This window comes from Candidatus Eisenbacteria bacterium, assembly GCA_005893275.1.
In the GTDB taxonomy this organism is placed as follows: Bacteria; Eisenbacteria; RBG-16-71-46; order SZUA-252; family SZUA-252; genus WS-7.
In genome coordinates this window covers 1-43,406 of the sequence record VBOW01000036.1, presented here as the reverse complement: position 1 = coordinate 43,406, position 43,406 = coordinate 1, and the positions used below count along the sequence as shown (strand labels likewise).

The window sequence follows — 43,406 nt, the reverse complement described above, 5'->3', positions numbered from 1 at the left end:
GCTCTGGTCGAGCGGCTCGCGCAGGCGCTCTCCCGGTTCGAAGCCGGCGCCGTCACCGTCGCGGGGGGTTGCGCCTGCAACACGCTGCTCCGCCGCGAGACCGCGGGCCTCGCCCATTCCCGGGGGATTCCGGCCCTGTTTCCCTCCCCCAAGCTCTGCCGCGACAACGGGGCGATGATTGCGTACGCCGGCTCCCTGAGGCTCCAGGGCGGCCAAGCGACCCCCTTCACCGCCACCGCCATCGCCAACCTGGACTCGTTTTCGTCGTTGCCGGTCTGAATTGTTGACTGGGGGCGACCCTCGTCCGCAACTCGTCCCGGGACGAGTGGGGCGTCACTCCCCCTCTACCGGCCGGTGGGATACTTGCAACATGCCCCGGGACATGCTCTCCGGACCTGACGACCGAAGCGGCAGCCGGGATGGCGCGTAATTTCGCCGATACCTAGGAGCAGGTAGCCGTGGCCAAGCAGCTCCTCGATTTCGGAACTTGCCCCGGGGCAAGTGGGGCGTCACTGGCCCTTTGCCCCTGGATTGTCACCACCGTGCAATTTGCAACGCCTCAGCCCACCCGGAACGCACCCTAATCCCACACCCCGGCTCAAGATCGCCATCGGGAAAGCCGAACATTTCCAAGAGCGGTACCAAGTTCCGCCCTTTGGCGGTTCGGAAGCCGCACGCGCAAGCCACGGCGCATGAAACGGAATTCGAGGTGTCACGCGTGAGCCAGGACGCATCCACGCCCGAGACCGGGCGAATCCTTGTCATCGAGGACGATCCCAAGCTCCGGTTCATTCTTCAGAAGCAGCTCAGCGACGCCAAGGACGCCCAGTACGAAGTGCGCACGGCGGAGGACGGCGTGCGCGGCCTCGAGGAAGTTCGACGCGATCCTCCCGAGCTGATCCTGCTCGACGTGATGATGCCGGGTCTCGACGGCTACGAGGTGTGCCGGCAGCTCAAGGCCAACCCCCTCACCTCGCGCATCCCGATCATCTTTCTCACCGCGAAGTCGACCTTCGAGGACCGGATCCACGGCCTTGAGCTCTACGCCGACGACTACATCACGAAACCGTGGGCGCAAAACGAGCTTCTCTTCCGCGTCCGGAACCAGCTCAAGACACGGCGCGCCCAGCTCCAATCGAACGCGCTCACCGGTCTTCCGGGGAACGTGCTCATCGAGACCGAGCTCTCGCGGAGGATCGAGCGGGGAGAGAAATTCTCGTTCCTGCACATCGACCTCGATTACTTCAAGGCCTACAACGACTACTACGGGTACGCCCGGGGCGACGCGGTCATCCGCTTCGTCGCGGCGCTGCTCCACGAACAGATCGAGCGGTACGGAATATCGGGGGACTTCGTGGGCCACATCGGCGGAGACGATTTCGTGGTGATCACGATCCCGGAGCGGGCGCGGTCCATCGCGGACGCGATCCAAACGACCTTCGATTCGCGGATCCGGGAGCACTACGACGAGCTGGATCTGAAGCGCGGGCATATCACGGTGCTCTCGAGCCGCCAGGGAGGCGTGAAGAAATTCGCTCTGATGTCGGTCACGGTTCTGATCGTGAGCAACGAGGGCCGCGATATCCAACACAGCGCCCAGGTGAGCGACATCGCGAAGGAGCTCAAGAAGCGCGGTAAGGCGATGCAGGGAAGCGTGGTCATTCCCGACCGGCGGCTGGACGGCTCACCGATCATGCCGGCCGTGGAATCCCCCACGCCCGATCCGCCGGAGCTCTCCGGATGCTGAACCGCCCCGACGACACACCCGACCGCGGCGCCGGGTCGGCCTTTCGCCTCCTCCCGGGGCTCTCCAGCCTCAGCTTTGCCGTCCAGTCCGCGTTCGATGCCCAGGGGCTCGTGGCGGCTGTGGCGCGGCACGTGCTGGAGCTCGCGCGGGCCGATTTCTTCTCGCTTCTTCTGCTCGACTACGAATCCGGCGAGCTGCGCGGGGACCACTTTGGGCGCGGCACCAACGGGCCCGCGGGGACCTGCCGGGTGACACCGCGTCCCGGAGGGTTCCTCGCGCAGGTTCTGCGGCGCGAGACGCTCATCGTCGAAGACGCGCTCCGCATGGAGGCCGCGGATTGGAAGGAGCTTCACTGGAGCGGGCAGGTGCCTCACGCCCTGGTCGGCGTGCCGATCATCGTTGGGACCTCGCTCCTGGGGGTCGCGCTCCTGGGTTTCAGCAGGCCGCTCAAAGCGAGCGCGCGCAGGCGCCGGGCGCTGCTTTTCCTCGCCGACCAGATCGGCCTCGCGGTCGACCGGATCCGCACGCACGCGGAGCTCGAACAGAAGACGATCCGGCTCGACGAAGCCAACGCGTCCTTGCGGCGGCTCGACGAGATGAAATCCGAGCTGATCTCGGTCGTGTCTCACGAGCTTCGGACCCCGCTGACTTCGATCAAGGCGTATACCGAGACCCTGCTCGACAACGTGGGGAATCCCGCGTTCTCGATGCAGGATCGGTTCCTCGGGATCATCAACGAGGAATGCGACCGCCTGACCAGGATCGTGAACGATGTGCTCGACTTGAGCCGGATGGATTCCGGACGACGGAGGCTCCGGTCGGAACCGCTGGAGCTGGGGCGGCTGCTGGACGAGATCCTGCCGACCGTGGGACCGCAGCTTGCGTCCAAGCGTCTCACCGTCGTTCCCGACCTCGCCCCCGAGCTGCCCGCGATCGAGGCGGATCCCGACCTCCTGAAGCAGGTTCTTGTGAACCTCATCGGCAACGCGGCCAAGTTCTCCCGGGAAGGTTCCCCGATCACGATTCACGCGAGGCAGGCCGGCGAGCGGATGCAAGTCATCGTCGAAGACCGCGGGATGGGAATTCCACCCGACAAGCTGGGTCGCGTGTTCGAGCGTTTCTATCGGGTCGAAGAGGGAGGAGCCGAGCGGGTCGGCGGATCGGGGCTCGGCCTCGCGATCGTGAAGAGCGTCGTGGAGCTTCACGGCGGAACGGTCCGAGTCGAGAGCAACCTGGGACAAGGGAGCCGGTTCGTGGTCGAGCTACCCTTGGTCCAGCGCGGATTCCGGAATCTGATGCGCTCGCTCGAGCCGTTCTTCGAGATGCCGGAGCTGCGCACGCTTCTCTCGAGCGCGGTCGAAATGGTGGCCGAGGTGATGGAGGCGCGGAACGTCTCGATCATGTTCTTCAACGAGGACGGAACCGAGCTCCACATTCGCGCGGCCCATGGTCTCGACCCGGACATGGTGGCGAGGGCTCGGGTCAAGACCGGGGCGTCGATCGCGGGATGGGTCGCGCAGACCTCGGAGAACCTCCTCGTCAACGACATCGAAAACGACCGGAGATTCCGAAAGCTGAATCATCCGCAGTACGAGACAAAATCGCTCCTGTGTGTGCCGCTTCGGCTCGCCGGCGAAACGGTCGGGGTCGTGAACGTGAGCAGCAAGACGACCGGGCTTCCCTTCGACGCCGACGATCTGAGTCTCCTGGTCGCGATCTCGAAGCGGGTCGGGACCGCGCTGGAGCGCGTGCGGGCGGCCGGCCCATCGGGAGACGCCTACACGACCCTGAATACCATCCGCACCGTGATCCGCGCCAAACGGAGCTACTCGCTCTGGACCTCGCGCCGCGCGTTCAAGCTCTCGACCGATCTCGGCCGGAAGCTCGGCCTCGGGGAAGACGAGCTCGAGGTGCTCGGGTACGTGGCGCGCGTCCACGACGTGGGCATGCTTGCGGTGGGCGAGGACCTGATCCTGAGCTCACGCCGGTGGACCGAGCAGGAGCGGCGCCGCGTCGAGACGCACCCTCGCGACGGCGTGCGCCTGCTTCAGCCGATCGAATTCGCCGCGCGCGCGAACGAAATCATCCTGAGCCACCACGAGCATTACGACGGCCACGGCTATCCGCGCGGGCTCTCGGGTGAGGAAATCCCGCTCGCCGCCCGCATCCTGGCCGTGGTGGACGCGTTCGAGGCTATGACCCTGGGACGTCCCTACCGCGATTCGATCCCGGAGTCCGAAGCGCTCACCGAAGTGAAGCGGTGCTCCGGGACGCAGTTCGACCCGCGCGTCGTCAAGGAGTTCGAGAGGCTGCTCGCCCGGAAGGGCGGGAGCCATCCCGGCGCTCCCTCGGCGCCCGCCACCGGAAAGTACCAGCGTGATTCCGTCCGTTGAGCTGATCTGGGCCCTCGCGGCCTCCGTGCTCCTCATCGTGGAGCAGCTGCGCCATCGCCGCTCGCTTCGGCACGAGCTCAAATCGCTCCGTTCGTCGTACGACGCCGCGATCCACCGGAACGAGGAGCTGACCCAGGCCAGCGACAAGATGGGCGATCTCTACCGCTACCAGCTCCTCACGAGCCGCAGGCGGGCGGCCCGAATCAAGAAGGTGCTGGAGATTGCGACGAGCATCAATTCGAACCTCTCCCTCGACAAGGTGCTCCACGAGATCGTCCACGCCGTTTCGGAAGCGGCGGGATTCCGGATCGTCCTCCTGCGCGTTCTCAACGATTCGAGCGGAGAGTTCGAGGCCCGCGCGTTCGCCGGGCTGAGCCGCGAAGCGATCCGGAAGCTCGAGCAGCATCCCATCCCGCGCTCCGAATTCGACAGCTGGCTCAAGGAGGAATTCCGGGTCAGCCGCTCCTACTTCATCAGTCACGAGCGGAAGTTCTGGGGAAAGGAGGACGACGAGGGCTACACCCCGGACCTGGGCATTCGGAAGGAAGGGGAGTGGCATCAGGAGGACGTCCTCTTCGTCCCCCTCTACACGAAGGACGGCGCCGCGATCGGATACCTTTCCGTCGACGATCCGGTGGACCGCCGGCTTCCTTCCCGGGAAACCGTGGAAACCCTGGAAATCCTCGCCACCCACGCGGTCGTGGCCATCCAAAACGCGAGTCTCTACGAGCGCTTGAATCAGAGCATGGGCCAGCTCGAGGAAGCGACCGAGCGCGCCGAGGAATTGAACGACCTCAAGTCCTCCTTCGTCTCGACCGTTTCCCACGAGCTGCGTACGCCCCTGACCGCGATCCGCGCGTACGTGGAGGCGCTGCTCGAAAGCGTGGGGTCTCCCAACGTCGAGATGCAGCGCCAGTTCCTGGGCGTGATCGACGACCAGAGCCTGAAGCTCAGGCGCCTCATCGATTCGGTGCTGGAGCTGTCCCAGCTCGAGTCGGGCCGGTTCCGCATGAGCCGCGAGCCGTTCAATCTGATCACGCTGACGGACGAAGTGGTCGAGAATCTGCGCTCGATGGCCGGCCCCAAGAAGATCTCGATCCGCGTCGAGTCGGCGGCGCCGGAGATCGTGGTCGAGGCGGACCGGGCCCTGCTGAAGCGCGTCCTCCACAACCTGGGAAGCAACGCGATCAAGTTCACGCACGAAGGCGGGACGGTGACCTTCCGGACGGCGATGGAAGGGCGCACGGTGCGCGTCCAAATCGAGGACACGGGGATCGGCATTCCGAAAGAGGAAATCGAGAGGATCTTCGACAAGTTCTATCAAATCGACAGTTCCCTCTCCCGCGAGTACCCGGGAGTCGGTTTGGGACTTACCGTTTCGAAGAGCATTGTCGAGTGGCACGGTGGGGAGATCCTGGCCGAAAGCGAGACAGGGGTGGGATCGCGCTTCACCGTGGTCCTGCCGGTCACGGCCGGGGACGCGAACGTGATCACCCACGCCACCTGGACCCCGTCGCGCTCGGTCTCGGACCATTTGACCCGGCTCACGGTGGAGATGATCGCGGAGGTCATGAACGCGCGCACGGCGTCCCTCATGCTCGTGGACGAGGAGAAAGCGGAGCTCTACATTCGCGCCGCGCGCGGCCTGCGCGAGGAGGTGGTCTGCGGCACCCGCGTCAAGATCGGCGACTCGATCGCCGGCTGGGTGGCCAAGCACGGTCAGCCGCTCCTCGTCACCAACATCGAGGAGGATCCGCGATTCGGCAGGCCGAACGGCCATCAATACGAGACCAAATCGCTTCTTTCGGTCCCGGTCAAGATCGACGGACGCGTGATCGGGGTGATCAACATCAACAACAAAGTCTCGTGCACCCCCTTCACGGAGGACGACCGCGCGCTCCTGTCCTCCCTCTCGGACCGGGTCGCGCTGGCCTGGAAGCGCGTTTCCGACCATGAGCGCACTTCGGACCGAACCGAGGAAACCGCGAAGGCCCTGGCTGCGATCATCGAGAACGCGCGCAGGAGCCGGCTCAAGCTGAGCTCGGGAGGGATGGCGGGCCGCGCCGTGGCGCTGGGGCGGAAGCTGGGGCTCAAGGAGGAGGACGTGGAAGCGTTGGCCTACGTTGCGAGCGTCCACGACGTCGGGATGGCACAGATCGACCTTTCCGTCCTGCAAGAACCCGGCAAGTTGGACGACGTGGCCTGGGCGGAGGTGGCGCTCCATCCCCTGCGCTCGGCGGAGATCGTGAAACCGATCGAGTTCCAGGAACAAGTGACCGAAATCATTCTGGCCCATCACGAGCGGATGGATGGGCGCGGGTACCCGCGGGGGCTCAAGGGAGATCAGATTCCGCTCGGAGCCCGGATCATCGCCGTTCTCGACGCCTACGAGTCGATGACGGTGGGGAGGCCCTACCGGCACGCGATGAGCCACGCGGATGCCGTGCGGGAGCTGCGCCAGTGCAAGGGAACCCAATTCGACCCCAGGGTGGTCGAGGCCTTCGCCCAAATGCCTGAATTCCAGGAGAATACGAAGCCAGTTCGGGCTGGAGAAGCGGCCCACGAGGCCGATAAAACCCATGCCTAGCGACAGGAGGAGGTGAGTCGGATGTCCAAAGGGAAAATCCTGGTCGTGGACGATGAGATCTACATCGTGCACATCCTGGACTTCAGTCTCGGGATGGAGGGGTACGAGGTCGTCACCGCGCTCGACGGCGAGCAGGCGCTCGAAAGGGTGAAGAGCGAAAAGCCCGACCTCATCGTGCTCGACATCATGATGCCGAAGCTGGATGGGTACGAGGTCTGCAAGAGCATCAAGTCCAACGCGGCGACCCAGCATATTCCGGTGATCCTCCTTTCGGCCAAGGGCCGAAATGTCGACCAGAAGCTGGGCTTCGATGTCGGCGCGGATGATTACATCACGAAGCCGTTCAGCCCCAGAAAGCTGGTCGAGCGAATCAACCAGCTGCTCGGCCAGACCGTCACCGAGCGACCCACCCCCTCCGCGTAGGCTCCCCTCGGCTCCACAAGCTCGAGCCCGAGGGGACGCCGCGCGCGGACCTATCGGCTTCGATGAGGCGCCTCCCAGGTTTTCCCTCTCCGTGAGTGCTACCATGCGCCATGGCCTTGGTCCGCGTCGCCGTTCCCATCCCCCTTGCCCGAGAAGAGGCGCTCGTCTACGAGATCCCGGAGGAGGAGACCCCGGAGGTAGGGCTCCGCGTCCTCGTGCCGGTCGGGGCGCGCCGGGTCTGGGGAACCGTCCTGGGAGTCGAAGCGACCCCTCCGGAATTCCGGGTGCGCCGGATCTCGGGGATCCCCGAGCCCCGTCTGGTGGTCACCCCCGAGCTTCTCGATCTTTGCCGCTGGGTGGCCGACTACTACGCCGCCAACCTGAGTGATGTGCTCCAGGCGGCCGTCCCCTCCCCGACCGGGCTCACCCGCCGCGCGGCGCGCGGCCCGGCCGAAGAGGCGGCGGCGTGGCTCGCGGTCGCGCCCCCGCGGCGCGAGGAATTGAACGAGGAGCAGCTCGCAGCGCTCGTTGCGCTCGAGGAGGCGCTCCGCACGCGCGAGTTTCGCGCGTTCCTCCTTTTCGGGGTAACCGGAAGCGGCAAGACCGCGGTGTACCTCCACGCGGCGGCCGAGGCGTTGAAGCTCGGTGGTCAGACCCTCATCCTCGTCCCCGAGATTGCCCTCTCGCCCCAGACCCTCGACTCCTTCCGCCGCGCGGGATTCGAGCGGGTGGCGCTCTACCACAGCACGCTCCGTCCCCGGGAGCGCGCGGATGTGTGGCGCGCCGCGGCGGCGGGGGAAATCGACCTCGTCGTCGGCACCCGGTCGGCGGTGTTCCTGCCCTTCCGAAACCTCCGCCTTGCCGTCGTGGACGAGGAGCAGGACGGCGCCTACAAGCAGGACGATGCCCCTCGGTACCACGCAAGGGACGTGGCGCTCGTGCGCGCGCAGCGGTTGGGAGGGACGGTGATCCTCGCCTCGGCGACTCCGAGCTTGGAGAGTTTCGCGCGAGTGAAGCGCGGGCAGTGCGGGCTTCTCCGCCTGACGCGGCGCATCGATGGGAGGCCCCTTCCGACGGTGCGAATCACCGATCTGCGCCATCGCGCGGCCTCCGCGCCGGCCGGCGGGTCGCGTTACCTCACCCCTCCGCTCGTCCTCGCCATGGCGAAAACCCTCGAGCGGCGCGAGCAGGCCATCCTTTTCTTGAACCGCCGCGGGCACTCGACGTATCTGCAGTGCCGAGGGTGCGGCGACGTGGCGCGCTGCGAGCGTTGCGATGTCTCCCTCACGGTGCACCTCGAGGATCAGTCCCTCCGGTGCCACTACTGCGGCGCCGAACGGAAGCTCACACCCGCGTGCGCGGGCTGCGGGGCTTCGAACCTGTGGTTCGGCGGCGTCGGAATCCAGCGCATTGAACGAGAGGTCGCCCGGCTCTTCCCCAAGGCGCGGATCGCGCGGCTCGATTTCGATGCCACGCGGAAGCGCGGCTCGGCGGCGGCGATCCTGAGCGCGTTCCGCGCGGGGGGGACCGATTTCCTCCTCGGCACACAGATGGTCGCGAAGGGATTCGATTTCCCCATGGTCACGCTCGTCGGGATCATCGTGGCGGACCTGCAGCTCTATCTGCCCGATTTCCGCGCCGCGGAGAGGACCTTTCAGCTCCTGACCCAGGTCGCCGGCCGGGCGGGACGGGGGGAGCGCGCCGGAGAGGTAATCCTCCAAACCTACGATCCGGAGCATCCGGCGCTTCGGTGCGCCGCGGCCCAGGACTTCGAGATGTTCTTCGACCAGGAGGCGGCCGAAAGGAGAGAGCTTTGCTATCCACCCTTCGGGCACCTCGTCGAGATCGAGATCCGCGGCGCGAAGAAAGAACGCGTCATCCGGGAGGCGGGCATGATCCGGGACACGCTTGCCGCGCTCGCGCGCGGTGTCGAGGTGGAGCTTCTCGGGCCGGCTCCCAAACCCATCGCGCGAATCCAGGGGGCGGAGCGCTGGCACATTCTGATCCGGAGCGGCTCGCGGAAAACGCTTCAAACGTATCTGAAGGGGGCGGTTCCCGCCCTCCGGGCGAGAGCCCGGACGGGCCTCCGCGTCAGCGTAGACGTCGACCCACGGCACGTGCTGTAAGCCATTACATTTGAGCTTGTTATAGTGTCCGATCTCGTTCGGCCGTTGGGCGAAGCTGCTTGACAGGCCGGGCGACGGACGTTGTAATCGAAGGATCGGGGAACGTCGGCACCCCGCGCGCGGTTTATAGAAAGTGGAAGGAAGGGTCAGACTCGGAGGTCGGATGCCATTCGCAACCGGGAAATGGAAGCCCTATCTGGCTTCGGCGGCAATCGCGTGCCTCGGGGCTTTTTCCGCCCAGCCGGCTTCCGCGAGCGTCTGCTTCACGAGCGGCAAGGTCTATGTTCAGCAGAAGGTCTACGATAAGGCCGCCTATTTTCTCGAGTGCGCGCGGAAAGGGGACCCGGCGAACATCGAGGCGTTGTCGCTACTCGCGTTCGCGCGCGCGCGACAGCGCGAGTTCATTTCCGCGGGCGCCGCGTTCCAGCTGGCGATCGAAACCGCGACCAAGAAAGGTGACAAGAAAAAAGTTGAGGATCTGCAGCGAAACCGCCTGGCCGAGAACGCGCAGCTCTTCAATGCAGGAATCGCGGCCCTGAACCGCGCGGGCAGCGTTAGCTTGGACAATGAGCGCTCCTCGGGCGACGAGGGGTCGCCTCAGGGCAAGATCGAGAAGCAGTACGGCCCGCCGCGCGAATACGCCCGGTTCACCGAAGCGGGGCGCATCCACGAGTTCTGGTGCTACCCCGATTCGGGGGTGACCTTCTATTTCGCCCCCAGCTCCGACGAGGCGACGCGCCTCGAATACAAGCCCTACGAAGGGCTCGGCGACCTGCAGCACGCCGTGACCGACACGACCGTGTTCCCGCTCTATGCGGGCGGCTCGTACGTGGCCGAGGCCGCGTACGACTTCCAGCTGGCGTCGTACGTCGACCCCATGTCGCTCGACACCTACCAGAATCTTGCCTACGTTCTGAGCCTCCTGGGGCGAACCGACGACGCGATACGCGCCGCGCAGCGTGGGCTCACGATCAAACCGGACGATGAGAGGCTGCATCAGAATTTGCGGGCGGCCGCGATGTCCCGCGGGAACCGGCTCTACAACGCGAAGAAGTACCCCGAGGCGATCCAGGCCTACCGGCAGGCGATGCTGTTCGATCCCCAGAGCGCGCCGGGGTACGTTCTCAAGATCGCGGACGCTTGGTACGCCATCGCGGGGTCGCGGGGCAAGGGAACACCGGAGCAGAAGGCGGCCTACGACAGCGCCGCGGTCGGATACGCCGCGGTCGTGGAACAGCCGGCAGCGTCCGATTCGGTCAAGCAAAACGCGCTCTACAACGCGGCCGTGATCTACGCCAATCAGGAGATCTACCCCAAGGCGATCGAGATCCTAGACCGGGCGGGCGGGCTCTACCCTAAGAACAAGGAAATCTGGAGCTTGGCGGGGCAGACCAAGTACCAGGCGAAGGACGCGAAAGGCGCGGAGGCCGCCCTCCGCCACGCGCTCGAGCTGGATCCCCAGGACGCCACCAACCACCAGTTCCTCTTCCTCGCCCTGAACCAGCTGAGCAGGAAGGAGGAATCGGTCGCCGAGTACACCATCTACAAGGCCTTGAGCGAGGGCACGAAAAAGACCGAGGTCAAGGTCTGGGTCGATTCCGCCGATAATCGTTTGGGCGCTTCGAATCAACTCAAGACGGTGGTCAAGACGGAGAGTTACCCGGAAGAGGTGTATACCTACAACGAGGGAGACAAGCGGTTCGAGACCTGGTTCTACTGGTCCAAGGGAAAATCGTTTACGTTCATGGACGGGCAGATCTTCTCGAAGGGCGCGTTCCCTCCCAAGAAATCCAGTTAGCGACCCGCGCCCGGACGCCTTGATTCGCGCGCCGGGACGCTTTTCAGAATAGACCTTGACACCTTTCCGGGGGATCGGTAGTCTAAGGATACGGACCAACCAGGGGGTCCTAGGGCTGGGATGGCGCCGAGCCCTGAGCAAGTTCCCCGATTCGGATCGCCTTGTGCGGTCCCGCGCCAAGCCACACCGGAACCAACCAACAACCCACTGACGTATCAGGATTCCCGGGTTCCCTCTACCTTGAGGACCGCAGTTCGGTTGGCATAATGTCCCGCTCAACAACCCCGACACGGCGACGCGGCGTAGATACGCCGAGCGCCACGACGATCAACACCGAGGAGTCGCAGAACGACATGGAACAGCAAACCCAAACACCGCCCGCAACCCCTGCTCCGAGCAGCGCACCGCCGCCGCCCTCCCAAAAGGGCCTCGACATCATTCAGCTTAAGAGCAAGACCATTGCCGAGCTGATGGAGCTCGCGCACTCGCTGGGCATCCAGGGAACGAGCGGTCTCAGAAAACAGGAGCTGATCTTCAAGATCCTGGAAGGGCAGACCGAGAAAAACGGTCTCATCTTCGCGGAAGGGGTATTGGAGATCCTTTCGGAGGGATACGGTTTCCTCCGCTCCCCCGATTACAATTATTTGCCGGGCCCGGACGACATCTATGTGTCCCCGTCCCAGATCAAACGTTTCGATCTCCGGACAGGAGACACCGTATCGGGCCAGGTCCGCCCGCCGAAGGACGGCGAGCGCTACTTCGCTCTGCTGCGGGTCGAGGCGGTCAACTTCGAGCCGCCGGAGGCGGCGAAGGATAAGATCCTCTTCGACAACCTGACGCCGCTCTATCCGCAAGAGAAGCTGCGTCTGGAATCGCGTGCGGAGGACATGCCGACGCGTATCATGGATCTCCTGACGCCGCTCGGGAAGGGCCAGCGCGGGCTTATCGTGTCGCCCCCGCGTGCGGGGAAGACGGTCCTGCTCCAGAAAATCGCGAACTCGATCACCGACAACCATCCCGAAGTGATGCTCATCGTGCTTCTGATCGACGAGCGTCCCGAGGAAGTCACCGACATGGAGCGCTCGGTCAAGGGAGAGGTCGTCTCCTCGACCTTCGACGAGCCCGCCGAGCGTCACGTCCAGGTCGCGGACATGGTCATCGAAAAGGCGAAGCGGCTCGTGGAGCATAACCGGGACGTGGTGATCCTTCTCGATTCGATCACGCGGCTCGCGCGCGCCCATAACACCGTGGTGCCGCACTCAGGTAAGATCCTCTCCGGCGGCGTGGACGCGAACGCGCTTCAAAAGCCGAAGCGGTTTTTTGGAGCGGCCCGCAATATCGAGAACGGCGGGAGCCTCACGATCGTCGCGACGGCGCTCATCGAGACCGGGAGCCGCATGGACGACGTGATCTTCGAGGAGTTCAAGGGCACCGGCAACATGGAGGTGGTTCTGGATCGCAAGCTCGCCGACAAGCGCATCTTCCCGGCCATCGACATCAACCGCTCGGGCACCCGCAAAGAAGAGCTCTTGATGAGCCAGGAGGAGCTGAACAAGGTCTGGATCCTCCGGAAATTCCTGAACGAACTCAACCCAGTCGAAGCCATGGAATTCTTGATCGGCAAGATGAGTCAGACCAAGACGAACAAGAAGTTCCTGGCGATGATGAACACATAAAGGGAGCGCCGCCATGAAACGAGGAGTCCATCCAGGCTACTACAACACCAAGATCGTGTGCGTCTGCGGCAACGTGATCGAAACGCGCGCCACGGTGAAGGACACGGTGCACGTCGAAATCTGCTCCAACTGCCACCCCTTCTTCACCGGCAAGCAGAAGCTCGTCGATACCGCCGGCCGGATCGAGCGCTTCCGCCGCAAGTACGGGATCAAGGAGAAGGCCGCCGAGTCGACGGCCGGAGCCTAACCCGCCCCGCCCGGTCCCAACCGAGCTCTCCCATGCCCGATTCATACTCGCCCATCGGTGGGCAGGCCGTCATCGAGGGCGTGATGATGCGCTCGCCCAAGATGGTCGCGACCGCCGTGCGTCTGCCCGACGGATCGATCCAGGTCAAGACGCAGGATTTCGTCTCGATCTCGCGCCGTGCCACCTTCTTCGGGCTCCCCATCATCCGCGGCGCGGTGGTGCTCGTGGAATCGCTCCGCATCGGCGTCCAGGCGCTCGCATTCTCGGCCGAGGCCGCGGTGGTCGTAGGAGAGAAGAACCCCAGGGGAGAGGCGCGCTTCGGCACGCTGGGGCTCGGTATGGGCGTTACCGTGGCGATCTCCTTTGTGCTCGGCTTCCTCGTCTTCTTCTACTTGCCTCTCAAGCTCACCGATCTGACCGGCGTCCGACAGGGGCTCACCTTTAACGTGATCGACGGTGCGTTCCGGCTCGCGTTCTTCCTCCTCTACATCGTCGGGGTGGGATTCTGGGGGGAGATGCAGCGCGTCTTCATGTACCACGGTGCCGAGCACAAGACGATCCACAATCTCGAATCGGGCCAGGAGCTCACACCCGAGAATGCGCGAACGTTCAGCCGTTTTCATCCGCGCTGCGGCACGAGCTTCCTCCTCCTCGTCGTCCTCGTGAGCTTCGTCGTGTTCGCGTTCCTGGGGCGCCCCGATACGTGGCAGGCCCGCCTCCTCCGGTTCGCGTTCATCCCGGTGATCGCCGGAATCTCCTTCGAGATCATTCGATTCGCCGGGGCTCATTACGACAAGCCGTGGGTGAGATGGATCAGCGAGCCCGGCCTCAAGCTTCAGCGGCTCACCACCCGCGAGCCCTCGAACGACATGCTCGAGGTCGCGATCGCCGCCCTCCGCGCCGTCCTGTAAGGAGGGAGCCACCATTCGCGAGGCGTTGGAACGGGCGAAAGCCCGATTCGAAGAGCTGACCCAGAAACTCGCCGATCCCGATCTCCATCACAACCCCGCCGAGCTCCGAAGGATCAGCAAGGAGCGGAGCTCTCTCGAGGATCTCGTGAACGCCGCACGGCGATACGACCAGGTGCTCCACCGCGTCGCCGAGGACACGGCTTTGCTCCGCACCGAGAAGGATCCCGAGCTGATCGGGATGGCCAAAGCGGAGCTGGGGGAGCTCGAGGCGGAGCGCGCCAAGCTCGAGGCCGAGCTGCCCAAGCTTCTCCTCCCACCCAACCCGCTCGATCAGAAAAACGTGATCGTGGAGATCCGCGCCGGGACGGGCGGCGACGAGGCGGCGCTCTTCGCGGCCGAGATGCTGCGGATGTACGTCAAGTATGCCGAACGACATGGCTGGCGGGCGGAGATCCTGAGCCTGAGCGGCTCCGGGGGAGGCGGAGGCGCCAAGGAGGCGATCGTCTCGATCGAAGGGGAGGGGGCCTATAGCCGGCTCAAGTACGAGAGCGGCGTCCACCGCGTCCAGCGCGTGCCGGAGACCGAGGCGAGCGGGCGGATCCACACGTCCGCGGTCACGGTGGCGGTGCTTCCGGAGGCCGAGGAGATCGACGTCGAGATCAAACCTTCCGATCTTCAGATCGACGTGTTTCGCTCCTCGGGCCCGGGGGGGCAGAGCGTCAACACCGCCGACTCGGCGGTGCGGATCCGCCACATCCCGACCGGCATCGTGGTGCAGTGCCAGGACGAGCGCTCCCAGCTCAAGAACAAGGCCAAGGCCCTCAAGGTGCTCCGCGCGCGGCTTCTCGACATGGAGCTTCAGGAGCAGGAGCGAAAGCTCGCCCAGACCCGAAAATCGATGGTTTCGAGCGGCGACCGAAGCGCCAAGATCCGGACCTACAATTTCCCCCAGGGCCGCGTGACCGAGCACCGCATCGGCCTGACGCTGTACCGGCTGCCCGACGTGCTCCAGGGAGACCTGGACGAGGTGGTGGACGGGCTCTTCCACGCGGAGCAGGCGGAGCGGCTGGCCGCGTCCGGCGAAGCCGCGCCGAATCGCGCGTGAGCGCGCAAGAGAGCCCCATGCCCGCCGCGGCGCAAGGGGGATGCGCGGAAACGAGCGCGCCGTCCACTCGCAGGAGCGTCCTGGCCCGCGCGAGCGACCTCCTCGAGCGCTCGGGCGTTCCGTCGCCCGCCCATGACGCCGAAGCGCTCCTTCTCCACGCTCTCGCGACGTCCAAGTCCGAGCTTTGGTCGAACCCGAACGTCCCGGTGAGCGAGGAAGGGTCCGCGCGGCTCAGCCGGCTCCTTGAGGCCCGCTCGCGCCGCGTTCCCCTCCAGCACCTCTTGGGGGAGGTTTCGTTCCTGGCGGCCGAGCTCGACGTCGAGCCGGGCGTCTTTGTGCCCCGGCCCGAAACGGAGGGCCTCGTCGCCCTCGTCCTGGAGGAGCTCGGCGCCGAGCTGGGAGAGGCATCGCCGCGGGGAAGAATCCTCGACCTGGGGACCGGCACCGGCGCGATTCCGATCGCGATGCTCCTGGCGCTCCCCCCCGGGTGGACCGCCGTGGCGGTCGATCGCTCCGAAAAGGCGATCGCGCTCGCCGCGCGGAACGCGCGCCGGAACGGGGTGCAAGAACGGCTCCGTCTCGAGCGGGCCGATTTTCGCGATCCACGGCTCCCCCTCGACGTTTCGCCGGCCGACGTCCTCGTCTCGAACCTTCCCTACATCCCGAGCAGCTCGATCCCGAGCTTGATGCCCGAAGTCCGCGACCATGATCCTCTGGAAGCGCTTGACGGCGGGCCCGACGGTCTCGATGCTTTTCGGGCTGCGGCCCTTGGCCTCCCCGCCTGGCTCATGCCGGGCGGATTACTCGCGCTCGAGATCGGTGGGGATCAGGCCGATAGATGCATGGAGCTGTTTGGGCCGCATCTCGCGGGAGCGCGCATCGAAAGCGACCTCGCAGGGATGCCGAGGGTCTTGATCGGAAGGATGCGAGGGACGCGACGATGAGCGTGAAGACGAAGCAAGCGAAGCGGAAAGAGGCACCAAAGCGGGAAGAGGCACCACCCCAGGAAGCGACCGAGGCGATAAGCATGGACGAAGTCTGGATCGAAGGCGGCCGGAAGCTCAAAGGCACGGTCCAAGTGAGCGGCTCCAAGAACGCGACCCTGCCCATTCTGACCGCGACCCTGCTCGCGCCCGGAATCTACCGCTTCACGAACGTCCCGGCTCTCCGCGACGTCTCGACGATGCTGGAGCTGCTTTCGCTGTTCGGAATCAAGAGCCGGCGCGAAGACAGCCGCTCGCTCTTCGTGGATTCCACCGGAGTCCACAACGCCGAGGCGCCCTACGACCTCGTCCGGACGATGCGCGCCTCGATCTATGTACTGGGCCCGCTTCTCGCTCGCTTCGGCGAAGCGCGCGTCTCGCTCCCGGGCGGTTGCGCGTGGGGCCCACGTCCCGTCGATCTCCATATCCGTGGCATGCAGCGACTCGGGGCCGATGTGGAAATCGAGCACGGGTATATCGTCGCCCGCTGTAACCGCCTCCAGGGGAGCGTCATCTCCTTCGAGATCTCGAGCGTGGGAGCGACGGGAAACATCCTCATGGCCGCGGCGACGGCCGAGGGGGAGACGGTGATCGAAAATGCCGCGTGCGAACCCGAGATCGAGGCGTTGGCGCGATTCCTCGCGACCATGGGCGCGCGGATCGAGGGCATGGGCACGTCGAGGCTCGTGATCACCGGCAGGAACGGGCTTTATCCGGCCGACGCGCCGATGATTCCGGACCGTATCGAGGCCGGCACGTTCCTGACCGCCGCCGCGATCACCGGCGGGGAAGTGGAGGCGACGTGCGTCGAACCCCGGCACCTCGATTCCACCATCGCCAAGCTCGAGGAGGCCGGCGCATCGGTTGAGGTCGGTGAGACGAGCGTCCGCGTCAGGGCTCCGGAACGGGTCAGACCGATCACGGTCACCACCGCGCCCTATCCTGGTTTCCCGACCGACATGCAGGCCCAGTTCATGGCGCTCCTCTCCGTCGCGGACGGCACCAGCACGATCGTCGACACGGTCTATCAGGACCGCTTCACCCACGTCGCCGAGCTGCAGCGGCTCGGGGCGGATATCCGCGTCGAGGGGAATACCGCGGTGGTCCACGGGTTGGCTTCGCTGAGCGGCGCTCCCGTCATGGCCACGGACCTCCGCGCCTCCGCCGCGCTCATCCTCGCGGGCCTCGTGGCGAAGGGAGAGACCCGCGTGTCCCGCGTCTATCATCTCGACCGCGGCTACGAGCGGATCGAGGAAAAGCTCCAGGGACTCGGAGCCGCGATCCGCCGCGTCCGAGCCTAGCGCCACCGTCATGCGCCCGGTCGTGGTCGGAACCGCGGGCCACATCGATCACGGCAAGACGGCCCTGGTGCGCCGCCTCACCGGCATCGACACCGACCGTCTCAAGGAAGAAAAGGAACGCGGGATCTCGATCGACCTCGGATTCGCCCACCAGACACTCCCGTCCGGGCGGCGCATCGCGATCGTGGACGTCCCGGGGCACGAGCGGTTCGTCAAGAACATGCTCGCCGGCGCCACCGGCATCGACCTCGTTCTCTTGGTCGTCGCGGCGGACGAAGGGGTCATGCCCCAGACCCGCGAGCACCTCGCCATCGTCAATCTGTTGAACATCGATCGCGGCGTCGTGGCGCTCACCAAGTCCGACCTCGTGGATCCGGGGACGCTCGCGGCCGTTCGATCCGATGTGGAAGAGCTTCTGGGGCCGACCCCGCTCCGCGGGAGCCCCGTCGTTCCCGTCTCGGCGGCAACGGGGGAGGGAATTGACGCTCTCGTCGCTGCGCTGGATCAAGCGGTCGCCGGAGTGCGCGGGCGGGAGGCGGCCGGGCCCGCTCGCCTTCCGATCGATCGGGTGTTCCCGGTCGAGGGGATCGGGACCGTCGTGACCGGGACGCTCTGGAACGGCACCGTCCGCCCCGGGGACTCGCTCGAGCTATTGCCCGCGGCGCTCCCTGTCCGGGTGCGTCAGGCCCAGGTGCACGACCAGACCGTCGGGGAGGCTCAGGCCGGCCAGCGCGTGGCGCTCGCGATCCACGGCATTTCCCGGGACGACGTGCGGCGCGGCGATTGGCTCACGACGCCCGGGCGATACAGGCCCTCGCGCATCCTCGACGTCAGGCTCGGGCTCCTCGTCTCGGCCCCCAAGGCGCTCGGCTCCAGGTCCCGGCTCCGGTGCCACCTCGGCTCGAGCGAGATTCTGGGGCGGGCGGTGCTCCTCGAGCGGGAGACCCTCGCCCCGGGGGAAGAATGCTGGGCGCAGCTTCGCCTCGAGGGGCCCGCCGTGGCCGCGGCGGGGGACCGAATCGTGATCCGCTCCTATTCACCCGCGTCCACGATCGCCGGCGCGACCGTGGTCGATCCCGCTCCCAGCAAGCGCGCGCGGCTCGGATCAAGAGACCGCGCCCGCCTTGAAACCTTGTGGTCCGGGTCCGTGGCGGAAAAGCTGGCGGCGCTTGCGGATGAAGCGGGCCCGGCCGGAATCGCTGGGGAAGGGGCCTCAGTCAGGCTCGGCACGATCGCGGAGTCGATTACCGAAGCCGCCTCCTCCGCCGTCCCAGCGGCCATCTCGGTGGACGCCGGGACGAAGCTCGTGCGTCTGCGAGACGGGCGCCTCCTCACTCCACCCGCGTGGAGCGATTCCCTCGATCGAGTCGTCCGGGCCGTGGCGCGATACGGCGAGGAGAACAGGCTCCGGAACGGCATCCCGAAAGGGGAGCTCAAGAGTCTCCTGGGCCGGGACCTGCCGGCGCCCGTTTTCGATGAGGCGCTCGAGCTTCTGCTCGGCGGCAAGCGCCTTGTCCTGAACGGAGACCGCGTCGCCCTTCCGGATGCGGCGCCGAGATTCACGCCCGAGCAGGAGCGCGCCCTCGCGGACCTCGAGCGGAAGCTCTCGAGCAGGGGATTTCAGGTTCCCGAAGTCTCCGAGCTGGAACGAGATATCCCGGCCGCGGCGCGGCCCGGGGAGCTGATCCGCTACCTGGCGGACAGCGGGCGGGCCGTCAAGATCACGTCGCAGCTCCTCTACCCCAGGGCTCTTTGGGAAGACCTCGAGGGCCGGGTGCGGTCCCATTTCCGAAAGAGCGCGACCCTCACGATGGCCGCCTTCAAGGAAACGATCCAGGTTTCGCGCAAGTACGCGGTTCCCATTCTGGAGCACTTGGATCGGACGGGGCTGACCCGGCGGCGTGGGGATGAACGCGTGCCCGGACCCCGCCTCAGCCCTCCTCAGTCGTAAAGGCGTGCGGCGTGGCCTTTCCGGCGCATCCTCAGATTGCTTTTTGACACCCTCTCTGCTATCCTACGGAGCGTAAGGTGGGGCGGAAACCCCTCCCTCCCTCCACTCTCCACCGCGATTGCCAGGTGGGGGCAAGCCTCCTGGTCTCCATGGGAAGGTGCGGCGATTATGAGCCTCCTCTCCGGTGTCAAGACCGACCAAGCGAAAGTTCTGCTTCCCCTCGCGATCGTGGTGTTCCTGGCTCTTCCGGTAAGTATCACCTTCCAGCCTCACGCCAGCGCGATCGGCCCGACCGTCGTGTGGGCCGGTTCGCCGGACGAAACGCTGAACCCGCCCTCGAATCCGCCTCCGAAGAGATGCGCCTCATTGAAGAGCACTAATGAGAGCACCACTGAGAGCACCACGGGGAGATTCACCCCGACCTCGAAGGTGGGCGCTGCGAGAACCACGGTGTCGAGTCGCACTCTGTTCGGCGTTCTTTGGAGGGTGTACTGGGCGACGGTGAGATTCTGATTGCGGCATCGATTCTAGTCCGGTGAGCTTCGGGAAAAGAGACGTGAACAAGACCACGGCCGACCTGATTCGGGAGCGTGAGACGGCGGTATCGACCGCGCGCCTCACGCAAGATCCCGAGCGACATCTGCAGTCCCTGGAAGATCTCGCCGAGATCTTCCTGCGCGCCGACAGCTACCTTCCGGCCCTTCAGAATCTCAACGAGTGCATCCAGGCGGCCGAGCGCTTGGGGCTCGAAGAGTCGCGCATCACGGCGCTCGAGCTGAAGGCGGCGCAGGCCTTGATCGACAAAGGGGACGCGTCCGAGGCGCTCCGGTATTTGGCCCGCGCGCGCGGGCGCATCGCCGCCGAGCTCCATCCCGAGCTGATCGCGCGTCTGCAGCTTCAGAGCGCGCGAGCCTTGATCGAGCTGAGCCAATACGAGGAGGCGCTCCGCACCTGCGAGCGCGCCCACACCTACTTCCGCGAATCGAGGCTCACCGGGCCGCTCGCCCATGCCTACAACTGTTTCGGCCGGATCTACTTCCGGCTCGGCGACCTGGACAAAGCCAAGGAATTCTACGAAGCCTCGCTCCATCTTTTCCGCTGGGATCTAAACGACGACGACGGCGTCATCCGGACCCACAACAACCTCGGCGTCTTGTACCGCCACCTCTCCGATTGGCGGCAGGCCACGTGGCACATGCTCCGCTCGATGGAAATCGCCACCCGCCTCGGCAACTTCGCCTACATCGCCGTCACCTGCGCCAACCTCGGCATCGTGCATCTGAAAGCCGGATCCTGGGACGAAGCCCGCGAGCACTTCGAGCGCGCGCTCACGAACTACGTGCAGATTGGAAGGGAAGCGGGGATCGCGCGCATGAGGATCGGGCTCGCGACCATCGCCGCGTGCCGGCACGACTTCGCTTCCGCGGAGGCGCACCTGAACGCCGCATGCCAGATCACCGCGCGTCTTGGCATCTCGCGAGAGCAGGTGCTCTGCCTGATGGGCCGCGGCGATCTGCACCACGAAATGGGGCATCCAGACGAGGCGCTGGGCTTCTACGACCAGGCGTTCGAGATGGCCCGCCAGATCGCGCCCGAAGGGGACATGATCCACGAGCTTCAGCGCCGGCGGGCCGAGGTGTTCACCGAGCGCGGAGACGTGGTCCAGGGCATGAAGGCGGCGGAGGACGCGCTCGAGCGCGCCATGCGGCTCAAGGACCAACTCGAGGAAGGAGCGACCCGGCGCGTCCTTGCCGCCATCCACACGCTGGAAGGCCGGCAGGTGGAGGCCCACACGCAAGGGCGGCAGTCGATCCGAGTCCTCGAGTCGATCCACGAGCGGTTCGAGCTCGCGCGGGCCTATCGCGAGCAGGCGCAGAGGGGAAAGGGCGCCTCGGATGCGGAGCGCTCCCGCGAAGCCCAAAATTACGCGTTCAAATCGATGTCGCTTTTTGAGCAGTTGGGGCTCGACGACGCGGTCCGGGAATGTGAAGGGGTCCTGCGCGATCTGAATGCGCCATCCTGGCTCATCGCGCCCCGATCCGAGCGGCCCAACCATCGCACGTCCTCGCAGGCCCAGGACATCGCCCGCGCGCACGGCTTCGTCACGCAGCACGCGCGGGCCCTCGAGGTGGTGCGCAAGGCCTCCGAGCTTCTCTCCACCCCGGCGCGGGTCCTGATCCAAGGCGAGACCGGAGTCGGGAAAAACCTCCTCGCGTATATGTTCCGAACGTTTGAAATCGAGCGGGGCCGGCCGTTTGTCGAGGTGAACTGCACGAGCCTTCCCGGGGATCTCGTCGAGAGCGAGCTCTTCGGCTACGTGCGGGGCGCCTTCACCGGCGCGGCGATCACGAAGCGGGGGATCTTCGAGGACGCGGACGGCGGCACGATCTTCCTGAACGAGATCGGTGAGCTCTCCGAGCGCACGCAGGTGAAGCTCCTGCAAGTTCTCGATGACGGCACCTACCGCCGGTTGGGCGAGGTTCGATCGCGGCAGCTCAATGTGCGGATCATCTCGGCGACGAACAAAGATCTCGATGCCGCGGTGAAAGCAGGCTGGTTCCGCGCGGACCTCTTTTATCGCCTAGGGCAGGTTGTGCTGTCGCTTCCCCCGCTACGCGAGCGCCGCGAGGATATCCCGCTCCTGATCCGGAATTACCTCGACGAGCTTTCGGCCCGTGAGGGGCGCCAGGTTCTCTTCTCGGAAGACGCGATGGACTATCTCGTGTCCCTTCCCTGGCTCGGGAACGTTCGGGAGTTGAAGCACAAGATCGAGTCGATCTACCTCTGCGCGGGCCGCCAGGAGCTCCTCGATCGCGCGGCGCTGATGCCCATTCTCCACCCTGGCTCGGGAGCGGCGCCCGAAGCCTACCCGTCACGCGGATTGCGCGGCAAGGTGGACATGCTCAAGCGCGAGGAAGTGCTGGCGGCGCTCTCGAGAAACGGCGGCAACCGAAGCCGGGCCGCGCTCGAGCTGGGCATCACCCGCCGGCATCTGATCCGGCTCCTCAAGCAGATCTACTAGCCGCTCCTTCCCCCCGCAACCCGTTTAACAGGAGTGACATCCTCGTCGCGGCCAGGGTCGGGGTGTGACATCGGCGAAGCGTGCAGCGGCATAAGTCCTTAGCGTCTCGGGGCGCTGTCGGCATGAGACATTCACGTCCCACATGGCGCGCCGGGCTTCCAAAACCCGCCCAGGGGGTCCGCCCGTCCTGCCCCGCAATGGCCTCTACAGAAATAAGATAGCTCCGCATCGTTTTACCCAAGGCTCTTTCGAGCCACCCGGCACGTGCCATGCTTTTTACGTGGGGCAGCCAGCGCTGATGGATTGGCTTTGAGATGTCTCGCGCGGCAGTGTGGGGCCGCGGACGATGGGGAGCTCTCAGGGGATGCCAAGGCCAGGGCGAACCATCTACTTCAGGTCCCAGTGGACATAAAGGCTCCTAGACTGACTCTCTCTGGGTGCCTCATTCGTCCGCGACCCACCGAAAATACAGGTCTCTAGCTTCAGGGTCCCCCCCGACTCGATCCATCCAGCAACTTAGCCCGACACCTCGCGATCGATTTCCTAGCCTGCCGGCTGCGTCCCGGGTCTTTTGGGCCGCACGAAGATCTCTCGCTCCCGCGTGCAGATGGCTTGCCCCGGCTTCGCGCGCCGAGGCTTGGAAACGAATTTTCGCTCGGTATAGATCACCGGAACCCGCGTCTGCTTTCGCGCCTTGCTGAAGAATGCGGCGGTCTGAGCCGCCTCCACCAGCGTCGTCGGCTTGGGTTTGGAGTTTCGAGTGGGTCGGCGAAGGATCACGTGGGAACCGGGGACTCCCACGACGTGAAACCAGAGATCGTGGGGGTTGGACAATCGATGGGTGATGAGGTCGTTGTCGGCGTTGTTGCGACCGACCCACACCTCCCATCCATCGCTCGTAACGTACGTCCTTGGCCGGAGCGACTTGTGCGCCCCTGGAGCTCCGCGCCCGGGACGTCCCGCACGGGGCGCAGCGACGGCCTGTCGACCCAGATGGGTCTCTCGTACGTCGCCCCGTGCACCCAGATTGATTTTCGCGCCGGCAAGGAAGCCTCGGATTTTCGCGAGGGCCTCTCGAGGCGCGATCTGGAGGGCTTCTCGGCGCAGCTCGTGCAGGTGTGAAAGGCTCTTCCGGGTCTCGGCGAGCCGCTCATCCGCGAGCCGCTCGCCCCGTTCGCCCTTCTTGGCTCTTTGAAAAAGGCGCGCCGCGTTCTCGTCGGGGGAGAGTGAAGGGTCGAGGTCTATTTCGACCCTTGCTCGATGCGAGTCCGCGAATGGATCGGGGAGTCCGACGCGGCTCGCCCCCCTTCGAATCTTCCCGAAGTTTGCGAGGAGTATCTCCGCGCGCCGGCGATCGTCTTGCATCTCCCGCGCCTTCTCCCTGTCGGTTTCCGCCGCCTTGGCGCGGCGCGTGAGCGTCCGCTCGGCCGACCTGAGAATCCGCTCGATCTCGCTTTCGAGCTCCGCGCGAAATGTCCCCGCGATCCTCTCGCGGAGCGCCTCGCGCGCCTCTTCCGACGTGGCGTCGTGGACCGCGGGCGGCCGGTAACCCTGTGGCATCCCGGACGCGGCGGGCTCGTGGGGCCGGGCTGTCGCCCTCCCTCGTTCCTCCCGGTGCAGCGCCCAGAGCACCGGGCCCGCGGGCTCCGTGACCAGGCTCAGGTTCGCGCGCGGCCCCTCCGCGTCGAGGGTGAGCCGAAGGCGGCGCTCCTCGCCGCCCCGCGCGTCGAAGAGGAGTTCCAGGCCGCCGGCGCGCGCCCGTGCCAGGACGACCTGGGCGTCGCGGAGCGGGATCTCGATCGCCTGAAACCGCGACCCGCGCGGATCGGGCTCGATCGGCAGATCGGGCGCGAGCGCGTACCACGCGTCTTTCCGCTCCAGATGGATCCAAAGATGCGCGCGAGGAGCGCCTCCGAAGGAGATCGTGAGCGAGCGGCTCGAGTGCGCGACGACGCCTCGGACCTCCCGGCCGAGGAGGGACGGGATGTCCGCGACCCCGCTCACCGCGGCCTTCCACCGGTCAAGCGGGCGAGATTATTGGCGGCGTCCGCATATCCTGGGAGGATCTCACCCGCGCGCCGGTAATGCGCGATCGCTTCCTCGGTCCGGCCCAGCCGCTCCAGCACGACGCCGAGGTTGTTTTCCGCCTGCGCGAAATCAGGGTTGAGCCGCAGCGATTCCCGATACGCGGACACGGCGGAATCGGGGCGGTCCGCGCGGACATGGAGGTTTCCGAGCGCGTACCACGCGGCCGCGTAGCCGGGCCGGAGGCGCAGGAGCAGGCGCGCATGCGCGAACGCGGAATCGACCTGGCCCGATTCCTCCTCCGCCGCGCTCAGGTTGAGGAGCGACTCGGTGAACTCCGGCTTCAGCTCGAACGCGCGCTTGTGGTGCTCGATCGCGCGCGCGAGATCGCGCTTTTGGTAATAGTAGCCGCCGAGCACGGCGTGAACGTAGGGAGAGTTCGGGGAATCGCGGAGCATGGAGGAATAGAGCGTGGCGTCGTTCTTCCAAATCGCGACCCGCGGGAGAAGGAGCGCCAAGAAAAACGGCGCGGCGATCCCGGCGAGATAGGGGCCGGAAGTTCCCGGGAGCATCGAGATCCCAAGCGCCAACGCGCCGCTCGGAAGGAAGAGAAATCTCTCGGCGAGGAGCGCGCCCGCGATGATCCGGACGTAGCAGAGCGGAACGAGCGTGCTCGCGAACAAGAAGAGAGGAACCGCCCAGCGGGACCGGCGCCTCACCAGAAGAAGGAATCCGACCGCTATCGCGAGCAAGATCAGAAGCCCCGCCGCGAAAACCCAATCGGGGCCCGTCAGCACGGGCACCTCATGGCGCGCCGAAAGGGAGACCGGGAAGAGGAGGAGCGGGAGGTAGCGCGCGACCACCGAGACGCTCGTCAGAAGGGCCGGCCCCGTCCCCTCGACGGGCGAAACGGTTGGCAGCATGTGCGGGCCCAGGACCGCCACCCGGCTGACCCAGGCGACGCCGATCGAAAGCAAGAGCGGAACCGCCGCCCGCGCGAGCCCGCCGGAGCCGATCCTGCGATCGCGTGTCCACAGGGCGAGGAGGGGGAGCGGAGAAGCGAAGAACGCGACCTCCTTGGACCAGAGCGCGGCCAGAAGGAGCAGAGAGGCGGGAAGGAGCTTCCCCAGCTCGTTCCGGATGCGCGGCCCCCAGCGGGCGGCCGCCCACAGCGAGGCGAAGAGAAAGGCGCCGCAAATCACGTCGGTTCGCCCGGCGATGAAGCAGACGCTCTCGGGGTGGGCCGGATGCAGCGCGAAGAGGCACGCGCCCACAGCCGCCGGGATCGGCCTCCCCGACATCTCCCACGCGAAGAGCCAGAGAAAGAGGCACGCGAGCGCGTACCAGATCAAATTCGTGAGATGGAACCCGGCCGGGTTTCCGCCATAGACCGCGCGATCCGCCGCCAAGCTCAGGAGCACGACCGGGCGAAAGTACGTCCGATCCAGCGCCGGGTCCCGGAGGAGGGTATCGAAGGGAGTGCGCCAGAGCCGGCCCAGATCGCCGGGGTGCCGTAGGTCCAGCTGGGGTCCGATCATGACCTTGTCGTCCCAGACGAAGTCGTAGCCGAGCGACCGCCAGTAAGGCAGGAGGGCGGCCAGGAGGACGAGGGCCGCGAGGAGGGGCCAGTACCGGGTACGGACCAAGTCGAAGCCGCGCGCGGCGTGCCCCCCGCGGTTTTCTGGAGCGGCGCGAGGTGCTTGGGGAATTTTGAGTTGCGGGGCTCGGAAGCTGCGCGCCATGGCCGGAGACGTTAGGGATACGGCGTCCGGGCGGTCAATGGGTAACTAGGCGCGCACCTCGGGCCGGGGGAGGGCACCGTGTGGAGCCGGGGATGAGGCGAGCGGTCGAGTTGACTCCCGGGGCCCCGCGCGCTACATTGGGGCTCTACCCCCGAGGAGCGATCCAACCCGACATATGGTAAGGAGCATGACGGGTTACGGTCGGGGCGAGGTTGTGATGAACGGCCTGCGCCTCACGGCCGAGGTCCGATCCGTAAATCACAGATTTTGCGAGCTTTCGGTCCGCTTGCCTCGGACCCTCTCGGCGTTCGAGGCGGAGGCGAGAAAGCTCCTCGTGGAAAGGCTCAGCCGGGGAAAGATTTCGCTCGCCGTGACATGGGGTGGCGAAGGGGAGCGCGAGACCGAGCCTACGGCCACGCTGAAGCTCGACACCGGCACGGCCGACCGGTACATGGAATTGATCGGCGAGCTCAAGTCCAAGTACGGTCTGTCCGGAGACATCGATCTGAAATCCTTCGCGGCGCTCCCGAACATATTTGTCTGGGAAGAGCCTTCGTCGAATGCCGAGTGGTACGTGTCCCTGCTCCGCGAGGTGGTCACGAAGGCGGCGGACGACATCATCCGCATGAAGGAGCTGGAAGGGCAGGCCTTGAGGTCGGATCTCGAGGCCCGCGTGGAGTCGATCCGGAACCGCGTCGCGCAAATCCGGGAGCGCGCCCCCGAGCGGCTGCGCGATGCGCGCACGCGGCTCCGCGAGCGCGTCAACCTCCTGCTGGAAGAGGGGGAGCTGCCCGAGGAGCGAATCGCCCAAGAGGTCGCGATCCTCTCGGACCGCCTCGACTGCACGGAGGAGTGCGTGCGGCTCGAAGCGCATTGCGGCCATTTTCGGAAGCTCTTGGACGAGGAGAGCACGCCGGGGCGAAAGCTCAATTTCCTCCTGCAAGAGATGAATCGTGAGATCAACACGATCGGCTCCAAGTCCTCCGATGTTCCGATCGTGGAACAGGTGGTGGAAGTGAAGGAGGAACTTGAGCGGATCCGGGAGCAGGTCCAAAACATCGAATGACCTGGATGCCTGGCTCGGCGCCGGGTATCGCCCGTTCGTGGTCGTGCTCTCGGGGCCTTCGGGTGTGGGAAAAAGCTCTTTCGTGAAGGAGCTTCTGGGGGCCGGCTTGGAACTGGAATATTCCGTGTCGGCCACCACGCGGGGGCGGCGCCCGCACGAAGTGGACGGGCGGGACTATTTCTTTCTCGACCGCGACGAATTCCTCCGCCGAATCGAAGGCGGCGATTTCGTGGAGTGGGCGGAGGTCCACGGGGAGCTCTACGGAACGCTGCGGGGGGAGACGGAGCGTTGGCTCAAGGCGGGGAAAAACGTTCTCCTGGACATCGACGTCCAGGGAGGGCGCGCGGTCCGGAAGGCGTATCCGGACGGTGTGTTCATCTTTTTGCTGCCTCCCTCCCTGTCGAGCTTGGAGGAGCGGCTTCGGGGGCGCGGAACGGACTCAGACGAAAGGATCCGGCTGCGCCTCGATAACGCGCTCCGGGAGATCAAGCTCGTGAGCGAGTATGGTTATGCGGTCGTGAACGACGATCTCTCGTCGGCGCTCCGCCGGGTCTCGTCGATCATCCGGGCGGAAACATGCCGTGCCTCGCGCCGGCTTCCGATGGAATCAACCTAGCGCGAGATGAGAATCTCGGGGCCTTTGGAGGTGAATGTGCTGGACGAAAAAGGTGTGCTCCGCTCGAGCAATATTCCGAACAAGTACGAGCTGATCATCGTGGCGGCCAAGGAAGCCCGCCGGCTGAACGAGCTGAGCCGCCAAACCGGGCTCAACCTGGGCGGAAAGGTGACCAACGTCGCTCTCGAAGAGGCGCTCAAGGGCAACGTACTCTATCGCTACAGGACGGAAGCCGAGGAGTTGAAGCCGGAGATGCCGGAGAGCGCCGAGGAGTAGCGCTACCGTGGCGGAGACGCGTTCCGGGCTCGACCAAGCGCGGGTCCTTCTCGCCGTGACCGGCGGGATCGCCGCCTACAAGGCCCCGGAGCTTGTTCGGCTCCTGGTCAAGGAGGGGGCCTTGGTTTCCGTCATCCTCACCCGGAACGCGCGTCGCTTCGTCACCCGCGATGCGCTCCGGGCCGTCACGCGCGGCCCGGTTCTCAGCAACCTCTTCGAGGCCCAGGCGCTCGGCGAAGGTCCCTGGTTCCCGGGCTCCGGGCCTTCCTCCCTGGGCATGGCCCATATCGGAATGGCCCGCGAAGCGGACCTCCTCCTCGTTGCTCCCGCCACCGCCAATCTCCTGGCGAAGCTGGCCCACGGCCTGGCCGACGACCTTCTCTCCACGGCGCTGCTCGCGACGCGCTCCCCCGTCCTCGTCGCGCCCGCGATGAACGTCGCGATGTGGGAGCACACGGCGGTGCGCGAAAACGTCCGCCTCTTGCGCGAGCGCGGCGTGGCATTCATAGACCCCGAGGAGGGCGAGCTCGCCGACGGCGAATGGGGAATGGGCCGCATGGCGTCCCTGGAAAGGATCGTCGCTGCCGCACGGGAAGCGCTCGCGACCGGGCGGGACGGGCTCCGGGCGGCGGGCCGCAGGGGGCTTCCACCGCCGGTGCCGCCTCTCCGGGCGGCCGAGGACAAGAGGCCGGAGGCTGCGCCGTTGGGCCCGATGGGCCTCTCGCTCGTCAGCCAGCCGCTCTGGGGTCGCACGGTGGTCGTCACCGCCGGTGGAACCGAAGAGCCCATCGATCCGGTGCGCGTGATCACGAACCGGAGCAGCGGCAAGATGGGTTTCGCGCTGGCCGACGAGGCCCGCCGCATGGGCGCGCAGGTGAAGCTCATCGTCGCGCGGACGAGCGCGCCCCCGCCCGCCGGAATTCCGCGCGTCGAAGCTCTCACGGGTGACGCGATGGCCGTCGCGGTGCGTGAGGCCATGCGCGATGCGGACGCCCTCATCATGGCCGCGGCGGTGAGCGACTTCACCCCGGCGAAGCCCAGCACCTCCAAGCTGAAGCGCCGGGAGAGCGGAATGACTCTCGAGCTTCGCCCCACTCCCGATATTCTGGAATCGATTCGGAAGGAGTTTCCGAAGAAGCAGATCGTCGGTTTCGCGCTCGAGACCGAGGAAGAAGAACAGGGGGGCATGGAGAAGCTCAAGCGAAAGGGGCTCGACCTCATCGCGATCAACAACCCGCTCAAGCCGGGTTCCGCGTTCGGCTCCGATCAGAACGACGTGACCCTCCTCGACCGCTCGGGAGAGACGGAGCGCCTGGGGCTCCGCTCCAAGCTCGACGTGGCGCGCGCGATCTTGCATCGCGTCGCGCGGGCGCTCGAAGCCGAGGTCGTGCGTTGAAGGATCCGCGGGAGGAGCTGGTAGCGCTGGCTCGCGAGGCGCGCGTGCTGCTGGAACGCGAGCGGGCCCGGGGACGCACGCGCATCGCGCTGGCTGCAGACTCCACGGCGTCCCGACGTCCCGCCGCCGCGCAGGCGCGCCGCGCCGCGCCCCCGGCTCCCCTCGCGCTCCCGGGGTTCGAGTCGCTCGTGCCGTCCCCGGCAGGGCTCACGGTGCGGGAAGACCTCCCGGATGATTTGGGCACCCTGGCGCGGCTCGTCGCCGAGTGCCGCAAATGCCGCCTGTGCGAGACCCGCACGAACACGGTCTTCGCCGACGGAAGCGAGAAGGCGAAGCTTCTTTTCGTCGGGGAAGCGCCGGGGCGCGACGAGGACTTGAAGGGCCTTCCCTTTGTGGGACGTGCGGGGCAGCTTCTGGACAAGATGATCGCCGCGATTCAGCTCCGCCGCGACGAGGTTTACATTTGCAACGTGCTCAAGTGCCGGCCTCCCGAGAACCGGACACCCCTGCAGGACGAGGTGGACCAATGCCTGCCGTATCTGGAGCAGCAGCTCGCCCTCGTCCGGCCGGCGCTCCTCTGCGCTCTCGGCCTCTCGGCGGCGCAGGCGCTCTTGAGGACGAAGGCCTCCATGGCCTCCCTCCGGGGACGCACGTTCGAATACAAAGGAATCCCGCTCATCCCGACGTACCATCCCGCCGCGCTCCTTCGAAATCCCGCCTTGAAACGCGAAGCGTGGGAGGATCTGCAGCGTGTGCGCGACACCTTGAAGGCCCGCGCGGCGGGCTGAGGAGCCTGTGATGGAGAGTGCGGCAGGACGGGTCGCGGTCGAGCAGCGCCGGCCTTTCGAAAAAGACGATACGGTGGAGGGAGGACGGGTCCCCCCGCAATCGCTCGACGCGGAGCGCTCCGTGCTGGGAGCGATGCTCCTCTCCCGCGACGCAATCGCCGCTGCGATCCAGCATCTCGACGAGCGGGCCTTCTATCGCGAGACCCATCGCAAGATCTGGCGCTCGATGGTCGTCCTCTTCGATCGAAACGAGGCCGTCGACCTGGTCACGCTGGTCGAGGAGCTCAAGCGCAGGAAAGAGCTGGAGGCCGTCGGCGGCGCGACCTACCTGACGAGCCTGGATCAGTTCGTGGCCACGGCGGCGAACGTCGAGCACTACTGCAAGATCGTGAACGAGAAGGCGACGCTGCGCCGCCTGATCGAAGTCGGCACCGAGATCGTCGGGGAGTGCTACGACCAGAGGAAGGAGCCGGCCGCGCTCCTGGACCGCGCCGAGCAGGCGATCTTCGCGATCTCCGACGACCGCCTCCGCACCGGGTTTCACCCGATGCGCCAGCTCGTGCTGCAGGGCTACTCTGCGATCGAAGAATACCGGCAGCGCAAGGTTCACGTCACGGGCGTGCCCTCCGGCTTCTACGACCTGGACGAGATGACCGCGGGGTTCCAGAAATCGGACTTCATCGTGATCGCCGGCCGCCCCTCCATGGGAAAGACGAGCCTCGCGATGAACATCGCGGAGAACGTCGCGGTGCACCTGAAACCGGCCGAGCGTCAGGCGATCGCGGTCTTCAGCCTCGAGATGTCCAAGGAGTCGCTCGTGCAGCGGCTCATGTGCTCCCTCGCCCGGGTCGACATCCACAAGATCCGGCGCGGCTACGCGAGCAACGACGAATACAAGCGGCTCCAGAACGCGGCCGCGCAGCTTCACGAGGCGCCGATCTACATCGACGACACCGCCGCGATCGGCATCCTCGAGATGAGGGCCAAGTCGAGGCGGCTCGTGTCCGAGGTGCCGCTGGGGCTCATCGTCATCGACTACCTGCAACTGATCCGCGGGCCCGAGTCGTCCGAAAATCGCCAGCAGGAGATCTCCGCCATTTCGCGCTCGTTGAAGGCGCTCGCGAAAGAGCTCCAGGTCCCCGTGGTCGCGCTCTCGCAGCTCTCGCGGGCGGTGGAGACGCGCGGAGGCTCGAAACGCCCGGTGCTCTCCGATCTGCGCGAGTCGGGGGCGATCGAGCAGGACGCGGACGTCGTTCTCTTCGTCTACCGCCCCGAGGTGTACGAGGCGGACCCCGCGAACCGGGACGGGAAAGCGGAGATCATCGTTTCGAAACAGCGCAACGGCCCGACCGGAAGCGTCAATCTCGCGTTCGTGAGCGAGTGCACCCGATTCGAGTCGCTGCGAAGCGTACCGGAGCCGAAGTTCTAGCGCCCGCGTGAACCAGACCGGCGTCGAGCGGCTCGCCGACCGCTATCCGTTCCGCTTCATCCTCAACGGGCTCCGGGACGCGGGCGAGGTTCTCATGCTCCTCGGGGACGTGCTCCGCGAGCTCCCCCGGGGCCTTCGAAAATTCCCCCTCCTGGTGCAACAAATGATGGCGATCGGGATCGGCTCGATGCCGTTGACCCTTATTGTGGCGTTATTTACGGGCGCGGTCGCCGCGGTGCAAGCGAGCTATCAGTTCCGCGACTATGTGCCGATGATTTACCTGGGCACCGTGATCGGGAAGTCGGTGGTGATCGAGCTGGGGCCGGTGCTCACCGCGCTCGTCGTGGGCGGGCGTGTCGGGGCCTCGATCGCGGCCGAGCTGGGCACCATGCGCGTGACCGAGCAGGTGGACGCGATGGAGACCATGGGGATCAGCCCGACCCGGTACCTGGTGGTCCCGCGGGTCGTGGCGGCGACGCTCATGCTTCCCGTGCTCACGATCTTCGCGGACGTGGTCGCGATCTTCGGCGGGTATCTGGTCGCGGTGCTCACGCTCGACGTGAGCGGCCATACGTTCACGAGCGGGCTCCGGCTCTACTTCCATCTGCGGGACGTGTTCTCGGGGCTGATCAAGTCGGTTTTCTTCGGGGCGATCATCTCCACGATGGGGTGTTACTACGGGCTGCGAAGCGAAGGGGGCGCCGAGGGAGTGGGGGTCGCGACCACGAACGCCGTCGTGGCATCGTGCCTCTTGATTCTCATCGTGGACTACCTCCTCGCGTCGTTCCTGTTCCGGGTGATCTTTGCCTGAGCCCTCGATCGAGATCGAGGGAATCTGGAAGCGCCTCGGGACGAAGGATGTGCTCCGCGGCGTGGACCTGGCGGTCGCGCCGGGAGAATCGGTCGTCATCATCGGCCGAAGCGGCACCGGGAAGTCGGTTCTCTTGAAGCACGTCGTCGGGCTGATCGATCCCGACCGCGGGGTGGTGCGTGTGGACGGCAGAGACGTGCCCGCCCTCAGCGTCGCGGAGCTCTTGGACTTGCGAAAGCAGATGGGGATGCTCTTCCAGGGAGGGGCTTTGTTCGATTCGCTCACGGTGGGTGAGAATGTGGGGCTGCCGCTTCGGGAGCACACGGGGATCGCGGGGACGCAGGTCGACCTGGTGGTCCACGAGAAGCTCCATCTGGTGGGCCTCGAGGGCGCGGAGTCCATGCGTCCCTCGAGCCTGAGCGGCGGGATGAAGAAGCGCGCGGCTCTGGCGCGGGCGCTCGCGTTGAATCCGAAGATCATGCTCTACGACGAGCCGACCACGGGGCTGGACCCGATCACCTCCGACCTGATCAATCGGCTGATTCGACGGCTCCAGGAGAGGCTCGGAATCACCTCGATTGCCGTGACGCACGACATGCGCAGCGCCTATCATATCGCCGATCGGATCGCGATGCTCCACGAGGGCCGGATCCATGCGATCGGAACCCCGGCGGAGATCCAGGCGTCATCCGATCCGGCGGTGCGGCAGTTCATCGAGGGGAGCGCCGAAGGGCCTCTCCTCCCCACGTAGAGGGTCAGGGATGAACCATACGTCGCGCCGAGCCGCCATCCAGGTCGGGGTCACGGGCCTTCTCGCGCTCGCGATGCTTCTCGCCGGCATCGCGTGGATCAAGGAGTACCGCCTCGGGCAGAAGAAGCGGGTGCTCGTCGCCCGGTTCGAGGAGGTCGGGAATCTATCCGAGGGGGATCCGGTCTCGGTGCGCGGCGTGAGGAAAGGCATCGTCCGTGAAGTGAGGCTCCTGGATCAGGGCGTGCGCGTGGAGTTCGAGATCGACCGGGGCGTGGCCCTCCATCCCGACGCGAAGATCCGGGTCGCGAACATCGGCTTCATGGGCGAGAAATTCCTGGCCTTGGACCCCGGGTCGGCGCCCGGCCGGTTCGATACGTCGAATCCCATCCCGGGTCTTTTCCAGTCGGGCGTCCCCGAAGTGATCTCGGGCGCCGGGGAGCTCATCACGGAAGCGACGCAGCTCTCCTCGCGGCTCAACGAGTTCCTGGCCGCGGTCGATCCGGCCACGATGGAGCGCGCCTCGAAGAACTTGGAGAAGATGTCCTCGAATCTTTCCACCGCGGTCGAGAGGAATCAGGAGGATCTGAGGCAGGCGATCCTGGATTTCAGGAGCGCGGCGCACCAGATCAAGACGATCGCCTCGACCAATTCCGATCAGGTCAGCACCTCGATCCGCGACTTCGGAACGGCCTCGCAGCGGCTCACCACGCTCTCCGAGCAGCTCAGCGTCACCGCGGGAGCGCTCCACCGCGTGGTCGAGCGGCTGGACAACCAACAGGGGTCGCTGGGGAAGGCGATCGCGGATTCCTCGCTCTACGTCGAGCTCAAGGAGACGCTCCGCAACACCAACGATCTGGTGAAGGACATCAAGAAAAACCCGAAGCGCTATATCAAGATAGGTATCTTCTAGCGTAAGTCGGCCCCGAAGCTCCGCTCGGGAGATCACGCATGGCCAAGAAGGCTGCTTCATCCGCGGCGCTCCGCACGATCTTTCTCTGTTCCGCGTGCGGCAACGAGAGTCCCAAGTGGTTCGGCCGCTGCCCGCATTGCGGCGAGTGGAACACCGCCGTCGAGGAGACGCCCCGGGCCTCGGCGCACCCCTCGAAGCGCGGGTACGGCGCCGGAGCAACCGGAGCCTCGGAGCCCAAACGCCTTGCCGATATCGAGGGACGCGGCGAGGACCGGCGGCGTTCCGGAATCGGCGAGCTGGACCGCGTCCTCGGCGGTGGGCTCGTCCCGGGCTCGCTGGTCCTGATCGGGGGCGACCCGGGAATCGGCAAATCGACGCTCGCCCTCCAGCTGGCGGGCGCCTTGGGAAGCGCGGAACACGGAGTGCTCTACGTCTCGGGGGAGGAATCGCCGCGGCAAGCGAGGATGCGCGCCGAGCGGATCGCGCTCCGCGGGGCGGCGGATCACCTGTGGCTTCATTCCGAGATCGATCTGGACGCGATCACCGACCAAGTCGACCGCCTGAGCCCATCGCTTCTCGTGATCGATTCGATCCAGACGCTTCACCTCCCGTCGCTGAACGCGGCGCCCGGCAGCGTCTCCCAGGTCCGGGAATGCGGGCTCCGGCTCCTTCGCCTCGCCAAGGAGCGCGCGCTGCCGGTCATTCTGATCGGACACGTCACCAAGGACGGCTCCGTGGCCGGGCCGCGGACCCTCGAGCACATGGTCGACGTCGTGCTCTACCTGGAGGGGGACGCCCACCACGAGTACCGGATCCTGAGCGCCGCGAAAAACCGCTTCGGCTCGACGAACGAGATCGGCGTCTTCGAGATGCGCGGCGACGGCCTGTCCGAGGTGGAAAACCCCTCCGAGCGCCTCCTCCGCGACCGGGGCTTGTCGGTCCCGGGCTCGGCGGTCGTCGCGTCGATCGAGGGATCGCGCCCGCTCCTCGTCGAGGTGCAGGCGCTCGTCGCCCCGACCCACTTCGCGAACCCGCAGCGGGTCGCGCAGGGTGTGGACCCGAGGCGCCTCGCCGTCGTGATCGCGGTGCTCGAAAAGCGCGCGGGGCTCTCGCTCGCGGGCGCCGACGTGTTCGTCAACGTGGCGGGGGGGATTCGCCTCGAGGAGCCCGCGGCGGACCTGGGCCTGGCCCTCGCGCTCGCGTCGAGCTTTCGCGATGCTCCGCTTGCCCCGGACCTGGTCGCGGTCGGCGAGGTCGGACTCGGAGGGGAGCTGAGGCCCGTGCCCCAGCTCGAGCGCAGGCTTCAGGAGGCGGTGCGGCTCGGCTTCCGCTCCGCCGTGATCCCCAAACGAAACGCCCTCGCGGCGGAGCCCGCGAAGGGAAGAGAACCGCTCGCGATCGAGCGTTTCGCCGCGGCCTCGCTGGGGGAAGCGATCGACCGCTGCCTCGCCGCGCGCACGGGAGGATCCGCGCGACCGCCGGGCCGTCCTCCCGCGGGCGCCGCGAACCGGGGCTGAGCCGTGGATCTTGCGGTGATCCTGGCCGGCGCGGGGGAGGGCCGGCGCATGGGCGCGCTCGGGCCGAAGCTCCTCCTCGAGGTCGGCGGGCGCCCCGCGCTCCACCGCGTGATCGACACTTTTCTCGAGGTGGAGGCGGTCGGGGAGATCGCCGTCGTCGTCCCTCCGGCGCTCCTTCTCGAGGCGGAACGCGCCGCGTCTTCCCGCCCGAATCCGCGTCGGGCCCGGATCGCGATCTCGCCGGGCGGCGAGACACGCCGGGATTCGGTGCGAATCGGGATCGAATCGCTGACGCGGTCCCTCTCCTTCATCGCCGTGCATGACGTGGCGCGCGTGCTCGTGAGCCGCGCGCTGATCGAGCGCGTGCTCCGGGCCGCGCGCTCCGGCGGTGCGGCGATCCCGGCGTGTCCCATCCGCGACACCGTGAAGGAGGTCGCCGCCGGCCGCGTCCTTCGTTCGATCGCGCGGGAGCGGCTCCTGGCCGCGCAAACGCCGCAGATCTTCGCGCGTGATATACTCGCGCGCGCTCACGCGCTCGCCCGCGAGCCGCACGCGGAGGCGACCGACGACGCGATGCTGGTCGAGAGGCTCGGATCCGACATCGCCGTCGTGCCGGGCGAGCCGTCCAATCTCAAGCTTACCGAACCGGGCGACCTCGTCGTGCTGGAAGCGTGGCTCAAGGCGGGGCAGGAATCGGAGGGGTGATGGGTGGATATCGTGTCGGAATCGGCTACGACATCCACCGCCTCGAGCGCGGGTTCCCGCTCGTCCTGGGCGGGGTCCCGCTCGCGCACGACCGCGGGCTCAAGGCGCATTCGGATGGTGACGCGCTGGCGCACGCGATCGGTGACGCGCTCCTGGGCGCGATCGGGCTCGGCGATTTGGGCGCGCACTTCCCCGACACGGATCCCGCCTACCGAGGGATCTCCAGCCTCGACCTTCTCGAGAGGATCCATGGGTTGCTCCGGGAGCGGGGGGCGCGCGTGGTGAACGTGGACTCGACTTTGATTCTGGAATCTCCCCGCGTGGGTCCCCACGTCGCGGAGATGCGCGAGCGGCTCGCCCGCGCCCTGGCGCTGGATTCGGGGCAGGTTTCGGTGAAGGCGACGACGAACGAGCGGCTCGGCTCGCTGGGCCGGGAGGAGGGAATCGCCGCGATGGCGGTGGCCCTGGTGGAGGTGGAGGGAAGATGAGGATCGCGGTCCTGATGGGCGGAACGAGCGCCGAGCGGGAGATCTCCATTCGAACGGGGGCGGGCGTAAGCCGCGCGCTCTTGAGCCTGGGCCACGACGTGGTCCTCCTGGATACGGGGACGGGGAAGCTCCTCCAGGCGGGGGAGCTCCACGCCGCGCTCGCCCACACCGGAGGTTCCGGCGTCGCGCCGGTGTCGCTCCCGGCGGCCGCCGCCCACGCCGGGCTCGAACCGTTCGTCCGCGGGATGCCGCGGGATGTTGAGCTCGTCTTCGTCGCGCTCCACGGCGGCGACGGCGAGAACGGAACGCTCCAGGCTCTCCTCGATCTCGCGCAGGTTCCGTATACCGGCTCCGGCGTTCTCGGCTCCGCGCTCGCGATGGACAAGGCGATCTCCAAGCGGATCTTCGTCCACGAGGGGATTCCCACCCCGGAGTGGGTGGAGCGCTGGGCGCCCGAAGATCCGTCCCAGCCCTGGACGCCGGAGCTGGACGACGAGGACATCGAGCGCCTGGGCGGCTTCCCGGTCATCGTGAAGCCGAACGACCAGGGATCCACCGTGGGGATCACGGTCGTGAACGAACGCGCGAAATTGAGGGCCGCTCTGCTGACGGCGCGGCGCTACGGCCGCCTCGCCCTGGTCGAGCGCTACATTCCCGGGCGCGAGGTCACCGTATCGGTCCTCGAGAACCGCGCCCTCCCGGTCGTCGAGATCATCCCCGAAGGGGGGTTCTACGACTATGAGCACAAGTACACCGCCGGCGCGAGCCGCTACGAAGTTCCCGCCAAGCTTCCCCGGGAGACGAGCGAGCGGCTGCTGAGCCTCGGGCTCAGAGCCTGCCGCGCGCTCCGCTGCCGAGGGGTCGCGCGGGTCGATTTCCGGCTGCACGAGGACGGCACTCCATACTGCCTCGAGGTGAACACGGTTCCCGGCATGACCGAGATGAGCCTGGTGCCGAAAGCGGCCGCGGCTGCCGGCCTGAGCTACGAGGATCTCGTGCGCGCCATCGTGGAATCCGCCCCGGTCCGAGCGCCCCGATGAACGCGAACCCGCTGGCTCTGCCGACTCCCGACCTCGTCACGGCCCTGGTCCGGATCGGGCTCATCCTCCTCTGCGCCTTCCTCTTTTCCAGGCTTGCCTTCCTCGCGATCGGACGCATCGAGCAGGCGATCCGCGCCGGCACCCAGGGCTTCCCGATCGAGCGCGAGAAGCGCGCGAAGACCCTGGGGCAGATCCTCCGCAGCGTCACGTGGATCGCGATCGTGGTCGTGGCCTCGCTCATGGCGGTTCGCGAGCTGGGCTTCGATATCACGCCGGGGCTCGCGGCGGCGGGAGGCTTCGGCATCGCCGCGGGGCTCGGGGCTCAGACCTTGGTTCGGGATTGGGTGGCCGGCGTGCTCATCATCTGGGACAACCAGTTCGCCGTGGGGGACGTGATCCGGGCCGCGGGCGCTTCAGGAAAGGTCGAGTTCCTGTCGTTGCAGCATACGGAGCTTCGCGACGGCGACGGCGCGCTCCATTTCATCCCGAACAGCGAGATCAAGGTCGTCACGAACCTCTCGCGGAGCTGGTCGCAGCCGACCGTCCGTATCCCGATCGACATCGGCGAGGATCCGAAGCGCGCTCTGGCCGTTCTCCGGGACATGCTTCAGCAATTTGCCCAGGATCCCGCCGTGAAGCCCCACCTCGAAGGGGTGCCCAGGGTGCTCGGGATCGAGGACGTTTACGCGGGCTATTTCACGGTGCTCTTGCAGGTGAAGACCAATCCCGGCCAGAGGCTCGAGATGATGCGCGAGCTTCGGATCGCGACTCTTTATCGCCTCCGCCAGGAGGGGATCTCGGTTCGGCCTTCGGGGGCCGCGAGCGGCTCGGCGTGAGCCTGCGCGTCTACGACACGAGACGGCGCCAAAAGCTTCCCTTCGAGCCGGTCCAGCCCAAGCGCGCGGGCATGTACGTCTGCGGGATGACCGTGCAGGACAAGCCCCACGTCGGCCACATGCGCTACGCCGTCGCGGGGGACGTCATCCGCCGCTACCTCGAGGCCAAAGGGTTCGCGGTCACCTACGTCACGAACTTCACCGACATCGATGACCGGATCATCGACCGGGCGAACCGGGAGGGCGTCCCGTTCGGCCGCGTTTCCGAGCGGAACATGGAGGCGTTTCTCACCTACGCCGACCTGTTGAACATCAAACGCGCGACGCACTATCCGCGCGCGACCGAGCACGTGCCCGAGATCATCGACCTGATCCGGCGGTTGATCGACCGGGGGCACGCCTACGCCTCGGGTCCCGACGTCTACTTCGACGTGCGGAGCTATCCAAGGTACGGGGAACTGTCGGGGCGGAGGCTCGACGATCTGCGAGCGGGCGTCCGGATCGAGGTCGGCGAATCGAAGCGCGATCCGCTCGATTTCACCCTCTGGAAGGGGGCGAAGCCCGGCGAGCCTTCGTGGCCGAGCCCCTGGGGGCCGGGGCGTCCGGGGTGGCACATCGAGTGCTCCGCGATGGCGATGAAGTATCTGGGGGACACATTCGATTTCCACGGCGGCGGGCAAGACCTGGTCTTCCCACACCACGAAAATGAAATCGCGCAATCCGAGGCCGCGACCGGAAAGCCGTTCGCGCGCTACTGGGTCGAGAACGGCCTCGTCCTCTTGAGCGGAACGAAGATGTCGAAATCGGAGCAGCATTTCTTCCTGATCGAAGATGTCGCGCGCCAGGTGGAGCCGGAGGTGATCCGCTTCTATCTCCAGAGCACCCATTACCGGAGCCCGATCGAGTGGAACGAGGAGCGGCTCCGGGAGGCGGGCACGGCATACGGCAGGCTGCGCGCGGCGCTGGCGACGGGGGAGAAGGCGGGGGGAGCGGGATCCGACGCGTCCGGGGGAAGAGCCGACGAACCGGTCCTTACGGCTGCGGCGGAGCCGGCGGGCCTCCGAGCGGAAACCGAGCGGACGGCGAGGCTCTTCGAGGAATCGATGGACGACGACTTCAACTCCGCCAAGGCCCAGGGGCACTTGTTCGATCTCGCCAAGGCGATCAACCGCGTGGCGGAATCGGACGGCTCCTCACCGAGCGAGCGGGCCTCGTTGCCGGAGGCAAGCCGCACCCTGAGGCGGCTCGGGGAAACGCTCGGTCTTTTCTGGGGCGCGCGGGCCGAGGAGGGGCCGGTCCCGGAAGAGGTGCAATCCCTTGTGAGACAAAGGGATGAAGCGCGCCTCCAGAAGCAATGGCAACGGGCCGATGAGCTTAGGGCAAAGATAGAGGCCTTGGGCTTCGTCCTCGAGGACCAAAAGGGGGGGACGCGCGCCCGGCGAAAACCCTAGCCCATCATGAGGTTCTACCAGGCCAGCCGATGCGAATCTTCCAGCGGCCGCGCACGCTCAAGGACGAGCTTCAGATCCTCTTCCTCGTCGTAGGAAGCGCCTTCCTCGTTCTCGCCACCGTCCTCCTCTACCAAAACGGGCAAGCGGCCCTCCGGCGCCAGCTCGTCGCGAGCGCCTCCTCGGCGGCCGAGACCGCGTCGGCGCTCGTGGGCCTGGAGGACCATCGAGCGGTCCGCACCCCCCAGGATTTCAGCTCGCGCGCCTTCCGGAACATCGTGCAGAGCCTGGGCGCGCTTCGCCGCGCGAACCCTGAGATCGTCCATCTCTTCACGATCGCGCCGATCGGAGAGATGGGCGCGTGGGGCGTGGTCGTGGACATGGGAGGCTCCGCGCCCGATCGCGATGAGCGGAATCTGGTTCGCGGGCGGCTGCCGATCGGTTCGCCGCCTCCCGCGAGCCTTCCCGCCGCTCTCATTCGCGAAGGAATGGGCGGGACCGCCGCCGAGATCCTGGACATCACGAATCCTCATCGGGCGCGCGCGGTGGCGGTGAGCCCGATCATCGCCCCGCATGGCGGCTCGGTCGGGCTCGTCGTCGTGGAGCTCAGCGCGGCGGGACTGATCCAGGAAGTCCGGCTCCTCTGGTATGTCTCGATCGGGATCTTCCTGGTCGGCCTGGTCGTGAGCGTCGTCGCCGCGAACCTGGCTTCGCGCTGGGTGACCCGGCCGATCGAGGAGCTGCTTCGCGGCGTCGATGAAATCGCGAAGGGCAATCTTCGGGCGCGGGTCCTGAACCAGAGCCGGAACGAGTTCGGCGCCCTGGGATACGCGTTCAACCTGATGGCCAAGAGCCTCGAGGCGTCGAAGGCGAGGAACGACGAGCAGCAGGCCCTTCTGCGCGAGCTGCACCGCACGGGGTCGCAGGTGGCGTCCACCCTCGAGCTGCCGCGCATGCTCGAGACCGCTTCGCGCGGGCTCCGCGCGATCTGCGGCGGCGAGGAGGCCTTCGCGGGGGCGATGGGCCCGCGGGACAAATCGGTGCGTGTCTGGGCGCGGTCCGGGCCCGGGGCGCTCGACCTCGAGGGTTGGGACACGCCGGTCGCCCTGCTCCAGGACGTGCTCGCCGGCGAGACCCGCCTGCTCGCCCGAGAGGAGTTCGCCGCCGCGGGGCTCCCCATGCTTCTCGACCGCCCCGGCGATTACGCGCTCGCGGCCCCGCTTCGGGTGAGCGACCAGACGCTCGGGGTCCTCGTGGCGCTCGGAAGACGCGCCCAGTTTCATCCGGAGGGGGTCTCGCTCGCGGCGCTCTTCGCCCGCCAGGTCTCGGCGGCGGTCGGGAACGCGCGCCTCTTCGAGCAGGTTCGGGCGGTGGATCGCTCGAAGAGCGAATTCCTTTCGATCGCCTCGCACGAGGTGCGCACGCCGCTCACGGTCATGAAGAGCTCGCTCGACATTCTTGTCTCCAGCCCCAAGTTCGAATACAACGCCGACCAGCGTCAGCTCATCGCGTTTTGCCAGGAGTCGGTGGAGCGTCTCATCCGGCTCGTGAAGGACATCCTCGACGTCTCCAAGATCGAAGCGGGGGTCCTCTCGATTCAATTTCAGCCGACGTCGCTCAACGACCTCATCGAAAAATGTCTGTTCTGGGTGCCGCAGCTCCCCGGCGGCCAGGGCATCGAAGTCGAGGCGCGGCTCCCCGGCGAGCCCGCGATGGTGTTGGCGGATCCGCAGCGGATCATGCAGGTGCTCGAGAACCTCATCGCCAACGCGATCAAGTTCTCCAAGCCCGGCGGCAAGGTATCGGTAGAGCTCAAGGGGCACGAGCGCGAATACGAGGTGATCGTGTCGGACCAGGGGAAAGGGATCGCTCCCGACGACCTAGGGCGAATCTTCGGGAAGTTCTACCAGGTCGCCGATTCCGCCACACGCGAACAGGGAGGCACTGGGCTCGGTCTCGCGATCTGCAAAGGAATCGTCGAAGCGCACCATGGGAAAATCTGGGCGGAGAGCGTGCTCGGCGATGGAAGCCGCTTCCACTTCGCTCTCGCGCGCGTGATGGACACACCGATCGGCGATCGGGCCGAGGGAGTGATTTCGGTCGACTCGCTTCTCTCCTCCCTCCGCACCGCTTCCGCGCGCAAGGCTCGAATCGAATAAAGATCCGCAGCACCCTCCGGCTCACTCAGAATCCGGCCGCGCCGCGCTCCGGGGACATGTTTACTTTGGAACAATTTGACGCGTTTCGTCGCTCCACGTACACTGCGGCCGGCGAGCCCGCCCGCGCTCTGGGCATCCGATGGTCCGCCGAGAGCTGGCGTAGCTCAATTGGTAGAGCATCTCATTTGTAATGAGGCGGTTGGGGGTTCGAGTCCCTTCGCCAGCTCCAGATCTTTGGTTCAGCAAAGGGTCGCATGCCGGAGGGGTTCCCGAGCGGTCAAAGGGAGCAGACTGTAAATCTGCCGGCTTAGCCTTCGAAGGTTCGAATCCTTCCCCCTCCACACCCAGCCGAACGGTTACCATCTGATGAGCCAATGCCTCCGCCGGCGGATGTCCGCCGGTGGGCTCAACACTTTGAGCGGGAATAGCTCAGTGGCTAGAGCGTCAGCCTTCCAAGCTGAGGGTCGCGGGTTCGAATCCCGTTTCCCGCTCCATTTTTCCGGCGCCTGTTGTCCACACCTTTCCACACAAGTTATCTATGTTCAGGTAAATGAATTAATGGGTTATCTTCCGGCCCCCGGTGGGGGAATCGGGCGCGCTCCCCGCGCATCTGCGGCCGGGTCCAAATTTCTTATTGACAGCCGCTTTGGGGGGAATTAACTTTACAGATTCGCGACTACCGGCGACCTTTTTCCGCGAGGAGGAGGTCGGGACGGGATATTTTGCGCTGTTTGGGAAGCTTTCGGGTCGTTTGGCGCCTTGTGGGGCTGAAGTTTCAGGTCGGTCCTTGCTCGCATCCGATTTTGCCGCGCGCCGCACCACTGCCCACGTAGCTCAGTCGGTAGAGCATTTGCATGGTAAGCAAAAGGTCAGCGGTTCGATTCCGCTCGTGGGCTCCATTTGTCCGCATCGCGAACGTTCGAGTTTCGAGAATTAGTCAGCACCTCGCCCCTCGTGTTCGATGATCGTACGCCTCTCGGGTAGGAGGGTTTTTCTCAATGGCGAAGCAGAAGTTTGAGCGGACGAAGCCTCACGTGAACGTGGGGACGATAGGGCACGTGGATCATGGGAAGACGACGTTGACGGCGGCGATCACGATGGTGTTGTCGCAGAAGAATCCGAAGATCCAGGTG

35 protein-coding genes and 4 tRNA genes are annotated in these 43,406 nt (G+C 66.3%); 36 read left to right on the top strand and 3 right to left on the bottom strand.

Going from position 1 to position 43,406, the window contains the following annotated elements; all coding sequences use genetic code 11:
- The 14 genes from E6K76_08235 to selB all read left to right on the top strand — a co-directional run.
- Positions 1–279 (top strand): hypothetical protein (locus E6K76_08235; GenBank protein ID TMQ58357.1); only part of this gene is annotated, 279 nt, incomplete at its 5' end.
- A gap of 208 nt (positions 280–487) precedes the next feature.
- Positions 488–1,747, top strand: a complete 1,260-nt coding sequence (locus E6K76_08230; protein TMQ58356.1) for a response regulator — start codon at positions 488–490, stop codon at positions 1,745–1,747.
- Positions 1,741–4,140 carry a GAF domain-containing protein gene (locus tag E6K76_08225; protein ID TMQ58355.1) on the top strand — a complete coding sequence of 800 codons (2,400 nt, stop codon included), beginning with the start codon at positions 1,741–1,743 and terminating at the stop codon, positions 4,138–4,140. Before E6K76_08230 ends, E6K76_08225 begins: the two co-directional genes overlap by 7 nt.
- Entirely contained in the window at positions 4,124–6,727 is a 2,604-nt protein-coding gene (locus E6K76_08220; GenBank protein ID TMQ58354.1) for a GAF domain-containing protein, read from the top strand. The genes E6K76_08225 and E6K76_08220 overlap by 17 nt, the downstream gene beginning before the upstream one ends.
- A gap of 21 nt (positions 6,728–6,748) precedes the next feature.
- Complete coding sequence (locus tag E6K76_08215; protein TMQ58353.1) at positions 6,749–7,150, top strand: response regulator; 402 nt, start codon at positions 6,749–6,751, stop codon at positions 7,148–7,150.
- A 110-nt stretch (positions 7,151–7,260) separates the two neighbouring features.
- Positions 7,261–9,276, top strand: a complete 2,016-nt coding sequence (gene priA / locus E6K76_08210; protein ID TMQ58352.1) for a primosomal protein N' — start codon at positions 7,261–7,263, stop codon at positions 9,274–9,276.
- Between the two features lie 163 nt (positions 9,277–9,439).
- A complete protein-coding gene (locus E6K76_08205; GenBank protein ID TMQ58351.1) occupies positions 9,440–11,074 on the top strand; it encodes a hypothetical protein in 1,635 nt (544 codons plus the stop codon).
- Between the two features lie 353 nt (positions 11,075–11,427).
- Positions 11,428–12,750: a transcription termination factor Rho gene (gene rho, locus E6K76_08200; GenBank protein ID TMQ58350.1), complete on the top strand. Its 1,323-nt coding sequence runs from the start codon at positions 11,428–11,430 to the stop codon at positions 12,748–12,750.
- Between the two features lie 13 nt (positions 12,751–12,763).
- Entirely contained in the window at positions 12,764–12,997 is a 234-nt protein-coding gene (rpmE, locus tag E6K76_08195) for a 50S ribosomal protein L31 (GenBank protein TMQ58349.1), read from the top strand.
- A 32-nt stretch (positions 12,998–13,029) separates the two neighbouring features.
- Positions 13,030–13,908, top strand: a complete 879-nt coding sequence (locus E6K76_08190; protein TMQ58348.1) for a DUF1385 domain-containing protein — start codon at positions 13,030–13,032, stop codon at positions 13,906–13,908.
- A 13-nt stretch (positions 13,909–13,921) separates the two neighbouring features.
- Complete coding sequence (prfA, locus tag E6K76_08185; protein ID TMQ58347.1) at positions 13,922–15,013, top strand: peptide chain release factor 1; 1,092 nt, start codon at positions 13,922–13,924, stop codon at positions 15,011–15,013.
- A 17-nt stretch (positions 15,014–15,030) separates the two neighbouring features.
- Positions 15,031–15,957, top strand: coding sequence for a peptide chain release factor N(5)-glutamine methyltransferase (gene prmC / locus E6K76_08180; protein ID TMQ58346.1), 927 nt, complete (start codon positions 15,031–15,033; stop codon positions 15,955–15,957).
- Between the two features lie 83 nt (positions 15,958–16,040).
- Positions 16,041–17,297, top strand: a complete 1,257-nt coding sequence (gene murA / locus E6K76_08175) for a UDP-N-acetylglucosamine 1-carboxyvinyltransferase (GenBank protein ID TMQ58361.1) — start codon at positions 16,041–16,043, stop codon at positions 17,295–17,297.
- 10 nt (positions 17,298–17,307) lie between these two features.
- Entirely contained in the window at positions 17,308–19,248 is a 1,941-nt protein-coding gene (selB, locus tag E6K76_08170; protein ID TMQ58345.1) for a selenocysteine-specific translation elongation factor, read from the top strand.
- 269 nt (positions 19,249–19,517) lie between these two features.
- Here the strand turns inward: selB and E6K76_08165 are convergent, their stop codons facing one another.
- Entirely contained in the window at positions 19,518–19,712 is a 195-nt protein-coding gene (locus tag E6K76_08165; protein ID TMQ58344.1) for a hypothetical protein, read from the bottom strand.
- Positions 19,713–19,804: 92 nt separating this feature from the next.
- Between E6K76_08165 and E6K76_08160 the strand changes: the two genes are divergently transcribed.
- Positions 19,805–22,270 carry a tetratricopeptide repeat protein gene (locus E6K76_08160; GenBank protein TMQ58343.1) on the top strand — a complete coding sequence of 822 codons (2,466 nt, stop codon included), beginning with the start codon at positions 19,805–19,807 and terminating at the stop codon, positions 22,268–22,270.
- Between the two features lie 543 nt (positions 22,271–22,813).
- Here the strand turns inward: E6K76_08160 and E6K76_08155 are convergent.
- Both E6K76_08155 and E6K76_08150 read right to left on the bottom strand, forming a co-directional pair.
- The gene (locus E6K76_08155) at positions 22,814–24,274 is read right to left on the bottom strand and encodes a DUF814 domain-containing protein (GenBank protein TMQ58342.1); all 1,461 of its coding nucleotides are present in this window, start codon (positions 24,272–24,274) and stop codon (positions 22,814–22,816) included.
- Complete coding sequence (locus E6K76_08150) at positions 24,271–26,037, bottom strand: tetratricopeptide repeat protein (protein TMQ58341.1); 1,767 nt, start codon at positions 26,035–26,037, stop codon at positions 24,271–24,273. Before E6K76_08150 ends, E6K76_08155 begins: the two co-directional genes overlap by 4 nt.
- A 175-nt stretch (positions 26,038–26,212) precedes the next feature.
- Here E6K76_08150 and E6K76_08145 point away from each other — a divergent pair, with 175 nt between their 5' ends.
- From E6K76_08145 to tuf, 21 genes are all read left to right on the top strand, one after another.
- On the top strand, positions 26,213–27,103 hold the full coding sequence (locus E6K76_08145) for a YicC family protein (protein TMQ58340.1): 891 nt from the start codon (positions 26,213–26,215) through the stop codon (positions 27,101–27,103).
- 37 nt (positions 27,104–27,140) lie between these two features.
- The gene (locus E6K76_08140; protein TMQ58360.1) at positions 27,141–27,719 is read left to right on the top strand and encodes a guanylate kinase; all 579 of its coding nucleotides are present in this window, start codon (positions 27,141–27,143) and stop codon (positions 27,717–27,719) included.
- Between the two features lie 6 nt (positions 27,720–27,725).
- A complete protein-coding gene (gene rpoZ, locus E6K76_08135) occupies positions 27,726–27,995 on the top strand; it encodes a DNA-directed RNA polymerase subunit omega (protein TMQ58339.1) in 270 nt (89 codons plus the stop codon).
- A 7-nt stretch (positions 27,996–28,002) separates the two neighbouring features.
- The gene (locus E6K76_08130) at positions 28,003–29,391 is read left to right on the top strand and encodes a bifunctional phosphopantothenoylcysteine decarboxylase/phosphopantothenate synthase (protein ID TMQ58338.1); all 1,389 of its coding nucleotides are present in this window, start codon (positions 28,003–28,005) and stop codon (positions 29,389–29,391) included.
- 17 nt (positions 29,392–29,408) lie between these two features.
- Positions 29,409–30,179: a uracil-DNA glycosylase gene (locus E6K76_08125; protein TMQ58359.1), complete on the top strand. Its 771-nt coding sequence runs from the start codon at positions 29,409–29,411 to the stop codon at positions 30,177–30,179.
- A 10-nt stretch (positions 30,180–30,189) separates the two neighbouring features.
- Positions 30,190–31,608: a replicative DNA helicase gene (gene dnaB, locus E6K76_08120; protein TMQ58337.1), complete on the top strand. Its 1,419-nt coding sequence runs from the start codon at positions 30,190–30,192 to the stop codon at positions 31,606–31,608.
- A gap of 94 nt (positions 31,609–31,702) precedes the next feature.
- Positions 31,703–32,419 carry an ABC transporter permease gene (locus E6K76_08115; protein ID TMQ58358.1) on the top strand — a complete coding sequence of 239 codons (717 nt, stop codon included), beginning with the start codon at positions 31,703–31,705 and terminating at the stop codon, positions 32,417–32,419.
- Positions 32,412–33,170: an ATP-binding cassette domain-containing protein gene (locus E6K76_08110; GenBank protein TMQ58336.1), complete on the top strand. Its 759-nt coding sequence runs from the start codon at positions 32,412–32,414 to the stop codon at positions 33,168–33,170. The genes E6K76_08115 and E6K76_08110 overlap by 8 nt, the downstream gene beginning before the upstream one ends.
- Positions 33,073–34,080 carry an MCE family protein gene (locus E6K76_08105; GenBank protein TMQ58335.1) on the top strand — a complete coding sequence of 336 codons (1,008 nt, stop codon included), beginning with the start codon at positions 33,073–33,075 and terminating at the stop codon, positions 34,078–34,080. Before E6K76_08110 ends, E6K76_08105 begins: the two co-directional genes overlap by 98 nt.
- 38 nt (positions 34,081–34,118) lie before the next feature.
- Positions 34,119–35,597, top strand: a complete 1,479-nt coding sequence (gene radA, locus E6K76_08100) for a DNA repair protein RadA (protein TMQ58334.1) — start codon at positions 34,119–34,121, stop codon at positions 35,595–35,597.
- Positions 35,598–35,600: 3 nt separating this feature from the next.
- Positions 35,601–36,302: a 2-C-methyl-D-erythritol 4-phosphate cytidylyltransferase gene (ispD, locus tag E6K76_08095; protein ID TMQ58333.1), complete on the top strand. Its 702-nt coding sequence runs from the start codon at positions 35,601–35,603 to the stop codon at positions 36,300–36,302.
- Complete coding sequence (locus E6K76_08090; GenBank protein TMQ58332.1) at positions 36,302–36,790, top strand: 2-C-methyl-D-erythritol 2,4-cyclodiphosphate synthase; 489 nt, start codon at positions 36,302–36,304, stop codon at positions 36,788–36,790. Before ispD ends, E6K76_08090 begins: the two co-directional genes overlap by 1 nt.
- Positions 36,787–37,830: a D-alanine--D-alanine ligase gene (locus tag E6K76_08085; protein ID TMQ58331.1), complete on the top strand. Its 1,044-nt coding sequence runs from the start codon at positions 36,787–36,789 to the stop codon at positions 37,828–37,830. Before E6K76_08090 ends, E6K76_08085 begins: the two co-directional genes overlap by 4 nt.
- Complete coding sequence (locus E6K76_08080; protein TMQ58330.1) at positions 37,827–38,666, top strand: mechanosensitive ion channel; 840 nt, start codon at positions 37,827–37,829, stop codon at positions 38,664–38,666. The genes E6K76_08085 and E6K76_08080 overlap by 4 nt, the downstream gene beginning before the upstream one ends.
- Positions 38,663–40,117, top strand: a complete 1,455-nt coding sequence (locus E6K76_08075; GenBank protein TMQ58329.1) for a cysteine--tRNA ligase — start codon at positions 38,663–38,665, stop codon at positions 40,115–40,117. Before E6K76_08080 ends, E6K76_08075 begins: the two co-directional genes overlap by 4 nt.
- 29 nt (positions 40,118–40,146) lie before the next feature.
- Positions 40,147–42,273 carry a cell wall metabolism sensor histidine kinase WalK gene (locus E6K76_08070; protein ID TMQ58328.1) on the top strand — a complete coding sequence of 709 codons (2,127 nt, stop codon included), beginning with the start codon at positions 40,147–40,149 and terminating at the stop codon, positions 42,271–42,273.
- A 153-nt stretch (positions 42,274–42,426) separates the two neighbouring features.
- Positions 42,427–42,502: transfer RNA gene (locus E6K76_08065), tRNA-Thr, on the top strand.
- A 30-nt stretch (positions 42,503–42,532) separates the two neighbouring features.
- Positions 42,533–42,614, top strand: a tRNA-Tyr gene (locus tag E6K76_08060).
- A 77-nt stretch (positions 42,615–42,691) separates the two neighbouring features.
- Positions 42,692–42,767 (top strand) — tRNA-Gly (locus E6K76_08055).
- Between the two features lie 329 nt (positions 42,768–43,096).
- A tRNA-Thr gene (locus E6K76_08050) sits at positions 43,097–43,172 on the top strand.
- Positions 43,173–43,271: 99 nt separating this feature from the next.
- A partial coding sequence (tuf, locus tag E6K76_08045; GenBank protein ID TMQ58327.1) for an elongation factor Tu occupies positions 43,272–43,406 on the top strand: 135 nt, incomplete at its 3' end.

Coding starts and splice junctions, on each gene's coding strand:
- E6K76_08205 (TMQ58351.1), top strand. CDS start 9,440: ATGCCATTCGCAACCGGGAAATGGAAGCCCTATCTGGCTTCGGCGGCA.
- E6K76_08190 (TMQ58348.1), top strand. CDS start 13,030: ATGCCCGATTCATACTCGCCCATCGGTGGGCAGGCCGTCATCGAGGGC.
- dnaB (TMQ58337.1), top strand. CDS start 30,190: ATGGAGAGTGCGGCAGGACGGGTCGCGGTCGAGCAGCGCCGGCCTTTC.
- radA (TMQ58334.1), top strand. CDS start 34,119: ATGGCCAAGAAGGCTGCTTCATCCGCGGCGCTCCGCACGATCTTTCTC.
- E6K76_08070 (TMQ58328.1), top strand. CDS start 40,147: ATGCGAATCTTCCAGCGGCCGCGCACGCTCAAGGACGAGCTTCAGATC.
- E6K76_08150 (TMQ58341.1), bottom strand. CDS start 26,037: ATGGCGCGCAGCTTCCGAGCCCCGCAACTCAAAATTCCCCAAGCACCT.
- murA (TMQ58361.1), top strand. CDS start 16,041: ATGGACGAAGTCTGGATCGAAGGCGGCCGGAAGCTCAAAGGCACGGTC.
- priA (TMQ58352.1), top strand. CDS start 7,261: ATGGCCTTGGTCCGCGTCGCCGTTCCCATCCCCCTTGCCCGAGAAGAG.
- E6K76_08145 (TMQ58340.1), top strand. CDS start 26,213: ATGGTAAGGAGCATGACGGGTTACGGTCGGGGCGAGGTTGTGATGAAC.
- rpoZ (TMQ58339.1), top strand. CDS start 27,726: ATGAGAATCTCGGGGCCTTTGGAGGTGAATGTGCTGGACGAAAAAGGT.
- selB (TMQ58345.1), top strand. CDS start 17,308: ATGCGCCCGGTCGTGGTCGGAACCGCGGGCCACATCGATCACGGCAAG.
- E6K76_08085 (TMQ58331.1), top strand. CDS start 36,787: ATGAGGATCGCGGTCCTGATGGGCGGAACGAGCGCCGAGCGGGAGATC.
- rpmE (TMQ58349.1), top strand. CDS start 12,764: ATGAAACGAGGAGTCCATCCAGGCTACTACAACACCAAGATCGTGTGC.
- rho (TMQ58350.1), top strand. CDS start 11,428: ATGGAACAGCAAACCCAAACACCGCCCGCAACCCCTGCTCCGAGCAGC.
- prmC (TMQ58346.1), top strand. CDS start 15,031: ATGCCCGCCGCGGCGCAAGGGGGATGCGCGGAAACGAGCGCGCCGTCC.
- E6K76_08105 (TMQ58335.1), top strand. CDS start 33,073: ATGCGATCGGAACCCCGGCGGAGATCCAGGCGTCATCCGATCCGGCGG.
- E6K76_08080 (TMQ58330.1), top strand. CDS start 37,827: ATGAACGCGAACCCGCTGGCTCTGCCGACTCCCGACCTCGTCACGGCC.
- E6K76_08115 (TMQ58358.1), top strand. CDS start 31,703: ATGCTCCTCGGGGACGTGCTCCGCGAGCTCCCCCGGGGCCTTCGAAAA.
- E6K76_08215 (TMQ58353.1), top strand. CDS start 6,749: ATGTCCAAAGGGAAAATCCTGGTCGTGGACGATGAGATCTACATCGTG.
- E6K76_08225 (TMQ58355.1), top strand. CDS start 1,741: ATGCTGAACCGCCCCGACGACACACCCGACCGCGGCGCCGGGTCGGCC.
- E6K76_08090 (TMQ58332.1), top strand. CDS start 36,302: ATGGGTGGATATCGTGTCGGAATCGGCTACGACATCCACCGCCTCGAG.